Here is a 55,450-nt window from a genome sequence, read left to right on the forward strand (position 1 = left end):
CCGCCGAAGATGAAGGCGTCGATGGCCACGCCCTCGGGGTTGTCCCACTCGGGGTCGAGCGCCGGGTTGTTGGTGGCCGCCACCGTGAAGCGAGCGTTCGGGTGCGCCGCGGGGCGCGGCTTGCCGTCGGGCCCGGCGTGGGCCCGGGCGATCTCGGGCGTCCAGTCGCGGCCCTGCCAGTCGATCAGGTGCGCCGGCGGCGTGTCGGTCATGCCCTCCCACCAGACGTCGCCGTCGTCGGTCAGCGCGACGTTGGTGAAGATCACGTCGCGCTGCAGCGACGCCATGCAGTTCGGGTTGGTGTGCGCGTTGGTGCCCGGCGCGACGCCGAAGTAGCCGGCCTCGGGGTTGATCGCGTACAGCTTGCCGTCGGCGTGCGGCTTGACCCAGGCAATGTCGTCGCCGATGGTCGTCACCTTCCAGCCCTCGAAACCCGCCGGCGGGACGAGCATCGCGAAGTTGGTCTTGCCGCAGGCGCTGGGGAAGGCCGCGGCGACATGGTGCTTGCGCCCCTGCGGATCGGTCACGCCGAGGATGAGCATGTGCTCGGCGAGCCAGCCCTGGTCGCGCCCCATCACCGAGGCGATGCGCAGCGCGAAGCACTTCTTGCCCAGCAGGGCGTTGCCGCCGTAGCCCGAGCCGTAGCTCCAGATCTCGTGCGTCTCGGGGTAGTGCACGATGTACTTGGTCTTGTTGCACGGCCAGGCGACGTCGGCCTGCCCCGGCTCGAGCGGCGCGCCCACCGAGTGCACGCAGGGCACGAAGTGCGCGTCGCGGCCGAGCTGCTCGACGACGCGCCGGCCCATGCGCGTCATGATGCGCATGCTCACCGCGACGTAGGCGCTGTCGGTCAGCTCGACGCCGATGTGCGAGATGTGCGAGCCCACCGGCCCCATCGAGAACGGCACCACGTACATCGTGCGACCGCGCATGCTGCCCTTGAACAGCGCGTCGGGCCCGGTCTGCAGGGTCGCGCGCATCTCGGCCGGCGCGACCCAGTTGTTCGTCGGGCCGGCGTCGTCGCGCCGCTCGCTGCAGATGAAGGTGCGGTCCTCGACGCGCGCGACGTCGCCGGGGTCGCTGCGCGCCAGGAAGCTGTCCGGGCGCAGCTTCGGGTTCAGGCGCTGCATCGTGCCGGCGGCGACCAGCTGCGCGCACAGGCGGTCGTACTCCTCCTTCGAGCCGTCGCACCAGACGACGTCCTTCGGCTGCGTCAGCGCGGCGACCTCGGCGACCCAGGCGACCAGACCGGCATGGTCGACGTAGGCGGGTGCGTGGACGGGGGCGGCTTGGCTCATGACTACTCCAATCGTTGCAGGCGGAATTGGGGCAGGCCCGCAGCCCGAGTCGCTCGTCGGGCCTGGCCCAATGCCACCAGCCGGCCACGGCCGGCGACTACAGTGAGGGACGCCCCGCGGCGGTGGCGCCGCGGGGCGTCGATTGTCGTGCGAGTGTAATGGGCCGGTAACCACCGCGATCCGGGGTCGGCGCCGCCTTGCGGCCGAATCAATCGCAAAGCAGCTTTGCATTTTCACTACCTAATCGGGACGGGGGAGAACCGGACCATGCGCACTGCGGTCATCAGCGTCAACACCGGGCGAACCCGCCAGATCGCGATCGGCAGCCGCACGGTGGCCACCGCGTACGCCAAGACCCCCACCGCCGGGCCGGTGGCGGTGCGGCCGCTGGGGCTCGAAGGCGACGAGCAGGCCGACCTCTCGGTGCATGGCGGCCTGTCGAAGGCGGTCTACGCGTACCCGGTCGAGCACTACGCGGTGTGGCGCACGCTGCGCGCGCAGGCCGGCGCCGCCGCCTGGGACGCCACGCTGCCGCACGGCGCGTTCGGCGAGAACCTGACGCTGAGCGGGCTGCTCGAGGCCGATGCCTGGATCGGCGACCGGCTGTGCTTCGAAGGCGGCGTCGAGCTGGCCATCAGCGAGCCGCGCTACCCCTGCCACAAGTTCGACGCCGCGATGGGCTTCAGGCAGGCGGCGAAGATGATGGTGCAGTCGGGCCAGTGCGGCTTCTACCTGCAGGTGGCGGTACCGGGTGCGATCGCCGCCGGCGAGCACTACGTATTGCGCGCCGGCGCGCGCGAGGTCGGCATCGCCGAGTTGTTCCGTGCGCGCACCCGGCGCGGCGCGACGACCTAGGCTTCGCGCGCCGCGCGCCGCTCGATCCAGCCGTACAGGGGCCCGGTCAGCAGCAGCACCGCGACGTAGCGGATCACGTGGAACGCGGTGACCACCGGCACGCCGAGCTGCAGCACCTTCGCGGTGATGCACATCTCGGCGATGCCGCCGGGCGAGGTGCCGAGCAGCACGGTGGCCGGATGCAGCCCAGCGAGGCGGGCCAGCAGCCACGCGAACGCGGCGCTGGCGGCGATCATCGCCAGCGTGCCCAGCGCCACGGTGCCCAGCCAGCCCGGCGCCTCGCGCGCGAACGCCGGCGAGAAGCGCGTGCCCAGCGCGACGCCGATGCACAGCTGCCCGGCCTCCGAGGCGCCGGGCGGCAGCGCCGAACCGGCCCGGCCAGAGGCGGCGAGCGCGATGGTCACGGCCAGCGCGCCGAGCACCCAGGCGTTGGGCAGGCGCAGTGCGCGCGCCGCCATCACGCCGGCCAGCGTCGCCGCCACCAGCACCACGAGTCCGAGGGCGTCGACGCCGCTGACCGCGGGCGGGGTCGCGTCGAGCCCGCGCAGGCCGACGGCCTGCAAGCCGAACGGGATCAGCGAGACGACCAGCAGCACGCGCAACGAGTGCGCCGCCGCGACGCGGTCGACGCGCGCGCCGTGGCGCTCGGCGAGCACCGCCATCTCGGAGGCGCCGCCGATCGCCGCGGCGAAGAACGCCGTGGCGCGCCCGCCGCCTGTCGGCCGGCCGGCGGTCGCCCACAGCAAGCGGTAGAACGCGTAGCCCATCACCAGCGCCCAGGCGACGCCGGCGACCAGCGCCGGCATCAGCGAGGCGATCGTGCGCAGCACCTCGGGCGTGAAGTACAGGCCCAGCGCCACGCCGATCACCCACTGCCCGAGGTTGCGCAGCAGCGGCGCGGCGGCCAGCGGCACGCCGGCCATCGACAGCGCCGCGGTGGCGAACAGTGGCCCGAGCATCCACGGCAGCGGCAGGCCCAGCGCCTGCGCCAGCGCACCGGCGGCGACCGCCAGCGCCAGCGTGCCGGCGATGCGGGCGAACGGCGGCCGGCTCACGCGGTGGCGTGGGCCAGCGTCGGGTAGTCGACGTAACCGGCGGCGCCGCCGCCGTACAGCGTCTTCGTGTCCAGCGGGTTCAGCGGCGCGTCGCGGCGCAGCCGCAGCCCCAGGTCGGGGTTGGCGATGAAGCCCTTGCCGAAGGCCACCAGGTCGGCTTCGCCCGAGGCGACGGCATCGAGCGCCATCGCGCGCGTGTAGCCGTTGTTGGCGATCCACGCGCCCGGGAAGCGGCGGCGCAGCGCCGCGTAGTCGAACGGCGCACCCTGCGCCGACAGGTCGCGCGGCCCGCCGGTCTGGCCCTCGACGACGTGCAGGTACGCCAGCTTCAGCGGCGCGAGCTGCGCCACCGCGGCCTCGTACAGCGCCTGCGCGCCGCTGTCCTGGCCGGCGTCGTTGACCGGCGTGACCGGGCTCAGCCGCAGCCCGGTGCGCCCGCCGCCGATCTCGCCGGCCACCGCCGCCATGACCTCGCGCAGGAAGCGCGTGCGGTGGTCGACCGGGCCGCCGTAGGCGTCGTCGCGGTCGTTGATGCTGTCGCGCAGGAACTGCTCGATGAGGTAACCGTTGGCGCCGTGGATCTCGACGCCGTCGAAGCCGGCGTCGAGCGCGCGCCCGGCAGCGCGGCGGAAGGCGTCGACGACGCCGGCGACTTCGGCGGTGGCCAGCGCACGCGGCGGCGAGCACGGCACGAAGCCGTCGCGCGTGAACGTGCGGCTGTGCGCGACGCGTGCGGTCGACGACACCGGCGCCGCGCCGCCGGGCTGCAGCGAGACGTGCGAGATGCGCCCGACGTGCCACAGCTGCGCGACGATCTTCGCGCCGCGCGCGTGCACCGCGTCGGTGACCGCGCGCCACGACGCGACCTGCTCGTCGCTGTGCAGCCCCGGCGTGTCGAGGTAGCCATGGCCCTCGGGACACACGGGGGTGCCCTCGGTGACGATCAGCGCGGCGCCGGTGGCCGGGTCGGCGCGCTGCGCGTAGTACTGCGCCATCAGCGCGTTGGGCAACTGCCCCGGCGCGCGGTTGCGCGTCAGCGGGGCCATCACGATGCGGGTGGCGAGGTCGAGCTCGCCGAGGCGGATCGGGTCGAACAGCGTGGGCATGGGCGGGGCGTGGGACGGACGAAACCGCCAAGGGTACGCGAGCCGGGGCGGCAATGCCGTCGCGCAGACGACGCCGGCGGATACTGCGCGCCATGCTCGCCTACCGCCACGCCTTCCACGCCGGCAACCACGCCGACGTGCTCAAGCACGTCGTGCTGGTGCAGGTCCTGCGCCACATGGCGGCCAAGGACAAGCCGTTCACGCTGGTCGACACGCACGCCGGCGCCGGCGGCTACTCGCTGGAAAGCGACTACGCGCGCAAGAGAGGCGAGTATGCGCAGGGCATCGCGCGGCTGTGGGGCGCCGCCGACCTGCCGCCGGCGCTGGCCGACTACGTCGCGCAGGTACGCGACTTCAACGGCGGCGGCGCGCTGGCGCAGTACCCCGGCTCGCCGGCGCTGGCCGCGCAGCTGCTGCGCCCGGCCGACCGGCTGCACTGCTACGAGCTGCACCCCACCGACCACCGCATCCTCGCGGCCTATCTCGGCCAGCGCCGGCACAGCGAGGTGTCGATGAGCGACGGCTTCGCCGCGCTGGCGCGCGAGCTGCCGCCGCCGTCGCGCCGCGGCGTGCTGCTGATCGACCCCAGCTACGAGCTGAAGACCGACTACGCGAAGGTCGTCGCCGCGCTGCGCGAGGCCCTGCAGCGCTTCGCCACCGGCACCGTGATCGTCTGGTACCCGCAGCTGCAGCTCGTCGAGGCGGCGCAGCTGCCGCGCCGGCTGAAGGCCGCGGCGCAGGCCGCGACCAAGGGCTGGCTGCACGCCGGCCTGCACGTCGCACCGGCCGGCGAGGGCGGCTTCGGCATGACCGGCAGCGGCGTGTTCGTCGTCAACCCGCCGTGGACGCTGCACGACACCTTGCAGCAGGTGCTGCCGGTGCTCGTGCAGCGCCTGGGCCAGTACGCCGGCGCGCGCTTCGCGCTCGAGCGGCACGCCGGGCCCTGAGCGCCGCGCCGCCGCGCCGCGTCAGGGGGTCAGCCGCAGCGTGTGCATGGCGTTCGCCTCGGCCTTCGCGGGGTCGAGCCACCAGGCGCGGCGCTCGCCGGCCAGCAGCAGCCGCGCCTGGTCGTTCTGGTGCGGCTGGAAGTGGCGCTCGCTGACGCCGCCGGCGATCACCGCCTCGATGCGGTCGGGCCGGGCGAAGTCGGCGACCATCTTCAACGACGCGAAGTAGTTCACCGCGTACGGCCTGTTGAAGTCGTAGACGCCGCGGTCCAGCGTCTCGCCGCTGCCGCCGCGCGGCGCCGCGACGCCGCCCAGCCACGCCTGTGCGCTGCCGCTGCGCCGCAACGGGCTGACGAAGCGCAGCTCGTGCGCGCGGCCCCACCGCCACGTCGAGACGTCCTTGCCGTGGGCGGCCTCCAGCTCGGCACGGGCGCGCGACGCGGCGGCGCGGATCACGTCGGCCAGCGTCTCGCGACGGTCGGCGGTGCGCACGTCGTCGAACCAGTCGGCGTCGGGCCGGTCGACCAGCGCGTCGAAACGCTGCTGCCAGAAGTACCAGGTGCCGAGCATGTCGCGCGTCAGCTCGTCGCCGAGATCGTCGGCGAAGGTGCCGCGGGCGATCTCGCGGTACAGCGCCTGGTACACCAGCGGCGCGGCCTGCTCGGCGCGGTCGACGCCGTCCCAGTCGGCGAGCAGCGCGGCCAGGTCGCGCTGCGCCGGGTCGGACCGCAGCGCGTCGACGATCGCGCCGCGCAGCACGTCGCTTTGCAGGTTGCGGTCGTCGGCCATCAGCGCGAAGTGGTCGTCGACCGACATCGCGCGTGCCGCACCGAGCACCTGCGACATGCGGCGGTAGCGGTAGTCGGGGGCGACGTAGTTCGAGTAGTACCACGGGTAACCGCGCTCGCGCGTGTCGTGGTTCGCGGTGCCGACCCAGGCGCGCGGCGGGTTCAGCATGCCGGGCATGCGGTCCTTCGGGATGAAGCCGGTCCAGTCGTCGCCGCCGTCGGCGGGTGGCAGCCGCGGCACGCTGCCGTCGGTGCCGGCGCGCACCGGCACCGCGCCGCTGGCGCGGTGGCCGATGTTCCCTTGCGCGTCGCCGAAGACGAAGTTGAACGTCATCAGGTCGATCTTCCGCACCTCGCGGTCGAAGGCCGCGGCGTCGCCGGCGGTCAGCAGCCCCTCGTAGCCGAGCGCCGGACCATGCACCTCGGCGTCGGTCGAGCGCAGCACCAGCACCCGGTCGCCGCCCGGGCCGAGCCCGGCGTGGTCGCTGACGACCGGGCCGCGCTTCGTGAAGCGGATGCGCAGCCGGTGCTCGCGTTGGCCGCCCGGCGCATGCGCATCCTTGACGCGGATCGTCTCGTCGACGACGTCGAATGGCACGCTGCGGCCGCCGTCGAGGTAGCGCTGCGGGTCGGCGGGGTCGATCGTCTCGACGTACAGGTCCTGCACGTCGCCGTAGGCGTTGGTGACGCCGAACGCCACCTTCCGCGTGCGCCCCGACAGGATGCCGGGCATGCCCGGCAGCGCGGCACCGACCGCCTGCACCTCGGGCGTGAACAGCCCGACCGGGTGCCAGTAGCCGGGCAGGATGCGGCTGTCCAGGTGCGGGTCGTTGGCGACGACGGCCCGGCCCGACGCCGAGCGGCTGGGCCCGACCGCCCAGTTGTTCGATCCCAGCCCCTGGTGGTTGAGGTCGTCGGGGGCGATGGGCAGGTCGGACCAGCGCAGTCCCAGGCGCATCGGCGGCGACGGGTCGGGCGCGGCCGCCTGCGCGGCCGAACCCTCCCGGTCCGGGTTGACCGTCAACGGCAGGACCTCGCGGGCGCGATCGCCCAGCTTGTCGACCAGTTGCTGCGCGACGACCTCGGCCTTGAAGTTGGTCGCCTGCGAGTAGTGCACGTAGTGCACGACGGTGACCAGGTCTTCGACGCTCCACGGGCGCACCGGCAGCCCGACCAGCCTTGGCTCGAGCGGGTGGTCGTCCGCGTGCCGGGTGATGTAGGCGTTCATGCCGTCGGCGTAGGCCTGCAGCATCGCGCGCGTCTCGCGGCCGAGCGTCGCCGCGTGCCGCTCGCCGTTGCGGCGCGTGCCGACGACGCGCATGCGGATGTCGGCACGCAGCGCCGCCTCGCCGAAGGTCGCGGCCAGCTCGCCGCGCCAGGTGGCGCGGAACAGTTCGAGCTGGAACAGCCGGTGCTGCGCGGTGACGAAGCCCTGCGCGCGCCACAGGTCGGGCAGGTTGGCCGCCCGGATGTAGGCCATGCCGAGCTCGTCGCGCCAGACGGTCACCGGCGCGCTCAGCCCGGGCAGCGTCATCTCGCCGTCGACCTGCGCCTGTCCCGCGGAGCGCAGCGTCCACCACGCACCACCGACGCCGGCCACGATCAGCGCCAGCAGCAGCCACGTCAGGCGGATCAGGAGCCTCTTCATCGTCGTCTCGCGTCGTGGCGACCGTTCGCGCGCCAGGGTGCGGGTCAGTCTATTCCCACCGCGTGCCGCCCTACCATCGCGGCATGGACACACCGAACCCTGCCGCGCCGCCGCTGGCCGGCCTGCGCGTGCTCGAACTCGGCCAGCTGATCGCCGGCCCCTTCGTCGGCAAGACGCTGGCCGACTTCGGTGCCGACGTCATCAAGGTCGAGCCGCCCGACGGCGACCCGCTGCGTGTCTGGCGCCTGCTGCACGACGGCACCAGCGTGTGGTGGCAGGTGCAAAGCCGCGGCAAGCGAAGCGTCGTGCTCGACCTGCGCGGCGACGACGGCCGCGCCGCGGTGCGCGCGCTGGCCGCCGAGTGCGACGTGCTGATCGAGAACTTCAAGCCCGGCACGATGGAGAAGTGGGGCCTGGGCTACGACGTGCTCAGCGCCGCCAACCCCGGCCTGATCATGCTGCGCATCAGCGGCTACGGGCAGAGCGGCCCGTACCGCGACCTGCCCGGCTTCGCGGTGGTCGCCGAGGCGGTGGGCGGGCTGCGCCACCTGATGGGCGAGCCGGGCCGCGCGCCGGTGCGCGCCGGCGTCAGCCTGGGCGACACGCTGGCCGCGCTGCACGGCGTGATCGGCGTGCTGCTCGCCTTGCAGGCGCGTGCGCGCGACGTCTCGCCCGCCGCGCCGAAGGGACGCGGGCAGGTGATCGACGTCGCGCTGTACGAGTCGGTGTTCAACTGCATGGAGAGCCTGCTGCCCGAGTACAGCGCGTTCGGCGCGGTGCGCCAGCCCGCCGGTTCGGCACTGCCCGGCATCGCGCCGAGCAACGCCTACCGCTGCGCCGACGGCCGCGTCGTGATCGGCGGCAACGGCGACTCGATCTTCAGGCGGCTGATGCGCGCCGTCGGGCGCGCCGACCTCGCCGACGACCCCGGTCTTTCCACCAACGCGCTGCGCGTGCCGCGCGTGGCCGAGATCGACGCGGCGATCGAGGCCTGGACGTCGGCGCGGCCGGTGGCCGAGGTGGTCGCCGCGCTGCAGGCCGCGAGCGTGCCGGTCGGCCGCATCTACACCGTCGCCGACATCGCCGCCGACCCGCATTACCGCGCGCGCGGCATGATCGAGCGCGTCGTCACGCGCGACGGGCTGGCGCTCGACGTGCCCGGCGTGGTGCCCCGGCTGTCGCGCACGCCGGGGCGCGTCGGCGCGCCGGCGCCGCGGCTGGGCGAGCACAACGAGGTGGTGCTGGCGTTGCTGCGCCGCGACGGCGACGCCGGCTGAGCGACGATGGCCAAGGACTTCGCGACCCTGTCGGACCGCAATCGCTCGCCGAACCCGAGCGTGCACGCCCTCGGCGCCGACGCGGCGCGGCGCACCGTGCTGCGCGGCGGGTTCGGCGCCGGCGTCGCGGCGCTGTTCGCCCCCTGGCTCGGCGGCTGCGCGCAGCCCGGCGCGCCGCGGCGCTCGACGCTGGGCTTCGTGCCGGTGCCACCGTCGCGCGCCGACGCCGTCGTCGTGCCGCCGGGCTACCGGGCACAGGTGCTCGCCGCGTGGGGCGAGCCGGTGGGACTGCCGAGCCACATGCCGCCGCTCGACCCCGAGTCGCGCCACGACGCCGACGCGCAGGCGGCGCAGTTCGGCATGCACCACGACGCCGTCGCCTACGTGCCGCTCGACGGCTCGCGTCGCGGGCTGCTGGTGATGAACCACGAGTACACCGACGAGGGCCTGCTGCACCCCGACGGCGTCGCGCGCTGGGACGCCGGGAAGACGCGCAAGTCGCAGGCCGCGGTCGGCATGTCGGTGGTCGAGGTCGAGCGCGGCGACGCCGGCTGGCGACTCGTGCGCCCCAGCCGCCACGCGCGGCGCATCACCGCGTTCACGCCCTGCGCATTGGCCGGTCCGGCGGCGGGCCACCGGCTGATGCGCACCTCGGCCGACCCGCACGGCCGCACGGTGCTGGGCACGATGGCCAACTGCGCCGGCAGCCTGACGCCCTGGGGCACGTTCCTGTCGGGCGAGGAGAACTTCGACTTCTACTTCCGCGGCGGCGACGCGATCGACGCGCACCACCGCCGCTGGGGGATGCAGCGCGAAGCCTGGGTGCCGTGGGTCGAGACCGACACGCGCTTCGATCTCGCGCGCGAGCCGCACGAGGCGAACCGCTTCGGCTGGATCGTCGAGCTCGACCCGCTGGACCCGCACCGTGCTCCGGTCAAGCGCACCGCGCTGGGCCGCGCGATGCACGAGGGCGCGTGGGTCGCGGTGACGCGCGACGGCCGCGCGGTCGTCTACTCGGGCGAGGACGCGCGCTTCGAGTACTTGTACAAGTTCGTCAGCCGCGACCGCGTCCGCCCGGGCGGCGCCGCGGCCAACGCCGAACTGCTCGACCACGGCACGCTGTACGTGGCCCGCTTCGACGCCGACGGCCGCGGGCGCTGGCTGCCGCTGGTGCACGGCCAGGGACCGCTGACGACGGCGCACGGTTTCGCCGACCAAGGCGAGGTGCTGGTGAAGACGCGCCAGGCCGGCGACCTGCTGGGCGCGACGAAGATGGACCGCCCCGAGTGGATCGCGATCGACCCCGCCAGCGGCCGCGTCTACTGCACGCTGACCAACAACAGCCGCCGCGGCGCGCCGGGGCAGCCCGGCGTCGACGCGGCGAACCCGCGTGCGAACAACACGATGGGACACATCGTGCGCTGGCGCGAGGACGGTGACTTCGACGCCACCGGCTTCGCGTGGGAGCTGTTCGTGCTCGCCGGCGACCCGGCCAACGCGCGGCCCGAAGCGCGCGGCACCGTGCGCGGCGACGCCTTCGCCTGCCCCGACGGATTGGCGTTCGACGCGCGCGGCGTGCTGTGGGTGCAGACCGACGCCGCCGCCGAGCAGCTGCACCGGGGCGAGTTCGCGCGCCTGGGTCACAACCAGATGCTCGCGTGCGACGTGGTCACCGGCGAGCTGCGGCGCTTCCTGACCGGGCCGGCGCACTGCGAGCTGACCGGCATCGCGTGGACGCCCGACGGCCGCACGATGTTCGTCAACGTGCAGCACCCCGGCGAACCCGCCGGCGACCGCAGCGACCCGGCGTGGCCCGACCGCCACTCGCGCTGGCCGAGCGGCGTCGCCGGCGCTCGCCCGCGCTCGGCGACGCTGGCGATCACGCGCGACGACGGCGGGGTGATCGGCGCCTGAACCCGGCGCGGCGTCGCGCCGGCACCGATGCACACCGATGTCACGCCCGCTTGCGACTGCACCGCCCGCGCGGGGCTCGCCGTTGCATCCGGTCACGTTCCGGGCGGCGCCGACGCGGATCGGCGTCGGCGCAGGACGGCTCGAATGCGTTGTGTTCGCATGACCACGCGAAGGGAGCCGACGATGCCGTACCCGTTTGCCAAGCCGCTGCGCGGCGTCCTGCTGCTGATGGCGGCACTGCTGACCACGACGCTGAGCCAGGCCGCGGTCGACGTCGGCGTGGGCATCACGATCCGCGAGCCGGGGGTGTACGGCCGCATCGAAATCGGCACCGCGCCGCCGCCGCCGCTGATCTACCCGCAGCCGGTGGTCGTCGTGCCGGCGCCGGTGCCGTACCGGCCGATCTACTTGTACGTGCCGCCCGGTCACGCCAAGGACTGGAAGCGCCACTGCAGGCGATACGCGGCGTGCAACCAGCCGGTGTACTTCGTGCGCGAGGACTGGGTGCGCGACCGCTACGACCGCTACCGATACGACCGGCGCGACCGCTACGACCTCGACCGGCGCCACGACCGACGCTACGACCGGCGTGACCGCGACGATCGCGGCCACCCAGGGCACGGGCGCGGCAACGGCAGGGGGCCCGGGCGCGACTAGCGTCGCCACGGCAACGGCCGCCGCGGCGTCGGGCGCCGGGCTCAGCGCCGCTGCAGCAGCAACAACAGTCCGTCGATCGGCGTGCGCTGCTCCTCGCGCAGCACCACCGCGTCGACGTCGACGACCGCCAGAGCGTGCGCCTGCGCGAGGGCGCGCAGGTAGCGCTCGCCGTGCGCGTAGCGCAGGCTGTCGCGCAGCGCATGGTCGACCCCGTCGTCGGCACGCTCGACCGTGAAGGCAAACCAGCCGCCCGCCTCGAGCACCCGGCACGCGCCGGCAAACACCGCGGCCAGGTCGCCGAGGTAGATGAACACGTCGGCCGCGACGACCAGGTCGTGCCGGTGTGGGCTGCGGCGCAGGTGCTCGACGAGGTCGGCCTCGTCGAGCTGCGTGTACGCACCCGTCGCGGCGGCGCGCTCGAGCATCGCACGCGACAGGTCGACGCCGTCGATGCGCTCGCACAGCGGCCGCAGCGCGGCGCCGCACAACCCGGTGCCGCAGCCGAGGTCCAGCGCGTGGCGCAGGCGCCGTCCTGCGGGCGCGGCACGCGCCGCCAGCCGCGCGGCGATGCGCCGCGGCACGTCGTAGCGCAGCACCTGCGTCAGGTGTGCGTCGAACTGCGCCGCGTAGCCGTCAAACAGCTGGCGCACGTAGCTGTCGGGCGCGCCCGGCGGCGCCGCACGGCCGTCGAGCGCGGCGAGGAAGAAGCCGTTGAGCGCCGGGTCGCCGCCGTGGGCGATCGCCTGCTCGAACGCGGCGACGGCCTCCTCGCGCCGGCCGAGGTCGCGCAGCAGGCCGCCGCGCAGCGTCCACGCGCGAGCCAGGCCCGGCTGCAGCGCGAGCACCCGCTCGTACGAAGGCAGCGCTGCGTCGTGCCGGCCCAGGCTCTGCAGCGTCTGCCCGTGCAGCATCCAGCCCTCGGCGTGCGCCGGGTGCGCGGCGACCAGCCGCTCGAGGTGTCGCAGCGCCGGCGCGTGATGCCCCCGCCGGTTGAGGATCAGCGCCGCCTGCAGCAGCGCCGCGGGGTGCCCGGGCGAGCGGCCCAGCACCTGTTCGAAGCACGCCAGCGCGTCGTCGTCGCGACCGAGCTGCACCAGCGCGAGCGCGAGCTGTGCGCGCGCGTCGGCATCGTCGGGCGCGACTGCGACGGCCCGTTCGAGCGGCGGCAGCGCGTCGGCGGCGCGGCCCTGGCGGCAGCGCACGGCACCCAGGTTGACCAGCGTCGACACACGCGCCGGCAACAGCGCCAGCGACGCCTCGAAGCAGCGTTCGGCGTCGGCCAGGCGGCCGGCCTCGACGTGGCGAACGCCGTCGACGAAGTGGCGGCGCGCCAGTTCGAAGGTCGTCTCGTTCATCGTCGACACGGTGGCGCCGATTGTCGCGGCGATCAGATCGACAGCGGATCGACGTCGACCGCCCAGCGCAGCAGCCCCCGGTGCGCGGCGCGCAGCGCGTGCAGCCGCGGCATCGCCTCGGCGAGCAGCTGCTGCAGCGCGGCGCGAGATCGCGACTCGACCAGCATCTGCACGCGCTCGACGTCGGCCACCCGCGACACCGGCGGCGGCACCGGCGGGTACAGGCCGACGCCGCGCGCGGCGGCTGCGTCGGCCAGGTGCTGCGCGGCGTCGCGCAGGAACGCGGTCGCCACCTCGGCGCTGCGCGCCTCGGCGCGCAGCAGCGCCAGGTGCGTGAACGGGGGCAGCCCGGCGGCCTCGCGTTCGGCGAGCTGCGCGGCGGCGAACGCCGCGAAGTCGTGGCGCAGCAGCGCCGCGTACAGCGCGTGCTGCGGGTGCCAGGTCTGGACCCACAGCTCGCTGAGCGCGGCGTGCCCGGCGTCGCGCCCGGCGCGGCCGCCGGCCTGCATCAGCAGCGCGAACAGCCGCTCGGGCGCGCGGAAGTCGCTGGCGAACAGCGCCGCGTCGGGGTTGACCGCGGCCACCAGCGTGATGCGGCGGAAGTCGTGGCCCTTCGCGACCATCTGCGTGCCGACCAGCACGTCGACCTCGCCGGCGTGCACGGCGGCCAGCTGCGCCTCGAGAGCGCCCTTGGCACGCGTGCTGTCGGCGTCGATGCGGGCCACGCGCGCCGTCGGCAGCAGCAGCGCGATCTGCTCCTCGAGCTTTTCGGTGCCGCGGCCGATCGCGGCGATGTCCTGGTTGCCGCATTCCGGGCAGGCGCGAGGGACGCGCTCGGTGAAGCCGCAGTGGTGGCAGCGCAGCGTGCGGTCGCGCTTGTGGAACACGCGCCACGCGCTGCAGTGCGGGCAGCCGCTCTTCCAGCTGCAAGCGCCGCAGTGCAGCACCGGCGCGTAGCCGCGACGGTTGAGGAACAGCAGGCTCTGTTCGCCGCGCTCGAGGCGCTGCTGCAACGCCTCGACCAGCGGCGCAGACAACGCGGTGGCGCCGGCGCGATCCTTCGGCAGCCGGTTCATGTCGAACAGCCGTACGCGCGGCAGCGGCCCGCCACCGATACGCTGCGACAGCACCAGCCGCCGGTAACGCCCCTGCTCGGCGTTGTGCCAGGTCTCGAGCGACGGCGTCGCCGAGCCCAGCAGCACCGGCACGCCCTCGATGCGGCCGCGGTACACCGCGAGGTCGCGAGCCGAGTAGCGCGCGCCTTCCTGCTGCTTGAACGACGGGTCGTGCTCCTCGTCGACGACGATCAACCCGAGCCGCGGCAGCGACGCGAACACCGCCAGCCGCGTGCCCAGCACCAGGTCCGCGTGCCCCAGGTGCGCGAGCAGCCATTGGCGCAGCCGCTGCGCCGGCGTCAGCCCGCTGTGCAGCGTGGCAATGCGCGGCGCGCCGAAGCGCGCGCCCAAGCGCGCCACGAGCTGCGGCGTGAGGTTGATCTCTGGCACCAGCACGAGCACCTGGCGCCCAGCGGCCAGCGCACGCGCCGCCGCCTGCAGGTAGACCTCGGTCTTGCCGCTGCCGGTCACGCCGTGCAGCAGCACGGTGCCCGGTGCGCCCGGGCCGGCCAGCGCGTCGAGCGCCGCCGCCTGCTCTGCGCTCAGCGGCGGCGCCTCGGCGGGCGGCGACGCGGCAGGCGCGGCCGGGCCGAGCCGCGCGATGCGCTTGGCCAGCCGCGCGTCGTCGAGCCGGCGCAGTTCCGGCGGCAGCACCGCCAGCGCCACCTCGCCGACGCTGCGCTGGTAGTAGCCGGCGGCAAAGCCGACGAGCTCGATCCACGCCGGCGACAGCGGCGGCAGCGCGGTCAGCGCGGCGGCGACAGGGCGCAGCTCGGCCACGGGCGGCTCGTCCGTCACCGGCCAGGCGATCGCCGGCACCTCGCGCCGCCCCAGCGGCACGCGCAGCAGCGTGCCCGGCGGCAGCGCCGTGTCGTGGCGGTAGTCGAGCAAGCCACCCAGGCCGCTGTGCTGCGGCGTGTCGACCGCCGCACTGATGCGGTGCGTCAGCGACATCCGTGCCCGGTCAGTTACGCCCGAAAACTCGAACTGGTCTGCAAGTTCGCCCCAAGTTCATGATTCAAAAGCGCTTTTCCTCAATGTCCACGGCACCTGTGGAAAACTTTGTGGGGAACCTGCCGGCCGATGCGCTAAACGCTTGCCGCGCTTGGCGCCGCGACGTTTTGCCCCTTGTCGCGGCAGCGCCCGACCATGAAATAAATCAAGCACTTAGCGAAGCGAGCGGGAAAACCCCGGTAGCGCAGTCGACATTCGTCAGGGCGCTGCGCTGCAACACGTTCCGTGGGGATAAGTCAAGCCCTGAGCGCTCACTCACCCGCCGCGCGACGCACCGCGCGATCACTGCCGGGTCAATGTGCGCGTCGCAGCCGGCGCGAGACTTCGTGCACCGCATCGACCAGCGCCGCGACATGCTCGGGCGGGGTGAACTGGCTGATGCCGTGACCCAGGTTGAAGATGTGCCCGTCGACGCCGCCGTCGGCGCGCTCGGGCCGGCCGAAGCTCTCGAGCACCTTCGCCGCCTCGGCGCGAACAACTTCGGGCGGCGCGAAGAGCACCGCCGGATCGAGGTTGCCCTGCAGCGCGACGCGGTCGCCGACACGCGCGCGCGCCTGGCCCAGGTTGACCGTCCAGTCGACGCCGAGCACGTCGGGACGGGCGTCGGCCATCGCCTCGAGCCAGGCGCCGCCGCCTTTCGTGAAGACAATCTGAGGGATCGGCGCGCCGTCGTGCTCGCGCTTGAGCCGGCTGAGCACGCGCTTCGTGTAGGCGAGGCTGAAACGCTGGAACGCGCCGTCGGCGAGCACGCCACCCCAGCTGTCGAAGATCATCACCGCCTGCGCGCCGGCGTCGATCTGCGCGTTCAGGTACGCGGCCACCGCGTCGGCATTGACTTCGAGCATGCGGTGCATCAGGTCGGGCCGCGCGTAGAGCATCGTCTTCACGAGCCGGTAGTCGTCGCTGCCGCCGCCTTCGACCATGTAGCAGGCGAGCGTCCACGGGCTGCCGGAAAAACCGATCAGCGGCACGCGGCCCTTCAATGCGCGCCGGATCGAGCTCACTGCGTCGAAGACGTAGCGCAGCGTGTCGAGGTCGGGCACCGCGAGGCGGGCCACCGCGGCCTCGTCGCGCACCGGGTGCGCGAAGCGCGGGCCCTCGCCCTGCGCGAAGCTCAGCCCCAGGCCCATCGCGTCGGGCACGGTGAGGATGTCGGAGAACAGGATCGCTGCGTCGAGCGCGTAGCGCTCGAGCGGCTGCAGCGTGACCTCGGTGGCGAAGTCGACGTTCGTCGCAAGGCCCATGAAGCTGCCGGCCTTCGCACGGGTCGCGCAGTACTCGGGCAGGTAGCGACCGGCTTGGCGCATCAGCCACAGCGGCGTGTGGTCGGTGGGCTGGCGCAGGCAGGCACGCAGGAAGCTGTCGTTCTGAAGGGGCGGCCACATGGCGCACGATTATGGCGGTCGCCAGGACGCCGCCCTGGTGCGTCACGCACCCGGCCGGGCCAGCGGCGCGGTGGCCACGGCCTTGAAGCGAGAACCTTGGTTCCCCAGATTGGGGCTCGGGTAGCATCGACGAAGCCGCCGCGAAAAGGAGGAGTTGCCATGACCGAACTTGCCGCCGTCGCCCGCCGCGCGGTCGCCGTGCTCGCCGTACTGGCCACCGGTCTGCTGTCCGGCTGCGGCTACAACGACTTCCAGCGCCTCGACGAACAGGTCAAGTCGGCCTGGTCCGAGGTCGTCAACCAGTACCAGCGGCGCAGCGACCTGATCCCGAACATCGTCGCCACCGTCAAGGGCGAGGCCAATTTCGAGCAGGAGACGCTGACGCGCGTGATCGAGGCGCGCGCCAAGGCCAGCAGCATCCAGGCGACACCCGAACTCGTCAACGATCCCGAGGCCTTCGGTCGCTTCCAGGCCGCCCAGGGCGAGCTCTCGGGTGCGCTGAGCCGACTGCTGGTGACGGTCGAGCAGTATCCGAACCTGAAGGCCAACCAGGGCTTCCAGGACCTGCGCGTGCAGCTCGAGGGCACCGAGAACCGCATCACGGTGGCGCGCAACCGCTACGTCAAGGCGGTGCAGGACTACAACGTGCTGGCGCGCAGTTTTCCCACCAACCTGACGGCGATGGTCTTCGGCTACGACGTCAAGCCCAATTTCAGCGTCGCCAACGAGGCCGCGATCGCGGTGCCGCCGACGGTCAGCTTCGACAAGCCGGCCGCACCGGCCACCGCGGCGTCGAAGTGAGCCACCGCCCGGCGCGCCCTTGATGTCCGCGCTGCCGCGCCGGCTGCTGCGGCAGGGGCTGCCGCGGGCCTGGGTCGTGTGGCTGGTGGCCTGCCTGGCGGCGCTGCTGCTGCTGGCGCCGGCGGCGCAGGCCCAGGACGTGCAGCCGGTGCCCGCGCTGAGCGCCCGCGTCATCGACCGCACCGGCACCCTGAGCGCGGACCAGGCGGCGGCACTCGAGGCCCGCCTCGCCGCGTTCGAGGCCGAGGCCGGGCCGCAGATCGTGCTGCTGCTGGTGCCGGCGACGGCGCCCGAGGATATCGCGGCCTACGCGCAGCGTGTCGCCGACACCTGGAAGATCGGACGCCGCGAGGTCGGCGACGGCGTGCTGGTGGTCGTCGCCAAGGACGAGCGGCGCGTTCGCATCGAAGTCGCGAAGGCGCTCGAGGGCGCGATCCCGGATCTCGCGGCGCGCCAGATCATCGACCGCGCGATCGTGCCCGCGTTCCGCGCCAACGACTACGCCGGCGGCCTCGGGGCCGCCGTCGAGCAGCTGATCGCGCGCATCAAGGGCGAGGCGCTGCCGGCACCGGCGGCGCGCGAGGGGGCGCGGCAGGGGCTGCAGCTCGACGAGCTGCTGCTGTTCTTCTTCGTCGGCGTGCCGATCGTCGGCAGCGTGCTCAGCGGCCTCTTCGGCCGCAAGCTGGGCGCGCTGCTGACCGCCGGCGCGGCCGGCGGCATCGGCTGGTGGATCACCGCCAGCCTGCTGGTGGCCGCCGGCGCCGGCGTCGTGGCATTGGTGCTGGTCGGGCTGTTCGGCGTCGGCTCGCCCCTGCAGCGCGGCTCGCGCAGCGGCGGCAACCTGCCGCACATCGGCGGCTGGGGCGGTGGTGGGGGTGGCTGGGGCGGCGGTGGCGGCGGCTTCGGTGGTGGCGGGGGCTTCTCGTCGGGCGGCGGCGGCGACTTCGGCGGCGGCGGCGCCTCGGGCAGCTGGTAGGGCGGCGCTGCAGGGAAGGCAACGATGAACCGCTGGATGCGCATCCTCAGGCACCGCTGGGTCGACGAGACCGACACCGCACGTGCGCTCGACGCCGCGGCGCTCGAGCGGCTGGAATCGCGCGTCGCCGCCAGCGAACGCCGCCACCGCGGCGAGATCCGGCTGTGCATCGAGGCCGGGCTGCCGCTGTCCTACCTCTGGCGCGGCGCGACGCCGCGCGAACGCGCGCTGACGATGTTCGGCAAGCTCGGGGTCTGGGACACCGAGCAGAACAACGGCGTCCTGATCTACCTGCTGCTGGCCGAACATGCGATCGAGATCGTCGCCGACCGCGGCCTCGCGCAGCGCGTGCCGCAGGCGCACTGGGATGCGCTGGTGGGCGGCATGCGCGACGACTTCCGCGCCGGCCGCTTCGAGGACGGGCTGGCGCGCGCGGTCGACGCCGTCGACGAGATGCTGGTGCGCCATTTCCCGCTCGGCCCCGACCAGCCCAACCCCAACGAACTGCCCGACCGCGCGCACCTGCGGTAGGCACGTGGCGCGCCGCGGCGCGAGCGCGAATGGCTGCAGCGCTGGACGTCGCTGGACGCGCAGGAGCGCCGGGGCCTCAGCGCTCGCCGGATTGGCGTCAGCGACGCCCTGAAGCCTTCTTCAGCGACCCGCGGCCGGGCGGTGGCCTCTCGAGAAGTCCGTCAATGGCACGCCCTCATCGGGAACTGCAGAGGGCCGCAGCGGGCAACTATGCTCGCTGCCCCTTGGAACGCGCACGCGCCGCCCTCACGCCGGCCAGCGCCAACCCGACCAAGGCCAACGACCCCGGCTCCGGCACCACGTCGACCTGAACATCGATGGACTGAGCGACCCAATACCCGCCTGTCGGCGTCGACTGCTGAACGAAGTCGACGGACGGCGCAGTCGTACTGAAATCGCTGATGAAGATGCAGAAGGTGTTCGCGGGATTTCCACAACTCCCGGGGTCGGCATCAGTGGCCAGCGTCACCGTGTCGTTCGACGCGGAGTAGGCATACTGCGCCGCGTAAGGAAGATTGAAACTGTTGATGGTCAGGCCGGACGTCGTGCCTTGAACGTCGGCTGCGGTGTCGAAACTCAGACTGAAATCGAGCAGGAAGGGCGAAACGGGCAGCACCGATCCGTCTCCAAAGGAGTGCTGAAAGTCGGTGGCGAAGATGTCGAAGTCGTGCGAGACGACCGCCGAATGTGCCGACGCGCCGATGACCATCGACGCCACCACACCAAGCCATTGATTCAATTTCACGTCGAGTCCCTTTCCTCCAAATGATCACGGTCGAGCACGATTCGGGCCACACGGTGAAAACTGTTTGAGGCCCATGGCTTAGCGACATGTCTGCGCAGCGCCGTCGCCGCATCTGTAAGGAATGCCGACGGCGAGAGTCGTTCGCCCCGACCCCCGGTTTCGCCGGGGAACTTGGAACAAGGTCATGACGGCGTCCCTCTGCGGCCAGCATGGTGCGTGCGCGACGGCATGCCGCACGGAGTAGGCACCTGGGCCACGAAGGGCGTTTTTTCTCAGATCGGCTTCAGCGAGCCCTTGAAGCGCTCCTTCAACGGCTCGTGGCCGAGCGGCGGGAACTCGAACGTCGTCTCCGGCACCGTGACGTCGGGCATCGAGTCGAGCAGGTGTCGGATGAGCTTGAGGCGGCCGCGACGCTGGTCGTTGAAGTCGACCAGCGTCCACGGCGCGTGCTTGGTGTGCGTGGCCGCCAGCATGGCGTGGCGCGCGGCGGTGTAGGCGGCGTACTTCTTGCGCGCCTCGAGGTCGATCGGCGAGAGCTTCCAGCGTTTCAGCGGATCCTCGGCGCGTTCGGCGAAGCGTTCCTCCTGCTGCGCCTGGTCGACGGTCAGCCAGTACTTGCGCAGCAGGATGCCGTCGTCGGTGAGCAGCTTCTCGAACACCGGCGCCTGCTTCAGGAACGCCGCGGTCTGCTCGGGCGTGCAGAAGCCCATCACCGCCTCGACGCCTGCGCGGTTGTACCAGCTGCGGTCGAACAGCACGATCTCGCCGGCCGACGGCAGGTGCGCGACGTAGCGCTGGAAGTACCACTGCGTGCGCTCGGCGTCGCTGGGCTTGGGCAGCGCGACGACGCGGCAGCGGCGCGGGTTCAGCCGCTCGCTGATGGCGCTGATCACGCCGCCCTTGCCCGCCGTGTCGCGACCCTCGAGCAGCACCACCAGCCGCTGCCCGGTGTGCTCGAGCCAGCGCAGCGCCTGCGACAGCTCGACCTGCAGCGCCTCGAGGCGGTCGAGGTAGTCCGACTTCGCGAGCGTCGAACCATTCCCCTTGCCATTCTTGCCATTCTTGCCGTTCCTGCCGTCTTGCCGCTTGGCCATCGCGCACCTCCGTCGTCGCGACGCTAGCGCAGCAGGCACGGCGTGCCAACAAAGGAAAAACCCGCCGGGCGCGCGCCGGGCGGGTCGGGCACTGCGGGCGCCGTCGGCGCGGCTACTTTTTACGGAACTTGCGGATCGCCGCGATCTGCGCGGCCATCGCCGCGAACTCGCTTTGCGCCTTCGCGAAGTCGATGTCGCTCTTGGCGTTCTTCATCGCGTCCTCGGCGATCTTCTTCGCCTCGGCCGCCTTCGCCTCGTCGAGGTCGTGGCCGCGGATCGCGGTGTCGGCCAACACGGTGACGCGATTGGGCTGCACCTCGAGGATGCCCCCGGCGACGAAGACGAACTCCTCGTCGCCGTTGTCGGCGCGCTCGATGCGCACCGCGCCCGGCCGGATGCGCGTGATCAGCGGCGTGTGGCGCGGCAGGATGCCCAGTTCACCGGCTTCGCCGGGCAGCGCGACGAACTTCGCCTCGCCCGAGAAGATCTGCTCCTCGGCGCTGACGACGTCGACGTGGATCGTATTGGCCATTCAATTACTCCAGAGCGGATCGCGCGCCAAGCCTGCCCAGGCAGCGACCGGAGCCAGCGGCCGCCGCGGATCCGGCTTCGCCGGTCCGCCGGCGGTGCTCCACCGGGCCACGCAGTGGCCCTTGCAGGGCCGTGGGGGAGGCGCCGAAGGCGCTTCGACGGGGGTCATTGGATCTTCTTGGCCTTCTCGAACGCCTCGTCGATCGTGCCGACCATGTAGAAGGCCTGCTCGGGCAGCGCGTCGCACTCGCCGTTGACGATCATCTTGAAGCCGCGGATCGTCTCCTTGAGCGGCACGTACTTGCCCGCGGTGCCGGTGAACACCTCGGCGACGTGGAACGGCTGGCTCAGGAAGCGCTGGATCTTGCGCGCGCGTGCCACCGCCAGCTTGTCCTCGGGGCTCAGTTCGTCCATGCCCAGGATCGCGATGATGTCGCGCAGTTCCTTGTAGCGCTGCAGCGTGGCCTGCACGGCACGCGTGGTGCTGTAGTGCTCCTCGCCGACGACGTTCGGGTCGACCTGGCGGCTCGTCGAGTCCAGCGGGTCGACCGCGGGGTAGATGCCCAGCGCGGCGATGTCGCGGCTCAGCACGACGGTGGCGTCGAGGTGCGCGAAGGTGGTCGCCGGCGACGGGTCGGTCAGGTCGTCGGCCGGCACGTACACAGCCTGGATCGACGTGATCGAGCCGACCTTGGTCGACGTGATGCGCTCCTGCAACTTGCCCATCTCCTCGGCCAGCGTCGGCTGGTAGCCCACCGCCGACGGCATGCGGCCGAGCAGCGCGGACACCTCGGTGCCGGCCAGCGTGTAGCGGTAGATGTTGTCGACGAAGAACAGCACGTCGCGGCCCTCGTCGCGGAACGCCTCGGCCATCGTCAGGCCGGTCAGCGCGACGCGCAGGCGGTTGCCCGGCGGCTCGTTCATCTGGCCGTAGACCATCGCCACCTTCGACTGGCTCAGGTCCTCGTCGACGACGACCTTCGACTCCATCATCTCGTGATAGAAGTCGTTGCCCTCGCGGGTGCGCTCGCCCACGCCGGCGAACACCGACAGGCCCGAGTGCGCCTTGGCGATGTTGTTGATCAGCTCCATCATGTTGACGGTCTTGCCGACGCCGGCGCCGCCGAACAGGCCCACCTTGCCGCCCTTGGCGAACGGGCAGATCAGGTCGATGACCTTGATGCCGGTCTCGAGCAGCTCGGTCGACGGGCTCAGCTCGTCGTAGGCCGGCGCCTTGCGGTGGATCGACGCGGTGCGCGCCTGGTCGACCGGGCCGCGCTCGTCGATCGGGTTGCCGAGCACGTCCATGATGCGGCCCAGCGTCGCCTTGCCCACCGGCACCGTGATCGGGTTGCCGGTGTTGACCACGACCATGCCGCGGCGCAGGCCGTCCGACGAGCCGAGCGCGATGGTGCGCACCACGCCGTCGCCGAGCTGCTGCTGCACTTCGAGCGTCAGCGCCGTGCCTTCCATCTTCAGCGCGTCGTAGACCTTGGGCATCTGGTCGCGCGGAAATTCGACGTCGACCACCGCGCCGATGCACTGGACGATCTTGCCTTGTGCCATGTCGTGTTCCTTCAATCAGTAACTCGTTCGCTCAGCCGCTGATGGCCGCCGCACCGCCGACGATCTCCGAAAGCTCCTTCGTGATCGCCGCCTGGCGCGTCTTGTTGTAGATCAGCTTCAGTTCGTTGATCAGGTTGCCGGCGTTGTCGGTGGCGGCCTTCATCGCCACCATGCGTGCGCTCTGCTCGCTGGCCATGTTCTCGGCCACCGCTTGGTACACCAGCGCCTCGATGTAGCGCGTCAGCAGCTCGTCGATGACGCTGGGTGCGTCGGGCTCGTAGATGTAGTCCCAGCCGTGGTCCTTCTTCTCGGCCTCGCTCTGCTGCAGCCGCTCGGCGCCCAGCGGAAGCAGCGGCTCGACCAGCGGCTCCTGCTTCATCGTGTTGATGAACTTCGTGTAGCACAGGTACACCGCGTCGAGCTGGCCGGCGACGAACGCGTCGAGCATGACCTTGACCGGGCCGATCAGCTTCTCGAGGTGCGGCGCGTCGCCGAGCTGCACCGCCTGGCTGACGACCTTGGCGCCGATGCGGTTCAGGAAGCCCAGGCCCTTGTTGCCGATCGCCACCGCCTGCACGCTCGCGCCGGCCGCCTGCACCTCGCGCATCTTGGTGGTGACCGCGCGCAGGATGTTGGTGTTCAGGCCGCCGCACAGTCCCTTGTCGGTGGTGACGACGATGAAGCCCACCGCCTTCGAAGCGCCGTCGACCTGCCGCATGTACGGCGAGCGGTACTCGGGGTTGGCCTGCGACAGGTTCGCGGTGATCACGCGGATCTTGTCGCTGTACGGACGCGCGTGGCGCATGCGCTCCTGCGCCTTGCGCATCTTCGACGCGGCGACCATCTCCATCGCCTTGGTGATCTTCTTCGTGTTCTCGACGGACTTGATCTTGCCGCGAATCTCTTTACCGACTGCCATGAGTCACTCCATTCAAGCGGCCACCGCGCGGCCGGCTGCACCGGTGCGCTGGCGTCGCCCCGAGGGCCACCGGGGGGCCCGTGCGGACCCCTCGGGGGAGGCGCCGAAGGCGCTTCGGGGGTGGGTCATGTTCAGGCGAAGCTCTTCTTGAACGCGACGATCGCGGCGGTCAGCTCGTCCTCGGCGGCCTTGTCCATCGCCTTGTCGGTCTCGAGCTTCTTCAGCAGCGCCGCGTGGCTGGACTTCAGGTGCTGGTGCAGCCCGCTCTCGAACGCCAGCACCTTCTTCACGTCGATGTCGTCGACGTAGCCCTTGTTGACGGCGAACAGCGTGGCGGCCATCAGCGAGATCGGCAGCGGCGAGTACTGCGCCTGCTTGAGCAGCTCGGTGACGCGCGCACCCCGGTCGAGTTGCTTGCGGGTGGCTTCGTCGAGGTCCGAGGCGAACTGCGCGAACGCCGCCAGCTCGCGGTACTGCGCGAGGTCGGTGCGGATGCCACCCGACAGGCCCTTGATCAGCTTGGTCTGTGCCGCACCGCCGACGCGCGACACCGAGATGCCGGCGTTGATCGCGGGCCGGATGCCGGCGTTGAACAGGCTGGTCTCGAGGAAGATCTGGCCGTCGGTGATCGAGATCACGTTGGTCGGCACGAACGCCGACACGTCGCCGGCCTGCGTCTCGATGACCGGCAGCGCGGTCAGCGAGCCGGTCTTGCCCTTCACGGCGCCGTTGGTGAACTTCTCGACGTAGTCGGCGTTGACGCGCGCGGCGCGCTCGAGCAGGCGGCTGTGCAGGTAGAACACGTCGCCCGGGAACGCCTCGCGGCCCGGCGGGCGGCGCAGCAGCAGCGAGACCTGGCGGTAGGCGACGGCCTGCTTGGACAGGTCGTCGTAGATGATCAGCGCGTCCTGCCCGCGGTCGCGGAAGTACTCGCCCATCGTGCAGCCCGAGTAGGCCGACACGTACTGCATCGCCGCGGACTCCGAGGCCGACGCCGCGACGACGATCGTGTAGTCCATCGCGCCGTGCTGCTCGAGGGCGCGCACCACGTTCTTGATCGACGACGCCTTCTGGCCGATGGCGACGTAGATGCAGATCATGTCCTGGCCGCGCTGGTTGATGATCGTGTCGATCGCCACCGCGGTCTTGCCGGTCTGGCGGTCGCCGATGATCAGCTCGCGCTGGCCGCGGCCGATCGGCACCATCGAGTCGATCGACTTCAGGCCGGTCTGCACCGGCTGGCTCACGCTCTGCCGCGCGATCACACCCGGCGCGACCTTCTCGATGACGTCGGTCATCTTCGCGTCGATCGGACCCTTGCCGTCGATCGGCTGGCCCAGCGCGTTGACGACGCGCCCGATCAGCTCGGGACCGACCGGCACCTCGAGGATGCGGCCGGTGCACTTGACGGTGTCGCCTTCCGAGATGTGCTCGTACTCGCCCAGGATCACCGCGCCGACCGAGTCGCGCTCGAGGTTGAGCGCCAGCCCGAAGGTCGGCGTGCCGTCCTGGGTCGGCGGGAACTCGAGCATCTCGCCTTGCATCGCCTCGCTCAGGCCGTGGATGCGGCAGATGCCGTCGGTCACCGATACCACGGTGCCCTGGTTGCGGATGTCCGTCGTGGCGCCCAGGCCCTCGATGCGGCTCTTGATGAGTTCGGAGATCTCGGCGGGATTCAGTTGCATGACTTGCTCCTAGGGGTTCCGACGCGCGACTACGCGGTCAGCGCCGCCTTCATTTGTTCCAGACGCGCCTTGACCGAGGTGTCGAGCACCTCGTCACCGACGACCACGCGGATGCCGCCGATCAGCGACGGGTCGAGTTCGACCTGCGCCCTGAGCCGGCGGCCGAAGCGCTTCTCGAGCGTCGCGACGACCTCGGCGAGCTGCGCCGGCTCGATCGGGTAGGCGCTGAAGATCGTCGCGTCGGACACGCCGCTCGAGGCGTTGACCAGCGCGCGGAACTGCGTCGCGATCTCGCCCGCCGCAGCCAGCCGGCCGTTGTCGATCACCGTGCGCAGCAGGTTCTTCGCGGCGTCGCCGAGCCAGGGCTCCTTGACCAGCGAGACGATGACGTCGAACACCTGCGCGGCCTCGACCTTCGGGTCGTCGGCGAACTCGCGCAGCCGCGGGTGCGCGGCCACCGTCGCGATGGCCGACACCTGGTCGGCCACGGCCGCGGCATCGCTCGGCGCGACCGCCTTGAACAGCGCCTCGGCGTAGGGGCGGGCGATGGTGGCGAGTTCGGCCATGGTCAGAGTTCCGCCTTCAGCCGGCCCAGCAGGTCCGCGTGCACGCCGGCGTTGATCTCGCGCTTGAGGATCTGCTCGGCGCCCTTGACGGCCAGCGTCGCGACGTCCTCGCGCAGCGCCTCGCGTGCCTTGACCACCTCCTGCTCGGCCTCGGCCCTGGCCGCGGCGATGATCTTCGCCGCCTCGGCGGTGGCGCGGCCCTTGGCCTCCTCGACCATCGACTGCGCGAGGCGCTCGGCGTCGGCGAGGCGGCGGGCGGCGTCGTCGCGCGCGGCCGACAGCTGCTCCTCGACGCGCTTGTTGGCCACGGCCAGCTCGGACTTCGCCTTGTCGGCCGCGGACAGGCCTTCGGCGACTTTCTGCGCCCGCTCGTCGAGCGCCTTGACGATCGGCGGCCAGACGAACTTCATCGTGAACCAGACCAGGATCAGGAACACGATCATCTGGGCGATGAGGGTAGCGTTGATGCTCACTTCGGGGCCTCGATCACTTGATGACGGAGCCGGCTCGCACCGATGTCGGCGCGGCGGCGCGACGCGAACCGCTGCGGCTTACTTCGGCAGGTTCGCGAGCTGGCCCAGGAACGGGTTGGCGGTGGCGAACCACAGCGCGATACCGGTGCCGATGATGAACGCCGCGTCGATCAGGCCGGCGAGCAGGAACATCTTGGTCTGCAGTTCGCCCATCAGCTCGGGCTGGCGCGCGGCCGACTCGAGGTACTTGCTTCCCATGATGCCAATGCCGATGCAGGCGCCGACGGCACCCAAACCGATGATCAGGCCGGCGGCCAGGGCGACAAAGCTGATGACTTCCATGATGACTCCTAGTCAGAAGGGGGTTTGGGGACGGAAAGCAGGAAAGCGGGAAACGGCAACCGCGCGCAGGCTCAGTGCGAGTCGTGGGCCTGACCGACGTAGACCAGCGTCAGCATCATGAACACGAACGCCTGCAGCGTGATGATCAGGATGTGGAAGATGGCCCACACGGTGCCCGCGACGATGTGCCCGACCATCAGGCCGATGCCGGTGGCCGACAGCGACCAGGCGCCGCCCATCAGCGCGATCAGGATGAAGATCAGCTCGCCGGCGTACAGGTTGCCGAACAGCCGCATGCCGTGCGAGACCGTCTTGGCGACGAACTCGATGATCTGCATCGCGAAGTTCACCGGCCACAGCAGGAAGTGACTGCCGAACGGCGCGGTGAACAGCTCGTGCACCCAGCCGCCCAGGCCCTTGATCTTGACGTTGTAGTACAGGCAGATCAGCAGCACCGTCACCGACAGGCCCATCGTGATCGACAGGTCGGCGGTGGGCACGACGCGCATGTAGTCCTTCATGCCGATCGCGGGACCGGCGGCGTGCCAGATCTGCGGGATCAGGTCGACCGGCAGCAGGTCCATGGCGTTCATCATGAACACCCACAGGAACACCGTCAGCGCGAGCGGGCCGACGAACTTGCGGCTGGCCGCGTTGTGCACGATGCCCTTGGCCTGCGAGTCGACCATCTCGACGAGGAACTCGACCGCCGCCTGGAAGCGGCCCGGCACGCCCGCGGTGGCCTTGCGCGCGGCCAGCCACAACACCCAGCACACCAGCACGCCGAGGGCGATCGAGAAGAACAGGGAGTCGTAGTTGACGACGCCGAAGTCCACCGGCCCGACCTGCGACTTGTTCTGCAGGTGCACCAGGTGGTGCTGGACGTACTCGCCGGGCGTGGGCGCGCTGCCTGAGACTGCCATGTTCGTCTGATCCGTCGCGTCGTTGTTCTCAGCGGCGGCGCCACGCGAGCGCCACCCAGTACACCTTGATGCACACCACCAAGCCCACCAGCAACGCCGGCCAACTCAGCGGCTGCACGATCCGCGGCGCCAGGGCCAGCATGGCCACCGAGACCGCGATTTTCACGAACTCCCACAACATGAAGCTGACGGCACTCGTGCCGGGCGACATGCTGGAGAGCCGGCTGGTCATGCCGCGCGCCATCAAGGCCCCCGGCACCACCACGACCGCCGCGCCATACAGCGCGGACCAGCCGATCGCCGCTTCGCCGGTCAGCAGCACGCCCACGGCGGCCACCACCAGCCCGACCGCGATCTGCGTCGCGACCACCCGCCACGGCGATACCGGCGGGTCCTTCTCCCTCAGTGCCTGTGCCTGCTCACGCGTCAGCGGCTTGACATCGCGGCGCGCCGCTTCGTCGTCCTCGTCGGCCCAGACCTCTGACCGGTATGGCCGTTCAGACATCCGGGCCCTTTCACGTTCGCTGGCAGCAAAGCCGCGGGATTATAGGGGCAAACCCGTGACCCCCCCGGCACCCCGCGAACGCCTGCTCCCATTGCCGCGCGGCGCCGCGCGGTGGCCGGCGTGCTGCCGATAATCGACACCACCCGGAACCCGTGGCGCCCGGCGCCCTCCAACCCGCATGCCCCTGCTGCGCCGACTGCTGACCCCCTTGGTGCTCGCGCTGCCGTTCGCCGCGTCGGCGCAGCTGCCCGCCGGCGCGGTGGTGACCACCGAGCAGGTGCGCGCCGAACTGCTGGCGCACGCGCCCGAGGGCGTCGCCCCGGGCAAGCCGCTGTGGCTGGGGCTGGCCATCGACCACGCGCCGCACTGGCACACCTACTGGAAGAACCCCGGGGACTCGGGGCTGCCGACCACCGTCGAGTGGACGCTGCCGCCCGGCTTCGCCGCCGGCGACATCGAGTGGCCGACGCCGCAGGCGCTGCCGGTGGGCCCGCTGATGAACTTCGGCCACGAGGGTCGTCTTCTGCTGCCGGTGCGCGTGGCCGTGCCCGACGACTTCGCCGCGCCGCGCCTGGACGTGAAGCTGCGCGCCGACTGGCTGGTGTGCAAGGACGTGTGCATCCCCGAGGGCGGCGACTTCGCGCTGAGCATCCCGGTGCAGGCGGCGACTTCGGCGCACGCGTCGCGCTTCGAGGCCGCGTGGGCGGCGCGCCCGCAGGCCGTCGACGCGTCGGCGAGCGCGCGCGTCGACGGCGGCGCGCTGGTCGTCAGCGCCGGCGCGTTGCCCGAGCGTCTGCGCGGCCAGGTGCTGCAGTTCTTCCCCGAACTGCCCGGCGTGATCGACAACGCCGCGCGCACCGCGCAGCGCTGGGACGGCGAGCGCTGGGAAGTGCGAGTGCCGCTGTCGGCGCAGCGCAGCGACAGCCCGGCGCAGATGGTCGCGGTGCTCGCCGCGCCGGGCGCCGGTGCAGGCGTGCAGGTGCGCTTCGCGGTCGAGGGCGCCTGGCCGGCGCCGGGCAGCACGCCGGCTGCCGCGGCCGCCGCCGACGTGCCTGCCGCCACGGCGGCGCCGCGGTCGTTGCCGCCGGCGTCCGTGCCGCCGGCACCCCTGCCCGGCTTTGCGTTCGCGCTGCTGCTCGCGCTGGTCGGCGGCGCGCTGCTCAACCTGATGCCGTGCGTGTTCCCGGTGCTGTCGCTGAAGGTGCTGGGCTTCGCGTCGCACGCGCACGACCGGCGCGCGCTGCTGGCCGGCGGCCTGGCCTACACCGCGGGCGTGGTGATCTCGTTCCTGCTGCTCGCCGCGCTGCTGCTCGCGCTGCGCGCCGGCGGCGAGCAGCTCGGCTGGGGCTTCCAGCTGCAGTCGCCGCTGTTCGTCGGCGCGCTGGCGGTGCTGTTCACGCTCATCGGGCTGAACCTGGCCGGCGTGTTCGAGTTCGGCACGATGCTGCCGGGCAATCTAGCGGCGGTGCGCGCGCGCCACCCGCTGGCCGACTCGGCGCTCACCGGCGTGCTGGCGGTGGCGGTGGCGTCGCCATGCACCGCACCGTTCATGGGCGCCTCGCTGGGGCTGGCCGCGACGCTGCCGACGGCGCAGGCGCTGGCGATCTTCGCGGTGCTCGGCCTGGGCATGGCGCTGCCATACCTCGCCGCGAGCGCCTGGCCGGCGCTGGCGCGGCTGCTGCCGCGACCCGGCGCCTGGATGGCGCGCTTCAAGGCGCTGATGGCGTTCCCGATGTTCGCCACCGTCGTGTGGCTGCTGTGGGTGCTGGGTCAGCAGGTGGGCATCGACGGCGCGGCCGGCGTGCTGGGGCTGCTGGTGGCGGTGGCCTTCGTCGCCTGGGCGCTGGGCACGCCGGGCATGGGGCCCAGGGGGCGCCTCGGCTTCGGCGCGACTTCGCTCGCCGTGCTCGCGCTGACGCTGGCCTGGGCCTGGCCGCCGCTGCGCGACGGCGCCGCACCGGCGCAGGTCGCCGCCTCCCCCGAGGAGCGCTGGCAGCCGTGGAGCGCCGATCGCGTGGCGGCGCTGAACGCGCAGGGGCGCACAGTGTTCGTCGACTTCACCGCCGCGTGGTGCGTGACCTGCCAGTTCAACAAGCGCACGGTGCTCAACGACGCGGTGCTGCTGGCCGACTTCGAGCTGCACGGGGTCACGCTGCTGCGAGCCGACTGGACGCGCCGCGACGCGGCGATCACCACCGAACTCGCGCGGCTGGGGCGCAACGGTGTGCCCGTGTACGCCATCTACCGGCCCGGCGCAGCGGCACCGCAGCTGCTGGGCGAGTTCCTGACCGTGCAGGAGGTGCGCTCGGCGATCGCCGCCACGCGCGCGGCGGCGCTGTAGCCGCACCGAAGCCGCGCCGCGGGCGCGGGTCGGGTTGTCCACCTCGTCAACAAGGAGTCGTCGATGATCGCCAGAAGCTTCTTGCGCACAACGCTCGCCGCGGCCGCGCTCGCCGTGGCCGGCGGCGCCTGCGCCGCTGCCGTGGTGGGCCAGCCGGCGCCCGCCTTCACCGCCACCGACGTCAACGGACGCAGCGTGTCGCTGGCCGACTTCAAGGGGCGCACCGTCGTGCTCGAGTGGGTCAATCCCGGCTGCCCGTTCGTGCGCAAGCACTACGACAGCCGCAACATGCAGAACACGCAGCGCAGCGCCGTCGCACAAGGCGCCGTGTGGCTGGCGGTCAACTCCACCGCCGAGACCAGCAGCGACTACCGCACGCCGCAGGCGATGGCGCAGTGGATGCAGCAACACGGCGCGGCCGCCACCGCGACGCTGATGGACGCCGACGGGCGCGTCGGCCGCGCCTACGGCGCGCGCGTGACGCCGCACATGTACATCATCGACGCGCAAGGCACGCTGGCCTACGCCGGCGCGATCGACAGCATCCCGAGCGGGCGCATCGCCGACATCGAGGCGGCGACCAACCACGTCAAGCAGGCGCTGCCCGAGGTGATCGCCGGCAAGCCGGTGGCCACGCCGGCGACGCAGGCGTACGGCTGCATGATCAAGTACGCCGACGGCTGACGGCGCGGCGCTGAGCGCCCCCCGGCGGCCGGCGCTCAGCGCGCGAACGGCGCGACGCCGATCCACGCCGCGTGCAGCCAGAACGCGAACGCCGCCCACGCGCCGACGCCGACGACCACCGCCGCCCCGGTGCCTGCCAGCGTGCCGCCGCCGCGCGGGGCGCCGGCGACGCGGTCACGCTGGCGCGCGGCGCGGAAGTCCAGCACCGCCCAGCCGAGGAACGCGCCAAACAGCACCACGTCGGCCAGCGTGCCATTGGCCAGCAGGTGCGCGAAGGCCCACAGCTTGACCCCCAGCAGCATCGGGTGCCCCAGCGCCGCCTTGATGCCGTTGCGCGGCACGTAGGCGGCGGCCAGCATCACGAACGACGCCAGCGTCAGCAGGCTGGCGACGTGGCGCATCGCCACCGGCGGCGTCCACAGCGGCACCGGGTCGTGGCGCGCCAGCCCGTAGCCCCAGACGATCAGCACGAAGCCGGCCAACGACAGCACCGAGTACGCACCCTTCCACGCCCCGACGCCGATGCGCGCGATCGTCGCGCTGCGCCAGCCGTCGGCGACGATGCGCACCGAGTGCACGCCGAGAAACACCACCAGGCCGAGGATCAGGATCGCCATGTCTGTTGCCGCACCGCGGGTTGTACCGGTCGGCGCATTGTCGGGCCTGCGCGCGGTCGCGCGTGCGACGGCCGGCCGCACGTCGCGACGCTATGCTTGCCGCGTCCACCCCACGCCGCGTCACCGATGCCCCACGCCGACACCCATCCCGCGATCCGCTACTGGTGGGAGGACTTCCCGGTGGGCAGCGTGCGCGAGTTCGGCGCCGCCACGCTGACGCGCGAGGCGGTGATCGCCTTCGCGCGCGACTTCGACCCGCAGCCGTTCCACCTCGACGACGCGGCCGCCGAGGCGTCGCTGTTCGGTCGACTGTCGGCCAGCGGCTGGCACACCTGTGCGCTGGCGATGCGCATGATGTGCGACGCCTACCTGCTCGAATCGTCGAGCCTCGGCTCGCCCGGCGTCGACCACCTGCGCTGGCTCAAGCCGGTGTTCCCCGGCGACACGCTGCGCATGCGCATGGAGGTGCTCGAGGCGCGGCCGATGAACAGCCGCCCCGACGTGGGGCTGCTGCGCACGCGCTGGGAGGTGATCAACCAGGGCGGCGACATCGTGCTGACGATGGAAGGCTGGGGCATGTTCCGCCGACGCGACCCGGGCGTCACGCCGGGCTGAACCCCGAGGTCGGCGCCCGCCCCCGGCGCGCCCGGTCAGCGAACGTACAGCACGCGCATGCCCAGCAGCGCGCCGCCGGGCCCATCGGTGATGCGCACGGTGGCCTGCTGCGGCGCGAAGCCGCGCGGCAGCGGCAGCTCGCCGCTGGCGCTGTGGTGCGTGCCAATCGACACCGCCACCGGCGGCAGCGTCACCGTGGTCTCGCCGCCGCTGGCCGTGCGCCCGCTCACCACGAACTGCAGCTGGCCGGCGAGCGGGCGGCTGCCCGCCTTGTCGCGCGTGAGCAGCACGTCGTACGCCAGCGCCTCGCCGCTGGCGCGCAGACGCGCGGCGCGCACCGCGACTGCGCCGCCTCGCGGGTCGGGCGGCAGCGCGGCGACCAGCGTCGCGACATCGGCGCGCAGCCCCTCGACGCTGCGCCGGCTGTCGGCGAGCTGCTCACCCAGACGCTTCGACTCGGCCAGCGCGGTCTCGAGCTGGCCTGCGGTGTCGGCCAACTCGCGCGCCAGCCGCTGACGCTCGGACTCGGCCTTCTCGTAGGCCTGCTGCAGACGCGTCGACGCGTCGTACGACAGGCGCGGCGGCAGGTGGCGCTCCTGCACGTAGACGACCGCCGCGGCACCGATGCCGACGCCCAACAGCAGCAGCACCAGCCAGCGGGGCGCTCCGGCGCGCTTGCGGCGCCGGCCGTGGCGGTCGAACGCGACCGGCTTGAACTCTCCGAGCATCGGCGGGGATTCTCCTTGGCAGCAGGAGCCGAGGTTACAACCACAGCCCCCCGGATCTGCAACACGATGCATCGTCGCGCGCCGACCTTCGGCCGGAACCCGCGCCGTGCGCCCGACTCCGAAGGCACATGACGATCACGCGACGCGCCTGGCTCGCCGCGGCGACGGCGGCGCTGGCCCCGCCGGCCGCGGCCGGCGCCGACACGCCGTGGCGCAAGACGATCCCGGCCAGCGGCGAGGCGCTGACCGCCGTCGGCCTGGGCACCTGGCTGACTTTCGACGTCGGCGACGACGCCATCGACCGCTCGCGGCTGCGCCGCGTGCTGCAGCGCTTCGTCGCCGCCGGTGGCGGCATGATCGACTCGTCGCCGATGTACGGCAGCGCCGAGCGCGTGGTCGGTGACCTGCTGGCCGACGTGGCGCCGCACGGCGACGCGGCGCGCCGGGTGTTCGCCGCGAGCAAGATCTGGACGCCGTTCGGCCCCGGCGGCCGCACGCAGCTCGACGACTCGCTGCGGCTGTGGCGCCGCGACCGGCTCGACCTGATGCAGGTGCACAACCTGCTGGGCACCGAGGCGCACCTGCGCACGCTGCGCGCGGCGCGCGACGAGGCGCGCGTGCGCTACGTCGGCGTCACGACGTCGCACGGCCGACGCCACGACGAGGTCGAGCGGCTGCTGCGCAGCGAACCGCTGGACTTCGTGCAGATCACCTACAACCCGGCCGACCGCCGCGCCGAGCCGCTGCTCGGGCTCGCCGCGGCGCGCGGCGTCGCGGTGATCGTCAACCGCCCGTTCGACGGTGGCGACGCGCTGCGCCGGCTCGCCGGGCGGGCGCTGCCGGCGTGGGTGCGCGCCGAACTCGGCGTCGAGACCTGGGCCGCGTTCGTGCTGAAGTGGGCCGTGTCGCACCCGGCGGTGACCTGCGCGATTCCGGCCACCGGCAACCCGGTGCACCTGGACCAGAACATGGCCGCGTTGCACGGCGCACAGCCCGACGCGGCCCAGCGCCGGCGCATGACCGAGTGGCTGGCGCAGATCTGACCCGCCCTGGCCCGGCGCCGCGGCGTGGCAGACTGCGCCGCGTCGACTTTGCGAGCCCCCCCCTCGATGAGCCTGCACCTGCAACTGCTGAAGCGCCAGGCCGAAGGCCGTCCGATCCGCGTCGGCCTGATCGGCGCCGGCAAGTTCGGTTCGATGTACCTGGCGCAGGTGCCGCGCACGCCCGGCGTGCACCTCGCGGCGATCGCCGACCTGTCGCCCGAAGGCGCGCGCCGCAACCTCGCACGCGTCGGCTGGGACGCCGCGCGCGTGCGCGCCGCGTCGATCGACGCCGCCCTGAAGGAGGGCACGACGCACGTCGGCGACGACTGGCACGCCCTGGTGTCGCATCCGGCGATCGACGTCGTCGTCGAGTGCACCGGCGCGCCGGTGCACGCGGTCGACCACTGCCTGGAAGCCTTCGTGCACGGCAAACACGTCGTCAACGTCACCGTCGAGGCCGACGCGTTCTGCGGCCCGCTGCTGGCGCGCCGCGCGGCCGAGGCCGGCGTGGTGTACTCGCTGGCGTTCGGCGACCAGCCGGCGTTGATCTGCGACCTCGTCGACTGGGCGCGCACCTGCGGCTTCCCGGTGGTGGCCGCGGGCCGCGGCCACAAGTGGCTGCCGCACTTCGCACAGTCGACGCCCGACACCGTGTGGGGCTACTACGGGCTGACGCCCGAGCAGGCCGAGCGCGGCGGGCTGAACCCGAAGATGTTCAACAGCTTCCTCGACGGCAGCAAGCCGTCGATCGAGAGCGCCGCGGTGGCCAACGCCACCGGGCTCGACGTGCCTGGCGCCGGCCTCGCGTACCCGCCGGCGAGCATCGCCGACATCCCGTTCGTCACGCGTCCGAGGAGCGAAGGCGGTCACCTCGAGAAGAAGGGCATGGTCGAGGTCGTCAGCTCGCTCGAGGCCGACGGGCGCGCGATCCCGTACGACATCCGCATGGGCGTGTGGGTCACCGTCGAGGGCGAGACCGACTACGTGCGCCACTGCTTCGAGGAGTACAACGCGCACACCGACCCGAGCGGGCGCTACTTCACGCTGTACAAGCGCTGGCACCTGATCGGCCTCGAGGTCGGTCTGAGCGTGGCCAGCGTCGCGCTGCGCCGCGAGGCCACCGGCGTGGCCACCGGCTGGAACGCCGACGTGGTGGCCACCGCCAAGCGCGACCTGCGCCCCGGCGAGATGCTCGACGGCGAAGGCGGCTACACCGTGTGGGGCAAGCTGCAGCCGGCCGCCGCGTCGCTGCGCCTCGGCGGGCTGCCGCTGGGGCTCGCGCACCAGGTCGAGGTCGTGCGACCCGTCGCGCAGGGCCGGATGCTGACCTGGGACGACGTCGCGATCGACGCGACGACACGCGCCTACCGGTTGCGGCGCGAGATGGAGTCGTTGTTCGCCGCGCGCCGCGACTGACGCCACCGCGCTGCGGCGCGGGCGACCACGGCCGGCGGCGCCGGCCCCGCCGAAGTCGCCCCGCGCGCGGTCACGCGCGCAGCGCCGCGAGCACCTCGTCGAGCATCTTCTTCGCGTCGCCGAACAGCATGCGGTTGTTGTCCTTGTAGAACAGCGGGTTGTCGACCCCGGCGTAGCCGCTGGCCATGCTGCGCTTCATCACGATCGAGGTCTTCGCCTTCCAGACCTCGAGCACCGGCATGCCGGCGATCGGGCTCGCCGGGTCCTCCTGCGCGGCCGGGTTGACGATGTCGTTGGCGCCGATGACCATCGCGACCTCGGCATCGGGGAAGTCGGCGTTGATCTCGTCCATCTCGAGCACGATGTCGTACGGCACCTTGGCCTCGGCCAGCAGCACGTTCATGTGCCCGGGCATTCGCCCGGCCACCGGGTGGATGCCGAAGCGCACGTTGACCCCCTTGTCGCGCAGCAGCTTGGTGATCTCGAACACCGTGTGCTGCGCCTGCGCCACCGCCATGCCGTAGCCGGGCACGATGATCACCTGCTTGGCCTCGCGCAGCAGCTCGGCCGTCTCGGCCGCGCTGATCGGCACCACCTCGCCGGCCGGCTGCGCCCCGCCGGCCGCCGTGGGCGTGCCGCCACCGGTGCCGAAGCCGCCGGCGATGACGCTGATGAAGTTGCGGTTCATCGCCCGGCACATGATGTAGCTCAGGATCGCGCCCGAGCTGCCCACCAGCGCGCCGGTGACGATCAGCAAGTCGTTGCTGAGCATGAAGCCGGTGGCCGCCGCGGCCCAGCCCGAGTAGCTGTTGAGCATCGACACCACCACCGGCATGTCGGCGCCGCCGATGGCCATCACCATGTGGATGCCGAACAGCAGCGCGACCACCGTCATCACCAGCAGCGGCCACATGCCCGCCGGGATGGTGTCGGCGCGCAGAAATTCGCGCCCGAACCAGATCACGATCAGCAGCCCGGCCAGGTTGAGCCAGTGGCGCGCCGGCAGCAGCAGCGGCTTGCCGCCGATCTTGCCCGACAGCTTGCCGAACGCGATCACCGAGCCCGAGAAGGTCACCGCGCCGATCAGGATGCCGACGTAGATCTCGACCTCGTGGATGACCTTCTCGGCGCCGCTGAACTGCACCGAGGTGTCCACGTAGCTCGCGAAGCCCACCAGGCAGGCCGCCAGGCCGACCAGGCTGTGCATCAGCGCGACGAGCTCGGGCATCTGCGTCATCTGCACCTTCTTCGCCGCGAACAGCCCGACCGAGCCGCCGACGACCAGCGCGCCGACGATCCACGGGATGCCGGCGGCCGTGACGCGCGGGCCCAGCACGGTGGCCAGCACCGCGATCGCCATGCCGACGATGCCGAACAGGTTGCCGCGGCGCGCGGTCTCCGGGTGCGACAGCCCGCCCAGGCTGAGGATGAACAGGATGGTCGCGCCGATGTAGGCGACGGTGGCCAGGCTCTCGGTCATGTCCGCGGCTCCTCGTTCTTGTCGTTGTTCACTTGCGGAACATCGCCAGCATGCGCCGCGTGACCGCGAAGCCGCCGAACATGTTGACGGCGGTGAGCACCAGCGCCAGCACCGCCAGGGCCAGGATCAGCCCCGACGGTCGCTCGCCGCCGCCGCCGGCCAGCGGCGGCGCCACCTGCACCAGCGCGCCGATCGCGATGATCGACGAGATGGCGTTGGTCACGCTCATCAGCGGCGTGTGCAGCGACGGCGTGACGTTCCACACCACCATGTAGCCGACGAAGCAGGCCAGCACGAACACCGTGAAGTGCTGCAGGAAGCTCGCCGGCGCAAACGCCCCGACCAGCCAGAACAGGACCGCGCCGACGCCGAAGACGATCGCCAGCGCCTTGGCCGACATCGGTTCGCCTGCGCCGTGGCCGTGGCCCTTGGGCGCGGGCGCGGCGGCCGCCGCCTTGGGCTTGGGCGGTGCGGCCGGCAGCTTGGGCGGCGGCGCGGGCCACGTCACCTCGCCCGCCTTGAGCACGGTCAGGCCGCGGATCGCGTCGTCGTCCATGTTGACGTCGACCACGCCGTCCTTGGTCTTGCACAGCTCCTCGGTCAGGCGCAGCAGGTTGGTCGCGTACAGCGTCGAGCTCTGCTTGGCCAGCCGGCTGGCCAGGTCGGTGTAGCCGATGATCGTCACGCCGTGGCGCACCACCGCCTCGCCGGGCACGGTGAGCTCGCAGTTGCCGCCCTGCTCGGCGGCCATGTCGACGATCACGCTGCCGGGCTTCATGGTCTGCACCATCTCGGCGGTGATCAGCTTCGGCGCCGGCTTGCCGGGGATCAGCGCGGTGGTGATGATGATGTCCACCTCGCGCGCCTGCTGCGCGTACATTGCGCGCTGCGCGGCCTGGAAGCCCTCGCTCATCACCTTGGCGTAGCCGCCGCCGCCCGAGCCTTCTTCCTCGTAGTCGACCTTGACGAACTCGCCGCCGAGCGAGACCACCTGGTCGGCGACCTCGGCGCGCGTGTCGTTGGCGCGCACGATCGCGCCCAGGTTGGCCGCGGTGCCGATCGCGGCCAGCCCGGCGACGCCGGCGCCGGCGATGAACACCTTGGCCGGCGGGATCTTGCCCGCGGCGGTGATCTGGCCGTTGAAGAAGCGGCCGAACGCGTTGGCCGCCTCGATCACCGCGCGATAGCCGCTGATGCCTGCCATCGAGGTCAGCGCGTCCATCTTCTGCGCGCGGCTGAGCTGGCGCGGCAGGCAGTCGATGGCCAGCACGGTGGCGCGCTTGGCCGCCAGCTGCTGCATCAACTCGGGGTTCTGCGCCGGCCAGACGAAGCCGATCAGCGTGCCGCCTTCGCGCATCAGGCCCACTTCGTCGGTGCTGGGCGGACGCACCTTGAAGACGATGTCGGCCTTCGCCCACAGTTCGGCGGCGGTGGCCACGACCTCGGCGCCGGCGGCGCGGTAGGTGTCGTCGGCGAAGTTCGCCGCGTCGCCGGCGCCGCTTTCCACCGCCACCGAGAAACCGAGCTTGCGCAGCTTCTCGACGACGTCGGGAACCGTTGCGACGCGCTTCTCGCCCGCCGCCGTCTCCTTCGGCACTCCGATCAGCAAAGCCATGGATCCACTCCTCGGATGTCCTGCAGTCCAGTCTCGCGGCCACGACCCGGCCGCACGCGCACCGCGAGGCATGGCGCGCAGGTCTTCAGGGCCGCGCCGGCCGTGACGCACGGGCGGGTTTCACCCGCCGCCGTCTCGCGCGGCACGCCGATCGACAGGGGGAAGACCTCCTCGCCAGCCTGCGGGTCCGTGCGGCCGTTCGCTGCGGCCGTGCTCGTTCGTCGCCGGGGCGGAGCTTACCTTACACAACTTCGCGGGCCGTGCCGCGCCGCTACCATCGCCGCATGACATCCCCGCGCTGGAGCCCGAGCGTGACGGTGGCCGCGATCGTCGAACGCGACGGGCGCTACCTGCTCGTCGAGGAGCACACCCCCGAGGGCCTGCGGCTGAACAACCCGGCCGGCCACCTCGACCCCGCCGAGTCGCCGCAGCAGGGCGTGGTGCGCGAAGTGCTCGAGGAGACTGCGCGCCGCTTCGTGCCGCGGGCGCTGCTCGGCGTGTACCTGTCGCGCTTCCGGCGCCCGGCGCGCGGCGAGGACGTGACCTACCTGCGGCTGGCCTTCTGCGGCGACGTCGGTGAGCCCGAGCCGGGGCACGCGCTCGACGACGGCATCGTGCGCACGCTGTGGCTGACCCCCGACGAGGTGCGCGCCAGCGCCGCGCGCCACCGCAGCCCGCTGGTGCTGCGCTGCATCGAGGACCACCTCGCCGGGCGCCGGCATCCGCTCGACGTGGTGACGACCGACCCCTCGGTGTTCGCGCCCGAGACGAAGGCATGACGACCCGCGAGCGCGTGGTCGTCGGCCTGTCCGGCGGCGTCGACTCGGCCGTCGCCGCCTGGCTGCTCAAGCAGCAGGGCCACGAGGTGGTCGGCATCTTCATGAAGAACTGGGAGGACGACGACGACGACGACGGGTACTGCTCGAGCAACGCCGACTTCGTCGACGCCGCCGCGGTGGCCGACGTGATCGGCATCGAGATCGAGCACGTCAACTTCGCCGCCGACTACAGGGACCGCGTGTTCGCCGAGTTCCTGCGCGAGTACCGCGCGGGGCGCACGCCGAACCCCGACGTGCTGTGCAACGCCGAGATCAAGTTCAAGGCCTTCCTCGACCACGCGCTGCGGCTGGGCGCGCAGAAGATCGCCACCGGGCACTACGCGCGCGTGCGCGAGCGCGACGCCGGCTTCGAGCTGCTCAAGGGCGTCGACGCCGCGAAGGACCAGAGCTACTTCCTGCACCGCCTGAACCAGGCGCAGCTGGCGCGCACGCTGCTCCCGCTGGGTGGGCTGCGCAAGACCGAGGTGCGGCGCATCGCCGCCGAGATCGGCCTGCCGAACGCGAAGAAGAAGGACTCGACCGGCATCTGCTTCATCGGCGAGCGGCCGTTCCGCGAGTTCCTCAACCGCTACCTGAGCCACGAGCCCGGCGACATCGTCGACGAGCGCGGACGCCGCATCGGCCGCCACGTGGGCCTGAGCTTCTACACGCTGGGGCAGCGCCAGGGGCTGGGCATCGGCGGCGTGAAGGACCAGGGCGCGCCGCGCGGCGGCGGCATGCACGCGCCGTGGTTCGTCGCGCGCAAGGATCTGGCACGCAACCGGCTGGTCGTCGTGCAGGGCCACGAGCACCCGGCGCTGCAGTCGGTCACGCTGCACGCCACCGACGCCAGCTGGGTCGCCGGTCACGCGCCGGGCGACGGCGCCTACGCCGCGAAGACGCGCTACCGCCAGGCCGACGCCGCGTGCCGGTTCACAGCGCGCGGCGAGACCGGCTTTGAGCTGGTCTTCGACGAGCCGCAGTGGGCCGTCACGCCGGGGCAGTCGGCGGTGCTGTACGACGACGAAGTCTGCCTCGGCGGCGGCGTGATCGACGCCGCGGACGCGCCGATCGCGTGACCGATTCGTGGCGTGCGGGAGGGGCACCGCGCCAGCGCCTCAATCGGCGCGTGCATCGGCCGATAGGCACCGCAGCCCGAGTCCGCTGCACCCATCCGCCATGTCCTGCCGTCATGCCGCCTTGCCCGGCGCCCGGTCTGCCGCCGGCGCCGGTGCGGCCATCTGCCGATGCGCCGCCTGACCGCCCACTGGAGACTCTCGACGCGTTTCGTCGTGATGTCGCTCGCTGCGCTGCTGCTGGTGCAGGGCGCCGCGCTGCTGGCGCTGCAGCGGCAGGCCGACACTGCGCTGCGGGGTGTCGACGAGCGCCTCGAGCGCGGTGAGCGCGCGTGGCGCGCCGAGCGCGAGCGCGCGCCGGGCGCGACCGGGCTCGCCGCGATCGCGGCGCTGGCCACCGAATTCCGCGAACGCCATGAGATCGACCTGGCGCTGGTCGCCGATCGCGACGGGCGGCGCGAGGTCCTGTTGTCGACGCTGCCGGGCATCGACGCGGCAGCGCTGGCCGGCGCGCCGGCGGGCCGCGTCCGGCTGGGCGACGAGGTGTATCGCGCGCGCGTCGTGAACCCGCCCGGCGCAGCGTCGGCGCAGCCGGATGCGGTGCTGCTGCGCTCGCAGCGCCAGGCGCTGGCGCCGTACCGCGACCTGCAGCGCACGCTGGGCGCGATCACGCTCGGCGGGCTGCTGCTGTTCGGGCTGGTCGGCCTGTGGATGGCGCGGCGCGTGACCGCGCCGCTGGCCGCGCTGGCCGGCGCCGCGCGGCGGCTGAGCCGCGGCGACTGCACGTGGCCGGTCGAGCACCGCGAGCGCCACGACGAGATCGGCGAACTGGCGCAGGCCCTCGACCAGATGCGCGAGGACATCGCCACCCAAGAGGCCGAAGTCCGCCGCCTGGCCTACACCGACCCCCTGACCGGGCTGCCCAGCCGAGCGCGCTTGCGCGACGCGCTGCGCGGCGCGCTGCTCGCGCGGGCCGATGCGGCGCGCGACGCACGGGGCGGCGTGGCGGTGCTGGCGCTCGGCTTCGACCACCCCGGGCAGGTCGACGACCTGCTCGGCCAGGCCTTCGGCGACCAGGTGCTCAAAGCGGTGGTCGACCGGCTGCGCACGCTGCCGCTGCGCGAAGGCGACCGCCTGGCGCGCCTGGGCAGCGACCAGTTCGCGCTGCTGCTGGTCGACACCGACGGCGACGCCGCGATCGCCGCGGCACAGCGTCTGGTCCGCGACTTCGTCACGCCGCTGGTGATCGACGCACACACCGTCGAGCGCAGCGCCCACGTCGGCGTGGCGCTGTGGCCCGCCGACGCCACCGACGCCGACGCGCTGCTGGCGCGCGCCGAGCTCGCGCTGTCGACGGCCAGGCGCCGAAGCGTCGACGTGCAGGCGTACGACCCGTCGCTGGACTCGACCGGCACGCAGGCGCTGACGCTGCTGTCCGAGCTGCGCCGCGCGGTCGGCGAGGGCGAGCTGCGGCTGTTCCTGCAGCCGAAGCTGGCGCTGGCCGACACCGGCGTCGTCGGCGCCGAGGCGCTGCTGCGCTGGATGCACCCGCAGCGCGGGTTGCTGCCGCCGATGGCGTTCATCCCGCTCGCCGAGTCCACCGGCGTCGTTCGCGAGCTGACGCTGTGGGTGTTCGAGGAGGCCGCGCGGCGCTGGGAGTCGCTGCGCGGCGACGGCGCGCCGCTGCGCATCGCGGTGAACCTGTCGGTGCGCGACCTGCTCGACGCCCAGCTGCCCGACAAGCTCGACGCGGTGCTCGCGCGCCACCACGTGCCGCCGCAGGCGTTTTGCCTGGAGATCACCGAGCGTGCGCTGATGGACGACCCGCGGCGCGCCGAGATCACGCTGCAGCGACTCGCCGACAGCGGCTTCAAGCTCTCGATCGACGACTTCGGCACCGGCTTCACGTCGCTGGGCCAGCTCGCCCGCCTGCCGGTCAAGGAGCTGAAGATCGACCGCTCGTTCGTGACGAACCTCGAGCGCGACGAGCGCAGCGCGGCGGTGGTGCGCTCGACGATCCACCTGGCGCACGACCTGGGGCTGAGCGTGGTCGCCGAGGGCGTCGAGAGCGCGGCGATCTGGCTGAAGCTGCGCGAGTGGGGCTGCGACGAGGGGCAGGGCTTCCACATGAGCAAGCCGCTGCCCGCCGACGAGTTGCCGGCGTGGTGCCGGCACTGGCGCGAGAAGCAGGCGCCGGGGCTGCGATCGCGGCGGTCGCTGACGGCTTGACGCGGGCACACGCCGCGTGGCCGCGCCTGCCGGTGCCGCCCCACCTTGGAAGACGCACGGATCCGCGTCGACGACACGCGAGGCGATGGGCGCGGGGGCAGGCGCCCGTCAGCCCGCCACCCAGTCGAGCAGCGCGGCGGTGACCTCGGCCGGGCGCTCCCAGGTCAGCATGTGGCCGCACTGCGCCAGCTCGAGGTGGCGCGCGTGGGGCACGGCCGCGGCGATCTCGCGCGAGCACTCGGGCGGGGTCAGGGCGTCGGCGTCGCCGCAGATCACCAGCAGCGGGCAGGCGATGCGCGGCAGCAGCGCGCGGCGGTCGGCGCGGCCGATCAGCGCGCGGTTCTGCCGCGCCAGGTCGGACGCGCCGGCGCGCTCCAGCGTCATGCGCAGGTAGTCGTCGACCAGCGCCGCGTCGTGCTGTCGCGACGGGTGGAACGCGAAGCCGACGTTGGCGCGCAGCACCTCGGCGGCGGCGCCGTGCTCGAACTGCTCGATCGCCCAACGCCGCAGCGCGACCATCTCCGGCGTGTCGGCGCGCGCGGTGGTGCCGAGCAGCGCGAGGCCCTGCACGCGCTCGGGCGCCTGCACCCAGGCCTCGAGCGCGACGATGCCGCCCATCGACGCGCCGGCCAGCCGCAGCGGCCCGGGGTGCTCGGCCAGCAGCAGCGAGGCCATCGCCTCGATCGAGTCGGCGCGGCGGTGCACGTCGCTCACGTGGACGGAGGCGCGCGTCGCCAGCGCCGGCAGTTGGTCGCGAAACAGCGCGGCGTCGCAGGCCAGGCCGGGCAGCAGCACGAGCGGCGTCATGCGGCGCAGTGTGCCAGCGCACGCGCCGCGCCGGCGCGCGTCACTGCAAGGCGTCGGGCGCGGCGAATACCGTGCGCCACTGGCGCTCGGGCGGCTCGTCGTGCGTCTCGACCGGACCGAGCCAGTCGAGGAACAGCCGCGTGCACACGGTCTGCAGCCGTTCGCCGGCCTGCGGGTGGCGTGCGATCAGCGCCAGGTTGCGCGCGATCTTGTCGGCCGCGGCCAGGTGCGGCGTCTTCGCGTAGTGCGTCAGCAGCGCCAACGTACCGCCGATGATCGGCTCGAGCGGACCGCAGGCGGCCGGCGACGGCGATGTCGCGTCGTCGGCTGCAGCATCGGGCCCGCACGGGCCGGGGGGCTTGGACATGCGCGTTCTCCTGAGCTGGGCGGCTGGCAAGGTGACGGTTGCCGATGCATTATATGCGAATGAAACGCATTTGCAATGAGCATGCCGTGAACGCCGCCTCGGCCCGCGACGCCGCGCCCGCGGGCCCGGCACCTGCGCCGCGCTCGCGAGGGGTGCCGGCGCCGGGCGCGACCACGTGCGCGCACCGCGAAGCGACGGTGTGCACCCTGCCGGTTCAGGGGCTGCCGCCGCGGTCGGCGCCACGCCCCGCCGCTGCCAGAGCCGCCGCCCGCTTCAGCAGCAGCTCGCGTTCGCGCGCGTTGCCCGCCATCGTGGCGGCGCGCTCGAACTCGGCGTGCGCTTCATCGCGACGGCCCAGCCGCTGCAGCAGCTCGCCACGCACGCTCGGCAGCCAGTGGTAGTTCGCCAGCGCCGCGTCGGCGCACAGCCGGTCGACGATCGCCAAGCCCGCCGCCGGCCCCTGGGCCATCGCCACCGCCACCGCGCGGTTCAGCTCGACCACCGGCGACGGCGCGATCGCCACCAGTTCGCCGTACAGCGCGGCGATGCGCGTCCAGTCGGTCGACGCGGCGTCGGCGGCACGCGCGTGGCACGCGGCGACCTCTGCCTGCAGGCGGTAAGGCCCGGGCGGCGCACCCGACGCCTCGGCGCGCGCCAGCGCCGCCAGGCCGCGGCGGATCAGCAACCGGTCCCAGCGACGCCGGTCCTGGTCGGCGAGCAGCACCGGGTGGCCGGCCGCATCGGTGCGCGCCTTGGTGCGCGACGCCTGCAGCTCGAGCAGCGCCTGCAGTGCGTGCACCTCGCTGTCGTTCGGCGCCAGTTCTGCGAGCATGCGCGCCAGGCGTAGCGCCTCGTCGCCCAGCGCCGGGCGCATCCAGTCGCCGCCGGCGGTGGCGGTGTAGCCCTCGTTGAAGATCAGGTAGACGACCTCGAGCACCGACGCGAGCCGCTCTTGCAGCGCCTCGCCGCGCGGCACCTCGAACGGCACGCGCGCGTCGGCGAGCCGCTTCTTCGCGCGCGCGATGCGCTGCGCGATCGTCGCCTCGGGCAGCAGGTAGGCGCGGGCGATCTCGTGGGTGGTCAGCCCGCCGAGCAGCCTGAGCGTCAGCGCGACGCGCGACTCGGTCGGCAGCAGCGGGTGGCAGGCGGTGAACATCAGCCGCAGCAGGTCGTCGCCGATGTCGTCGCCGCGCGCGGCGTCCAGCGCATCGACGAAGTCGGGCACGACGTCGGCCTGCATCGCGACCAGGTCTTGCCCCAGCTCGTCGTGTCTCGCCTCGCTGATGCCGCGGTGGCGCAGGCGATCGAGCGCGCGACGCTTGGCCACGGTCGTCAGCCAGGCGCCGGGCCGGTCGGGCACGCCGTCGCGCGGCCAGTGCTCGAGCGCGGCGACCAGCGCGTCCTGCGCCAGCTCCTCGGCCGCGCCCAGGTCGCGCGTCAGGCGCATCAGCGCGCCGACGATGCGCGCCGACTCGATGCGCCAGACGGCGGCCAGCGCCTCGTGAACGCCGCAGTGCACGGGCGCCGCCCGACCGGCTCAGCACCGCTCGGGCGCGGCGTTCTCGTCCATCCAGAAGACCTCCCACTGGTGGCCGTCGGGGTCGGCGAAGCCATGCTGGACCATGAACCCGTGGTCCTGCGGCGCGTTCGGCGTGGTGGCGCCGGCGGCCACCGCCTTCGCGACCAGCGCGTCGACCTCTTCGCGACTGTCGCACGACAGCGCGAGCAGCACCTCGGTGCTGCGGCGCGCGTCGGCCACCGGCAGCTTCGTGAAACCCTGGAAGAAGGGTTCGACGAGCAGCATCGTGTGGATGCCTTCGGCGATGCGCACGCAGGCCGCCTGCTCGTTGGTGAAACGCGGCACGATGGCCATGCCGAGCGCCGCGAAGAACGCCTTCGACCGCTCGAGGTCGCGCACCGGCAGGTTGACGAAGATCTGGCGGCTCATCGCGACCCCCCCTGGCTGGGCAGGTTCAACTCGAGGAAGCGCTCGACGCCCGGGCTGTCGCCGAAGTCCTCCAGATCGAACAGCTGGCGCACCTCGACCACCGCCTGCCGGCCTTCGCCCACCGGGTTCGGGAAGCGCCGGCTCCATTCGAGCGCCTCCTCGCGCGAGCGCACCTGGATCAGCGTGTAGCCGGCGATCAGCTCCTTGGTCTCGGCGAAGGGGCCGTCGACGACGCGGCGACCCTCGGCGCCGTAGTGGATGCGCCAGCCCTTGCGGCTCGGCTGCAGGCCCGATGCGTCGAGCAGCACGCCGGCACGCGCCAACTCGTCGTGGTATGCGGCTATCGCAGCGAACATCGCCTCGTCGGGCACGAGCGTCGGCTCGGCCTCGAACTCGGGCACCGTGCGCACCATGATCATGAATCGCATCGCAGTCTCCCCGGCCTCAGCGTGCCGGCATCGGCTGCGGCTGAAGCACGCTGTGGCGGTTGCCCTCGGTGTCGATGAAGGCGACGTAGTCACCGACGCCGGGGATCGCCATCGGCTCGCCGAGGACCCGGCCGCCGGCGTCGGTGATGCGGGCCATGGCCGCGCGGACGTCGTCGACGCCGATCACCACCCCCGGATGTTGCGCCGGCGCGTCGGCCCCGAACGGGAACAGCCCGCCGTTGATCGCCCCGGCAGGCGCGCCGGGCCTGGCGTCGGTGGTCGCGGTGGTCGCCAGCACGTAGTCACCCATCTGGGGGCCGAGCTTCTCCATCTGCCAGCCGAAGGCTTCGGCGTAGAAGCGCGCCGCGCGGTCGCGGTCGCGGTAGGGCATCTCGAAGTGCACGACGGGGTCCATCGATGTGTCTCCTCTGACAGGGGTGGATCGGACGAGGCGCGGCAGCGCCTCCAACACGACGACGAACCAGCCGCCCGGAATCGACAGCTGCCGGCTCGGGACAAACCCTAGCCCGACCCCAGACTCTCTTCGTAGCAGGCCGCCACCGGCCGCACCTCGACGGTCGCCCACTCGGCGGCGGGGCAGGCCTTGGCCAGCGCCAGCGCCTCGTCCCGGTCGGCACAATCGACAAGGAAGAACCCGCCGACCATCTCCTTGGCCTCGGCAAACGGTCCGTCGACCACCCGCGCGCCGTGCCGGCTGACGCGCACCGCGCGCGTCTGCGACGCGAGCGACTGCACCGCGACGAGCTGACCGCGCTCGCGCAGGGCCTCGCCGAAGCGCTGCATGCGCGCGTAGGCTTCGCGGCCCTCGGCCTCGGTGCGGCCGGCGCGTTGCGACGTCGGCTCGACGATCAGCAGGGCGAACTGCATCGCAGGCCTCCTTTCGGGCTGGACTCGGTGACGCGCACAGGCGGACCGGCTGCGGACGTCACGCCGACGGCGCGCCGCGCCTTCCCCGCGACGCCGCCGACGGCCCGAGCCCGGCGATTGCACCACCACGAGACCCGCGACGGCAACTGCACGCTGCCGAGCCGGCGCAGGCCGGCTGCTGGCGGCTTGCTGGGCAGGTCAGATGCTGGCGTCGTAGTCGATGGTCACCGCAGCGTGGTCGGAAAAGCGCGGTGCGAGGTGGATCGACTCGCGTCTCGCCTTCGCGGCGAAGGCGGGCGTGGCCAGGTGGTAGTCGAGCCGCCAGCCGACGTTCTTCGCCCACGCCTGGCCGCGGTTGCTCCACCACGTGTACTGCTCGGGGTGCGGGTTCAGGCGACGGAACACGTCGACCAGCCCGACGTCGTCGATGAGCGACGTGAGCCATGCGCGTTCCTCGGGCAGGAAGCCGCTGTTCTTCTGGTTGCTGCGCCAGTTCTTCAGGTCGATCGGGTGGTGGGCGATGTTGATGTCACCGACCAGCACGAACTCGCGTTCGGCCTTCAACCGCCGCAGGTGCGGCTCGATCTGCGCCAGGAAGCGGTACTTCGCCTCCTGCCGCTCGGGGCCGCTCGAGCCGCTCGGGAAGTAGCAGCTGATCACGCTGAACTTGCGCCGCGCGGTGTCGTAGCGCGCCTCGACGTAGCGCCCCTCGGCGTCGAACTCGTCGCTGCCGAATCCGGTGATCACCGCGCTCGGCGGCTTGCGCAGGTACAGCCCGACGCCGGCGTAGCCCTTCTTCTGCGCAAAGTGGAAGTAGCCCGTCAGGTCTCCGATACGGTCGAAGCGACCGCTTACATCGACATGCTGGGCCTTGACTTCCTGGACCCCCATACAATCGGCGCCGGTCTGCGCGGCCCAGTCGAGGAATCCTTTGCTCGCCGCCGAGCGGATGCCGTTCAGGTTGAGCGTGACGAGCCGAAATCCCACCGTGACCTCCGCAGCCCCGACCCGCGCCGACCCGCTCGCCCAGGACTTCGTCAAGTTCTCGGTCGAGGCCGGCGTGCTGCGTTTCGGGGAGTTCAGGACCAAGGCCGGGCGGCTGTCGCCGTACTTCTTCAACGCCGGCCTGTTCGACGACGGCGCCAAGCTGGGCCGTCTCGCGGGATTCTATGCACGGCGCCTGATCGATAGCGGCCTTCAGTTCGACCTGCTGTTCGGCCCGGCTTACAAGGGCATCACGCTGGCCGCGGCGGTGGCCATCGAGCTCGCCCGGCTCGGCCACAACAAGCCGTTCGCCTACAACCGCAAGGAAGCCAAGGACCACGGTGAAGGCGGCATGCTGGTCGGCGCGCCGGTGCGGGGGCGGGTGCTGATCGTCGACGACGTGATCTCGGCCGGCACCTCGGTGCGCGAGTCGATCGCGATGATCGACGCCGCCGGAGGCACGCCGTGCGGCGTGGCCATCGCGCTCGATCGCCAGGAGCGCGCCACCGGCGCCGACGGCGCCGAACTGCCGCACTCGGCGGTGCAGTACGTGACCTCGCAGCTCGAACTCGACGTGGTGTCGATCGCGACGCTCGACGACTTGCTGCAGGTGCTGTCCCACGCCAGCGACCCGGCGCTGGCGCGCCACGCGGCGCCGGTGGCCGCCTATCGTGAACGTTATGGCATCTGACGCCCGGTCCCGCGCCCGTCGGCCGGCGTTCGTGCGCCTGCTGCCGGCGCTGCTGGGCGCCGCGCTGCTCGGCCCCGCGCACGCGCAGCAGCCACCGCCGACGAGTATCTTCACCTGCGTCACGGCCGACGGCCGGCGCCACACCTCGGACCGGCCGATCGCCGCGTGCCGCAACGTCGAGCAGCGCGAGCTGAACAGCGACGGGTCGCTGCGGCGCGTCATCCCGCCGACGCTGACCGCCGAGGAGCGCGCCGCCAAGGAGGCCGAGGAACGCCGCCTGGCGGCGGTGCGCCAGGCGCAGCTCGACGCCGTGCGACGCGACCGCAACCTGAAATCGCGCTACCCCGACGAAGCGGCGCACCAGCGCGCGCGCGAGGCCGCGCTCGACAGCGTGCGCGGCGCGCTGCGCTCGGCCGAGCAGCGGCTCGAGGAGCTGCGCCGCGAGCGCCAGCCGCTGCAGAACGAGACCGAGTTCTACGTCGGCCGCGAGTTGCCGGCCAAGCTGCGCCACCAGCTCGAGGCCAACGCCGCGGCCTCCGAGGCGCAGCGCAGCGCGATCGCCGCGCATCAGGCCGAGCTCGACCGCATCACCGGGCTGTACGACGCCGAGCTCGATCGGCTGCGCAAGCTGTGGGCCGGCGCGCCGCCCGGCTCGCTCGGCCCGATGCCGTCGACCGCCGTGCCGGTGTCGGCCAACGGCCGCGGCGGCAGCGCGCCGCGCTGAAGCGCTCAGCCGGCCAGCCGCCGGCGCAGCACGTCGTTGACCTGCGCCGGGTTGGCCTTGCCCTTGCTCGCCTTCATGACCTGACCGACCAGCGCGTTGAAGGCCTTGTCCTTGCCTGCGCGGAACTCCTCGACCGACCTCGGGTTCGCCGCGAGCACCTGGTCGACGATCGCCTCGAGCGCGCCGGCGTCGTTCATCTGGCGCAGGCCCTTGGCCTCGATGAGCGCGTCGACGTCGCCGCCTTCGCCGCTCCACAGCGCGTCGAACACCTGGCGCGCCGCGTTGTGGGACACCGTGCCGTCGACGACGCGGCCGATCAGCGCGGCCAGCGTGGCCGGCACCACCGGTGCAGCGTCGATTTCGCGCTGCTCGGCGTTCAGCCGCTTGCTGATCTCGCCGGCGAGCCAGTTGGCCACCGTCTTCGGCTGGCCGCAGGCGTCGCGCGCTGCCTCGTAGTAGCGCGAGAAGGCGAGGCTTTGGGTCATCAGCGCCGCCGCGTCGGCGCCCAGGCCGTCGTCGCGCTGGAAGCGTTCGGCCATCGCCGCCGGCAGCTCGGGCATCGCCGCGCGCACGCGCTCGACCCAGTCGGGCGGGATGACCAGCGGCGGCAGGTCGGGGTCGGGGAAGTAGCGGTAGTCGTGCGCGTCTTCCTTGGTGCGCATCGCGCGTGTCTCGCCGCTGGCGGGGTCGAACAGCACGGTGGCCTGCTCGATCGCCAGCCCGTCTTCGAGGCGCTCAATCTGCCACTGCACCTCGAAGTCGATCGCCTGCTGCAGGAAGCGGAAGCTGTTGAGGTTCTTGATCTCGCGCCGCGTGCCGAACGGCTGCCCCGGCTTGCGCACAGAGACGTTGGCGTCGCAGCGGAAGCTGCCTTCTTGCATGTTGCCGTCGCAGATGCCCAGCCACACCACCAGCGCGTGCAGCGCCTTGGCGTAGGCGGCGGCCTCGGCGCTGGAGCGCATGTCGGGCTCGGAGACGATCTCCAGCAGCGGCGTGCCGGCGCGGTTGAGGTCGATGCCGGTGAGGCCGTGGAAGTCCTCGTGCAGGCTCTTGCCGGCGTCCTCCTCGAGGTGCGCACGCGTCAGGCGCACAGTGCGCGACTGCGCGTCGAGCACGAAACCGACCTGGCCGCCCTGCACCACCGGGATCTCGTACTGGCTGATCTGGTAGCCCTTGGGCAGGTCGGGGTAGAAGTAGTTCTTGCGCGCGAAGATCGACAGCGGCGCGACCTTCGCACCCACCGCGAGCCCGAAGCGGATCGCGCGCTCGACCGCACCGCGGTTGAGCACCGGCAACGTGCCCGGCAGCGCCAGGTCGACCGCGCAGGCCTGCGTGTTCGGCGCGGCGCCGAAGCGCGTCGACGCGCCGCTGAAGATCTTGCTCTCGGTGGACAACTGCGCGTGCGTCTCGAGGCCGATCACGACCTCCCACCCGCGCACCAGCGCCGGCGCGGTCATGCGCCCGCCTCCGCCGGCGCGCGCCGATGGAAGTCGGTGGCCTGCTGGAACGCGTGCGCAGCCTGCAGCAGCACGCCCTCCTGGAAGTGGTTGCCGATCAGCTGCAGCCCCACCGGCAACTGGCGCCCGTCGGTCTGCGTGGCGAAGCCGGCAGGCACGCTCATGCCGGGCAGCCCCGCCAGGCTCGCCGGCAGCGTGAAGATGTCGGCCAGGTAGGCCTTGACCGGGTCGTCGGCACCCTCGCCGAGTCTCCACGCCACCGTCGGCGCGACCGGCCCGGCGACGACGTCGCACTGCGCGAAGCACTGGCGGAAGTCGTCGGCGATCATGCGCCGCAGCTTCTGCGCCTGCAGGTAGTAGGCGTCGTAGTAGCCGTGCGACAGCACGTAGGTGCCGATCATGATGCGGCGCTTGACCTCGGGCCCGAAACCCTCGGCGCGCGTCTTCTTGTACATGTCGACCAGATCCTCGTACTGCGCCGCGCGGTGGCCGTAGCGCACGCCGTCGAAGCGCGACAGGTTCGAACTCGCCTCGGCCGGCGCGATGATGTAGTAGACGGGGATCGACAGCTCGGTGCGCGGCAGGCTGACGTCGACCAGCGTCGCGCCGAGCCGCTCGAACACGGCCAGCGCGGCGCGCACGGCGCCGCCGACGTCGGCGGCCAGCGCCGCGGGAAAGAACTCCCGCGGCAGCCCGATGCGCAAGCCGGCCAGCGGCCGGCCGGCGGTGGCGCCGTCGCGCCGGCGCAGCAACTCGGCGTGGAAGTCCTGCGGGGCACGCTGCGCGCTGGTGCTGTCGCGCGCGTCGAAGCCGCTCATCGCCGACAGCAGCAGCGCGCAGTCTTCGGCGCTGCGTGCCAGCACCCCGGCCTGGTCGAGGCTCGAGGCGAAGGCGATCATGCCGTAGCGCGAGCACACGCCGTAGGTCGGCTTGATGCCGGTGACGCCGCAGAAGCTCGCCGGCTGGCGGATCGAGCCGCCGGTGTCGGTGCCGGTGGCCGCCGGCAGCAGCCGCGCCGCCACCGCGGCGGCCGACCCGCCCGACGAACCGCCGGGCACGCGCGCGCTGTCCCAGGGGTTGCGTGCCGGGCCGAAGGCCGAGTTCTCGTTGGCCGAACCCATCGCGAACTCGTCGCAGTTGAGCTTGCCCAGCGTCACGGCGCCGGCGCCCGGGCCCTCGCCCGGCACCCCGGTGCCGAGCCGCGCGACGACGGTGGCGTCGAACGGGCTGCGGTAGCCGGCGAGCATCTTCGAGCCGGCGGTGGTCGGCAGGTCGCGCGTGACGAAGACGTCCTTGTGCGCGATCGGCACGCCGGTCAGCGCTGTAGCGTCGCCGCGGGCGCGCCGTGCGTCGGCGTCGCGCGCGGCGGCCAGCGCCGCGTCGGCGTCGACGGCGAGGAAGGCGCCGAGATGTTCGTGCGCTGCAATGCGTGCAAGCAGATGTTGCGTCAATTCGGCGCTCGACAGCTCACGCCGGTCGAGCGCACGCGCGATCCCGGCCACGCCGAGGCGATGCGGCGCATCCGCACTCATTCGATGACCTTCGGCACCAGGTACAGCCCGTCCTCGACCGTCGGCGCGCTGCGCTGGTTGGCCTCGCGCGCGTCGGGCTCGGTGACCACGTCGTCGCGCAGGCGCAGCTCGACTGCGGCCACTGCCGACAGCGGCGTGTACAGCGGCTCGACGCCGGCGGTGTCGACCGCGCTCATGCGCTCGACGATCGAGAAGAAGCCGTTGAGCTGCGCGAGCATCGCGGCGCGCTCTTCGGCGTGCAGTTCGAGCCGCGCCAGGTGGGCGATGCGGCTCACGTCTTCGGAGGTCAGGGCCATCGGGAAATTGCTGTGCTGAAGTGGCCCGTTCAGGCCCGCGCGGCTGTCGTCCACGAGGAACGATGGGGTATTATCTCGCGCCAGTCAGGGCCCACCGCAGGCGTGCGTGCCACCGTACCGCACGGGCGCAGGCGGCGGGCTTTTTTCGTATCCGGTTGACCCCGGCCGGCCTTCGGCCCGAACCGCCCCCACACCCACCGCCCGCGATGCCGTCGACCCCCCGAGCCGCGGCCGCCCGGCGCCGCTGAGCGTCGCTCCTCCGCCCATCGCATCGCCCCCTGCGCCCCCATGTTCGAATCCATTCGTCGCTACTTCTCGACGGACCTCGCCATCGACCTCGGTACCGCCAACACGCTGATCTACGTGCGCGGCAAGGGCATCGTGCTCGACGAGCCTTCGGTGGTGGCGATCCGCCACGAGGGCGGCCCCAGCGGCAAGAAGACGATCCAGGCCGTCGGCGCCGAGGCCAAGGCCATGCTCGGCAAGGTGCCCGGCAACATCGAGGCGATCCGCCCGATGAAGGACGGCGTGATCGCCGACTTCACCGTCACCGAGCAGATGCTCAAGCAGTTCATCAAGATGGTGCACCCGCGCTCGATGATGAAACCGAGCCCGCGCATCATCATCTGCGTGCCTTGCGGGTCGACGCAGGTCGAACGTCGTGCGATCCGCGAATCGGCGCTGGGCGCCGGCGCAAGCGAGGTCTACCTGATCGAGGAGCCGATGGCCGCGGCGATCGGCGCCGGGCTGCCGGTGTCGGAGGCCTCCGGCTCGATGGTGGTCGACATCGGCGGCGGCACGACCGAGGTCGGCGTCATCAGCCTCGGCGGCATGGTCTACAAGGGGTCGGTGCGCGTCGGCGGCGACAAGTTCGACGAGGCGATCATCAACTACATCCGGCGCAACTACGGCATGCTCATCGGCGAGCCGACCGCCGAGGCGATCAAGAAGCAGATCGGCAGCGCGTTCCCCGGCAGCGAGGTCAAGGAGATGGAGGTCAAGGGACGCAACCTCAGCGAAGGCGTGCCGCGCAGCTTCACGATCAGCTCCAACGAGATCCTCGAGGCGCTGACCGACCCGCTGAACCAGATCGTCTCGAGCGTGAAGAACGCGCTCGAGCAGACACCGCCCGAGCTCGGCGCCGACATCGCCGAGCGCGGCATGATGCTCACCGGCGGCGGCGCGCTGCTGCGCGACCTCGACCGCCTGCTCGCCGAGGAGACCGGGCTGCCGGTGCTCGTCGCTGAGGACCCGCTGACCTGCGTCGTGCGCGGCTGCGGCATGGCGCTCGAGCGCATGGAGCGGCTCGGCTCGATCTTCACCTACGAGTAAGCGCCGCCCCCGGGCGCCGGCGCGCCGCGCACCATGCCGCTGGGCACGCTCGACCGCACCCCGCCGCCGTTCTTCCGCCAGGGCTACTCCGCCCTCACCCGGCTCGTGTTTTTCTCGTCGCTCGCGGTGTTCCTGATGGTCGCCGACACGCGCTTCGAGGTGGTGCAGCACCTGCGCGCGGCGATCGCCACGGTGCTGCACCCGGTGCAGCTCGCGCTGCGCGTGCCGGTCGAGATGGTCGCCGGCGGGCGCGACTACCTGCAGGGGCTGCAGCACGCGCTGGCCGCCGAGCGCAGCGCGCAGCAGCAGCTCGCCGCGCAGGCCGCTGCGCTGGCGCGCGCCGGTCAGCTCGAGGCCGAGAACCAGGCGCTGCGCGGCCTGCTCGCGCTGGGGCCGGCGGTGGCGCCGCGCGCCACTGCCGCCGAGGTCCTGTACGAGGCCGCCGACCCGTTCTCGCGCAAGCTGTTCGTCGACCGCGGCGCGACGCACGGCATCCGCGCCGGTGCGCCGGTGCTCGCCGCGCAGGGCGTGCTCGGCCAGGTCACGCGCGTGTACCCGCTGGCCAGCGAGGTCACGCTGCTGGTCGACAAGGACGCCGCGATCCCGGTGCTCAACCGCCGCACGCGGCAGCGCAGCGTGGCCTACGGCGGCCCGTCGCGCGGCAGCGCGATGGAGCTGCGCTTCGTGCCCGGCAACGCCGACGTGATGCCGGGCGACGAGCTCGAGACCTCGGGCGTCGACGGCGTGTACCCGCCGGGGCTGGCGGTGGCGCGCGTGACCAGCGTCGAGCGGCTGGCCGAAGGCGGCTTCGCACGCGTGCGGCTCGTGCCCGCCGCCGCGCCCGACGGCGTGCGCCACGTCCTGCTGCTCGATCCGCTGGGCACGCTGATGCCGCCGCGCCCCGCCACCGAGGCACGCGACGACGCCGCCCCACGAGCGCCGGGCCCATGATCCTGCCGCGCGCCACCGACCAGCTGCTGCTGCCGGCCAACCCCTGGTTCATCGCGCTGTCGCTGCTCGTCGCACTCGCGCTGAACCTGCTGCCGCTGGGGCGCGTGCCGGCGATGCCCGACGTGGTCGCGCTGGCGCTGGTGTTCTGGAACGTGCACCAGCCGCGGCGTGTCGGCGTGGGCATCGCGTTCGTGCTCGGGCTGGCGATGGACGTGCACGAGGCCAGCCTGCTGGGCCAGCACGCGCTGGCGTACACGCTGCTGTCGTACTTCGCGATCACGATCCACCGCCGGCTGCTGTGGTTCGGCGTGT

The 55,450-nt window shown here is 72.4% G+C and carries 54 protein-coding genes (1 of these 54 cut by a window edge); 21 read left to right on the top strand and 33 right to left on the bottom strand.

The genetic code is table 11. The annotated features are described in order from the left end of the window. On the bottom strand, positions 1-1,298 hold a 1,298-nt coding region (locus PKC53_RS05390; RefSeq protein WP_324427091.1), incomplete at its 3' end, for a phosphoenolpyruvate carboxykinase (GTP). A gap of 267 nt (positions 1,299-1,565) precedes the next feature. On the opposite strand from PKC53_RS05390, the gene PKC53_RS05395 reads away from it, so the two are divergent. Further along, the gene (locus tag PKC53_RS05395; RefSeq protein ID WP_324427093.1) at positions 1,566-2,153 is read left to right on the top strand and encodes an MOSC domain-containing protein; all 588 of its coding nucleotides are present in this window, start codon (positions 1,566-1,568) and stop codon (positions 2,151-2,153) included. Here PKC53_RS05395 and PKC53_RS05400 read toward each other — a convergent pair. After that, positions 2,150-3,208 (bottom strand): AbrB family transcriptional regulator, encoded by a 1,059-nt coding sequence (locus PKC53_RS05400; RefSeq protein WP_324427094.1) that lies wholly within the window; start codon positions 3,206-3,208, stop codon positions 2,150-2,152. The genes PKC53_RS05395 and PKC53_RS05400 overlap by 4 nt on opposite strands. Continuing rightward, positions 3,205-4,314 (bottom strand): alkene reductase, encoded by a 1,110-nt coding sequence (locus tag PKC53_RS05405; protein WP_324427095.1) that lies wholly within the window; start codon positions 4,312-4,314, stop codon positions 3,205-3,207. The genes PKC53_RS05400 and PKC53_RS05405 overlap by 4 nt, the downstream gene beginning before the upstream one ends. Before the next feature lie 92 nt (positions 4,315-4,406). Here PKC53_RS05405 and rlmJ point away from each other — a divergent pair, with 92 nt between their 5' ends. Further along, on the top strand, positions 4,407-5,261 hold the full coding sequence (rlmJ, locus tag PKC53_RS05410; RefSeq protein ID WP_324427097.1) for a 23S rRNA (adenine(2030)-N(6))-methyltransferase RlmJ: 855 nt from the start codon (positions 4,407-4,409) through the stop codon (positions 5,259-5,261). Positions 5,262-5,282: 21 nt separating this feature from the next. Here rlmJ and PKC53_RS05415 read toward each other — a convergent pair whose 3' ends face one another. Next, a complete protein-coding gene (locus PKC53_RS05415) occupies positions 5,283-7,697 on the bottom strand; it encodes a penicillin acylase family protein (RefSeq protein WP_324427099.1) in 2,415 nt (804 codons plus the stop codon). 83 nt (positions 7,698-7,780) lie between these two features. Here PKC53_RS05415 and PKC53_RS05420 point away from each other — a divergent pair, with 83 nt between their 5' ends. From PKC53_RS05420 to PKC53_RS05430, 3 genes are all read left to right on the top strand, one after another. Then, the gene (locus tag PKC53_RS05420; protein ID WP_324427101.1) at positions 7,781-8,974 is read left to right on the top strand and encodes a CoA transferase; all 1,194 of its coding nucleotides are present in this window, start codon (positions 7,781-7,783) and stop codon (positions 8,972-8,974) included. Between the two features lie 6 nt (positions 8,975-8,980). Beyond that, on the top strand, positions 8,981-10,888 hold the full coding sequence (locus tag PKC53_RS05425; RefSeq protein ID WP_324427103.1) for a PhoX family phosphatase: 1,908 nt from the start codon (positions 8,981-8,983) through the stop codon (positions 10,886-10,888). A 183-nt stretch (positions 10,889-11,071) separates the two neighbouring features. Continuing rightward, entirely contained in the window at positions 11,072-11,545 is a 474-nt protein-coding gene (locus PKC53_RS05430; protein WP_324427105.1) for a hypothetical protein, read from the top strand. A gap of 41 nt (positions 11,546-11,586) precedes the next feature. On the opposite strand, the gene PKC53_RS05435 is transcribed toward PKC53_RS05430, so the two are convergent. From PKC53_RS05435 to hemE, 3 genes are all read right to left on the bottom strand, one after another. Continuing rightward, positions 11,587-12,900, bottom strand: a complete 1,314-nt coding sequence (locus PKC53_RS05435; protein WP_324427107.1) for a tetratricopeptide repeat protein — start codon at positions 12,898-12,900, stop codon at positions 11,587-11,589. Between the two features lie 32 nt (positions 12,901-12,932). Further along, positions 12,933-14,969 (bottom strand): primosomal protein N', encoded by a 2,037-nt coding sequence (locus PKC53_RS05440; protein ID WP_324427109.1) that lies wholly within the window; start codon positions 14,967-14,969, stop codon positions 12,933-12,935. Positions 14,970-15,322: 353 nt separating this feature from the next. Then, on the bottom strand, positions 15,323-16,414 hold the full coding sequence (hemE, locus tag PKC53_RS05445; RefSeq protein WP_324427111.1) for a uroporphyrinogen decarboxylase: 1,092 nt from the start codon (positions 16,412-16,414) through the stop codon (positions 15,323-15,325). Positions 16,415-16,573: 159 nt separating this feature from the next. Between hemE and PKC53_RS05450 the strand changes: the two genes are divergently transcribed. Genes PKC53_RS05450 through PKC53_RS05460 form a run of 3 tightly spaced genes read left to right on the top strand, consistent with a single transcriptional unit; the run spans position 16,574 to position 18,722 of the window. Continuing rightward, positions 16,574-17,215, top strand: coding sequence for a LemA family protein (locus tag PKC53_RS05450; protein ID WP_324427113.1), 642 nt, complete (start codon positions 16,574-16,576; stop codon positions 17,213-17,215). 22 nt (positions 17,216-17,237) lie between these two features. After that, positions 17,238-18,191, top strand: a complete 954-nt coding sequence (locus tag PKC53_RS05455) for a TPM domain-containing protein (RefSeq protein ID WP_324427115.1) — start codon at positions 17,238-17,240, stop codon at positions 18,189-18,191. 24 nt (positions 18,192-18,215) lie between these two features. Continuing rightward, positions 18,216-18,722, top strand: a complete 507-nt coding sequence (locus PKC53_RS05460; RefSeq protein WP_324427117.1) for a TPM domain-containing protein — start codon at positions 18,216-18,218, stop codon at positions 18,720-18,722. Positions 18,723-18,930: 208 nt separating this feature from the next. Here PKC53_RS05460 and PKC53_RS05465 read toward each other — a convergent pair whose 3' ends face one another. The 11 genes from PKC53_RS05465 to PKC53_RS05515 form a co-directional block, all read right to left on the bottom strand. Beyond that, positions 18,931-19,467, bottom strand: a complete 537-nt coding sequence (locus tag PKC53_RS05465; RefSeq protein ID WP_324427119.1) for a PEP-CTERM sorting domain-containing protein — start codon at positions 19,465-19,467, stop codon at positions 18,931-18,933. 272 nt (positions 19,468-19,739) lie between these two features. Then, positions 19,740-20,561, bottom strand: coding sequence for a polyphosphate kinase 2 (gene ppk2 / locus PKC53_RS05470; RefSeq protein ID WP_324427121.1), 822 nt, complete (start codon positions 20,559-20,561; stop codon positions 19,740-19,742). Between the two features lie 112 nt (positions 20,562-20,673). Then, complete coding sequence (locus PKC53_RS05475) at positions 20,674-21,093, bottom strand: F0F1 ATP synthase subunit epsilon (protein ID WP_324427123.1); 420 nt, start codon at positions 21,091-21,093, stop codon at positions 20,674-20,676. Between the two features lie 164 nt (positions 21,094-21,257). Then, positions 21,258-22,658 (bottom strand): F0F1 ATP synthase subunit beta, encoded by a 1,401-nt coding sequence (gene atpD, locus PKC53_RS05480; RefSeq protein WP_324427125.1) that lies wholly within the window; start codon positions 22,656-22,658, stop codon positions 21,258-21,260. A gap of 31 nt (positions 22,659-22,689) precedes the next feature. Continuing rightward, positions 22,690-23,577 carry a F0F1 ATP synthase subunit gamma gene (gene atpG, locus PKC53_RS05485; protein WP_324427127.1) on the bottom strand — a complete coding sequence of 296 codons (888 nt, stop codon included), beginning with the start codon at positions 23,575-23,577 and terminating at the stop codon, positions 22,690-22,692. 131 nt (positions 23,578-23,708) lie between these two features. Then, positions 23,709-25,262, bottom strand: a complete 1,554-nt coding sequence (atpA, locus tag PKC53_RS05490) for a F0F1 ATP synthase subunit alpha (protein WP_324427129.1) — start codon at positions 25,260-25,262, stop codon at positions 23,709-23,711. Positions 25,263-25,291: 29 nt separating this feature from the next. After that, on the bottom strand, positions 25,292-25,828 hold the full coding sequence (locus PKC53_RS05495; RefSeq protein ID WP_324427131.1) for a F0F1 ATP synthase subunit delta: 537 nt from the start codon (positions 25,826-25,828) through the stop codon (positions 25,292-25,294). 2 nt (positions 25,829-25,830) lie between these two features. Then, entirely contained in the window at positions 25,831-26,301 is a 471-nt protein-coding gene (locus PKC53_RS05500) for a F0F1 ATP synthase subunit B (RefSeq protein ID WP_324427132.1), read from the bottom strand. A gap of 78 nt (positions 26,302-26,379) precedes the next feature. Then, positions 26,380-26,646, bottom strand: coding sequence for a F0F1 ATP synthase subunit C (atpE, locus tag PKC53_RS05505; protein ID WP_324427264.1), 267 nt, complete (start codon positions 26,644-26,646; stop codon positions 26,380-26,382). A 68-nt stretch (positions 26,647-26,714) separates the two neighbouring features. Further along, positions 26,715-27,566, bottom strand: coding sequence for a F0F1 ATP synthase subunit A (atpB, locus tag PKC53_RS05510; RefSeq protein ID WP_324427133.1), 852 nt, complete (start codon positions 27,564-27,566; stop codon positions 26,715-26,717). Between the two features lie 28 nt (positions 27,567-27,594). Then, a complete protein-coding gene (locus tag PKC53_RS05515) occupies positions 27,595-28,071 on the bottom strand; it encodes an ATP synthase subunit I (protein WP_324427134.1) in 477 nt (158 codons plus the stop codon). A 178-nt stretch (positions 28,072-28,249) separates the two neighbouring features. On the opposite strand from PKC53_RS05515, the gene PKC53_RS05520 reads away from it, so the two are divergent. Next, the gene (locus PKC53_RS05520) at positions 28,250-30,412 is read left to right on the top strand and encodes a thioredoxin family protein (protein ID WP_324427135.1); all 2,163 of its coding nucleotides are present in this window, start codon (positions 28,250-28,252) and stop codon (positions 30,410-30,412) included. Between the two features lie 63 nt (positions 30,413-30,475). Then, on the top strand, positions 30,476-31,096 hold the full coding sequence (locus tag PKC53_RS05525; RefSeq protein ID WP_324427136.1) for a redoxin domain-containing protein: 621 nt from the start codon (positions 30,476-30,478) through the stop codon (positions 31,094-31,096). 35 nt (positions 31,097-31,131) lie between these two features. Here PKC53_RS05525 and PKC53_RS05530 read toward each other — a convergent pair whose 3' ends face one another. After that, positions 31,132-31,713 (bottom strand): NnrU family protein, encoded by a 582-nt coding sequence (locus tag PKC53_RS05530; RefSeq protein ID WP_324427138.1) that lies wholly within the window; start codon positions 31,711-31,713, stop codon positions 31,132-31,134. A 126-nt stretch (positions 31,714-31,839) separates the two neighbouring features. On the opposite strand from PKC53_RS05530, the gene PKC53_RS05535 reads away from it, so the two are divergent. Then, positions 31,840-32,328 (top strand): MaoC family dehydratase, encoded by a 489-nt coding sequence (locus PKC53_RS05535; RefSeq protein ID WP_324427140.1) that lies wholly within the window; start codon positions 31,840-31,842, stop codon positions 32,326-32,328. Between the two features lie 35 nt (positions 32,329-32,363). On the opposite strand, the gene PKC53_RS05540 is transcribed toward PKC53_RS05535, so the two are convergent. Continuing rightward, complete coding sequence (locus PKC53_RS05540; RefSeq protein ID WP_324427142.1) at positions 32,364-33,056, bottom strand: hypothetical protein; 693 nt, start codon at positions 33,054-33,056, stop codon at positions 32,364-32,366. A gap of 128 nt (positions 33,057-33,184) precedes the next feature. Between PKC53_RS05540 and PKC53_RS05545 the strand changes: the two genes are divergently transcribed. Together PKC53_RS05545 and PKC53_RS05550 are read left to right on the top strand one after the other, a co-directional pair. After that, positions 33,185-34,099 carry an aldo/keto reductase gene (locus PKC53_RS05545; RefSeq protein WP_324427144.1) on the top strand — a complete coding sequence of 305 codons (915 nt, stop codon included), beginning with the start codon at positions 33,185-33,187 and terminating at the stop codon, positions 34,097-34,099. Positions 34,100-34,165: 66 nt separating this feature from the next. After that, positions 34,166-35,515 carry a Gfo/Idh/MocA family oxidoreductase gene (locus PKC53_RS05550; protein WP_324427146.1) on the top strand — a complete coding sequence of 450 codons (1,350 nt, stop codon included), beginning with the start codon at positions 34,166-34,168 and terminating at the stop codon, positions 35,513-35,515. 70 nt (positions 35,516-35,585) lie between these two features. Here PKC53_RS05550 and pntB read toward each other — a convergent pair whose 3' ends face one another. Beyond that, the gene (gene pntB / locus PKC53_RS05555; RefSeq protein ID WP_324427148.1) at positions 35,586-36,995 is read right to left on the bottom strand and encodes a Re/Si-specific NAD(P)(+) transhydrogenase subunit beta; all 1,410 of its coding nucleotides are present in this window, start codon (positions 36,993-36,995) and stop codon (positions 35,586-35,588) included. 28 nt (positions 36,996-37,023) lie between these two features. Continuing rightward, entirely contained in the window at positions 37,024-38,610 is a 1,587-nt protein-coding gene (locus tag PKC53_RS05560) for a Re/Si-specific NAD(P)(+) transhydrogenase subunit alpha (protein WP_324427150.1), read from the bottom strand. A gap of 284 nt (positions 38,611-38,894) precedes the next feature. On the opposite strand from PKC53_RS05560, the gene PKC53_RS05565 reads away from it, so the two are divergent. From PKC53_RS05565 to PKC53_RS05575, 3 genes are all read left to right on the top strand, one after another. After that, entirely contained in the window at positions 38,895-39,389 is a 495-nt protein-coding gene (locus PKC53_RS05565) for an NUDIX hydrolase (protein WP_324427152.1), read from the top strand. Continuing rightward, positions 39,386-40,507 carry a tRNA 2-thiouridine(34) synthase MnmA gene (mnmA, locus tag PKC53_RS05570; RefSeq protein WP_324427154.1) on the top strand — a complete coding sequence of 374 codons (1,122 nt, stop codon included), beginning with the start codon at positions 39,386-39,388 and terminating at the stop codon, positions 40,505-40,507. Before PKC53_RS05565 ends, mnmA begins: the two co-directional genes overlap by 4 nt. 168 nt (positions 40,508-40,675) lie before the next feature. Further along, positions 40,676-42,733 (top strand): bifunctional diguanylate cyclase/phosphodiesterase, encoded by a 2,058-nt coding sequence (locus PKC53_RS05575; RefSeq protein ID WP_324427156.1) that lies wholly within the window; start codon positions 40,676-40,678, stop codon positions 42,731-42,733. 108 nt (positions 42,734-42,841) lie between these two features. Here the strand turns inward: PKC53_RS05575 and PKC53_RS05580 are convergent, their stop codons facing one another. The 8 genes from PKC53_RS05580 to PKC53_RS05615 all read right to left on the bottom strand — a co-directional run bounded on the left by PKC53_RS05580 (position 42,842) and on the right by PKC53_RS05615 (position 48,158). Then, the gene (locus PKC53_RS05580; RefSeq protein WP_324427158.1) at positions 42,842-43,540 is read right to left on the bottom strand and encodes an alpha/beta fold hydrolase; all 699 of its coding nucleotides are present in this window, start codon (positions 43,538-43,540) and stop codon (positions 42,842-42,844) included. Between the two features lie 40 nt (positions 43,541-43,580). Further along, positions 43,581-43,907 (bottom strand): hypothetical protein, encoded by a 327-nt coding sequence (locus PKC53_RS05585; RefSeq protein WP_324427160.1) that lies wholly within the window; start codon positions 43,905-43,907, stop codon positions 43,581-43,583. A 214-nt stretch (positions 43,908-44,121) separates the two neighbouring features. After that, positions 44,122-45,426: an RNA polymerase sigma factor gene (locus tag PKC53_RS05590; protein WP_324427162.1), complete on the bottom strand. Its 1,305-nt coding sequence runs from the start codon at positions 45,424-45,426 to the stop codon at positions 44,122-44,124. Positions 45,427-45,444: 18 nt separating this feature from the next. After that, positions 45,445-45,855 (bottom strand): VOC family protein, encoded by a 411-nt coding sequence (locus tag PKC53_RS05595; RefSeq protein ID WP_324427163.1) that lies wholly within the window; start codon positions 45,853-45,855, stop codon positions 45,445-45,447. Then, complete coding sequence (locus PKC53_RS05600) at positions 45,852-46,283, bottom strand: YciI family protein (RefSeq protein ID WP_324427165.1); 432 nt, start codon at positions 46,281-46,283, stop codon at positions 45,852-45,854. The genes PKC53_RS05595 and PKC53_RS05600 overlap by 4 nt, the downstream gene beginning before the upstream one ends. Before the next feature lie 16 nt (positions 46,284-46,299). After that, positions 46,300-46,698 (bottom strand): VOC family protein, encoded by a 399-nt coding sequence (locus PKC53_RS05605; RefSeq protein ID WP_324427167.1) that lies wholly within the window; start codon positions 46,696-46,698, stop codon positions 46,300-46,302. A 107-nt stretch (positions 46,699-46,805) separates the two neighbouring features. Beyond that, positions 46,806-47,171 (bottom strand): YciI family protein, encoded by a 366-nt coding sequence (locus tag PKC53_RS05610; protein ID WP_324427169.1) that lies wholly within the window; start codon positions 47,169-47,171, stop codon positions 46,806-46,808. 198 nt (positions 47,172-47,369) lie between these two features. Beyond that, positions 47,370-48,158: an exodeoxyribonuclease III gene (locus tag PKC53_RS05615; RefSeq protein ID WP_324427171.1), complete on the bottom strand. Its 789-nt coding sequence runs from the start codon at positions 48,156-48,158 to the stop codon at positions 47,370-47,372. Between the two features lies 1 nt (position 48,159). On the opposite strand from PKC53_RS05615, the gene pyrE reads away from it, so the two are divergent. Next, positions 48,160-48,846, top strand: a complete 687-nt coding sequence (pyrE, locus tag PKC53_RS05620; protein WP_324427172.1) for an orotate phosphoribosyltransferase — start codon at positions 48,160-48,162, stop codon at positions 48,844-48,846. Then, positions 48,836-49,570, top strand: a complete 735-nt coding sequence (locus tag PKC53_RS05625) for a hypothetical protein (protein ID WP_324427174.1) — start codon at positions 48,836-48,838, stop codon at positions 49,568-49,570. The genes pyrE and PKC53_RS05625 overlap by 11 nt, the downstream gene beginning before the upstream one ends. A gap of 5 nt (positions 49,571-49,575) precedes the next feature. Here the strand turns inward: PKC53_RS05625 and gatB are convergent, their stop codons facing one another. The 3 genes from gatB to gatC are packed head-to-tail and all read right to left on the bottom strand — an operon-like array spanning position 49,576 to position 52,855. Further along, positions 49,576-51,027, bottom strand: coding sequence for an Asp-tRNA(Asn)/Glu-tRNA(Gln) amidotransferase subunit GatB (gatB, locus tag PKC53_RS05630; RefSeq protein ID WP_324427176.1), 1,452 nt, complete (start codon positions 51,025-51,027; stop codon positions 49,576-49,578). Then, positions 51,024-52,559: an Asp-tRNA(Asn)/Glu-tRNA(Gln) amidotransferase subunit GatA gene (gene gatA, locus PKC53_RS05635; RefSeq protein ID WP_324427178.1), complete on the bottom strand. Its 1,536-nt coding sequence runs from the start codon at positions 52,557-52,559 to the stop codon at positions 51,024-51,026. Before gatA ends, gatB begins: the two co-directional genes overlap by 4 nt. After that, on the bottom strand, positions 52,556-52,855 hold the full coding sequence (gene gatC / locus PKC53_RS05640) for an Asp-tRNA(Asn)/Glu-tRNA(Gln) amidotransferase subunit GatC (protein ID WP_324427180.1): 300 nt from the start codon (positions 52,853-52,855) through the stop codon (positions 52,556-52,558). The genes gatA and gatC overlap by 4 nt, the downstream gene beginning before the upstream one ends. Before the next feature lie 288 nt (positions 52,856-53,143). Between gatC and PKC53_RS05645 the strand changes: the two genes are divergently transcribed. The 3 genes in view from PKC53_RS05645 to mreD are tightly spaced (at most 33 nt apart) and all read left to right on the top strand, a layout consistent with a single transcriptional unit that may run on beyond the window. After that, positions 53,144-54,187 (top strand): rod shape-determining protein, encoded by a 1,044-nt coding sequence (locus PKC53_RS05645; RefSeq protein ID WP_324427182.1) that lies wholly within the window; start codon positions 53,144-53,146, stop codon positions 54,185-54,187. Positions 54,188-54,220: 33 nt separating this feature from the next. Next, positions 54,221-55,138 carry a rod shape-determining protein MreC gene (gene mreC, locus PKC53_RS05650; protein WP_324427184.1) on the top strand — a complete coding sequence of 306 codons (918 nt, stop codon included), beginning with the start codon at positions 54,221-54,223 and terminating at the stop codon, positions 55,136-55,138. After that, a protein-coding gene (gene mreD, locus PKC53_RS05655; protein WP_324427186.1) for a rod shape-determining protein MreD crosses the window boundary here: on the top strand, positions 55,135-55,450 show its 5' portion. Its footprint extends 206 nt past the window's final position; the window shows 316 of its 522 coding nt (coding positions 1-316); the start codon lies at positions 55,135-55,137; its stop codon lies beyond the right edge, outside the window. Before mreC ends, mreD begins: the two co-directional genes overlap by 4 nt.

The sequence above is a fragment of the Azohydromonas sp. genome (assembly GCF_035325925.1).
Taxonomy (GTDB): domain Bacteria; phylum Pseudomonadota; class Gammaproteobacteria; order Burkholderiales; family Burkholderiaceae_C; genus Calidifontimicrobium.

Bases quoted from the DNA above. Each gene is read 5' to 3' on its own strand.
- PKC53_RS05565 (WP_324427152.1), top strand. From the start codon at position 38,895: ATGACATCCCCGCGCTGGAGCCCGAGCGTGACGGTGGCCGCGATCGTC.
- ppk2 (WP_324427121.1), bottom strand. From the start codon at position 20,561: ATGGCCAAGCGGCAAGACGGCAGGAACGGCAAGAATGGCAAGAATGGC.
- pntB (WP_324427148.1), bottom strand. From the start codon at position 36,995: ATGACCGAGAGCCTGGCCACCGTCGCCTACATCGGCGCGACCATCCTG.
- PKC53_RS05455 (WP_324427115.1), top strand. From the start codon at position 17,238: ATGTCCGCGCTGCCGCGCCGGCTGCTGCGGCAGGGGCTGCCGCGGGCC.
- PKC53_RS05595 (WP_324427163.1), bottom strand. From the start codon at position 45,855: ATGAGCCGCCAGATCTTCGTCAACCTGCCGGTGCGCGACCTCGAGCGG.
- rlmJ (WP_324427097.1), top strand. From the start codon at position 4,407: ATGCTCGCCTACCGCCACGCCTTCCACGCCGGCAACCACGCCGACGTG.
- PKC53_RS05610 (WP_324427169.1), bottom strand. From the start codon at position 47,171: ATGCAGTTCGCCCTGCTGATCGTCGAGCCGACGTCGCAACGCGCCGGC.
- atpA (WP_324427129.1), bottom strand. From the start codon at position 25,262: ATGCAACTGAATCCCGCCGAGATCTCCGAACTCATCAAGAGCCGCATC.
- PKC53_RS05415 (WP_324427099.1), bottom strand. From the start codon at position 7,697: ATGAAGAGGCTCCTGATCCGCCTGACGTGGCTGCTGCTGGCGCTGATC.
- mreC (WP_324427184.1), top strand. From the start codon at position 54,221: ATGCCGCTGGGCACGCTCGACCGCACCCCGCCGCCGTTCTTCCGCCAG.
- PKC53_RS05540 (WP_324427142.1), bottom strand. From the start codon at position 33,056: ATGCTCGGAGAGTTCAAGCCGGTCGCGTTCGACCGCCACGGCCGGCGC.
- gatB (WP_324427176.1), bottom strand. From the start codon at position 51,027: ATGACCGCGCCGGCGCTGGTGCGCGGGTGGGAGGTCGTGATCGGCCTC.
- PKC53_RS05515 (WP_324427134.1), bottom strand. From the start codon at position 28,071: ATGTCTGAACGGCCATACCGGTCAGAGGTCTGGGCCGACGAGGACGAC.
- PKC53_RS05425 (WP_324427103.1), top strand. From the start codon at position 8,981: ATGGCCAAGGACTTCGCGACCCTGTCGGACCGCAATCGCTCGCCGAAC.
- PKC53_RS05435 (WP_324427107.1), bottom strand. From the start codon at position 12,900: ATGAACGAGACGACCTTCGAACTGGCGCGCCGCCACTTCGTCGACGGC.
- PKC53_RS05575 (WP_324427156.1), top strand. From the start codon at position 40,676: ATGCGCCGCCTGACCGCCCACTGGAGACTCTCGACGCGTTTCGTCGTG.
- PKC53_RS05420 (WP_324427101.1), top strand. From the start codon at position 7,781: ATGGACACACCGAACCCTGCCGCGCCGCCGCTGGCCGGCCTGCGCGTG.
- PKC53_RS05450 (WP_324427113.1), top strand. From the start codon at position 16,574: ATGACCGAACTTGCCGCCGTCGCCCGCCGCGCGGTCGCCGTGCTCGCC.
- PKC53_RS05535 (WP_324427140.1), top strand. From the start codon at position 31,840: ATGCCCCACGCCGACACCCATCCCGCGATCCGCTACTGGTGGGAGGAC.
- PKC53_RS05560 (WP_324427150.1), bottom strand. From the start codon at position 38,610: ATGGCTTTGCTGATCGGAGTGCCGAAGGAGACGGCGGCGGGCGAGAAG.
- PKC53_RS05395 (WP_324427093.1), top strand. From the start codon at position 1,566: ATGCGCACTGCGGTCATCAGCGTCAACACCGGGCGAACCCGCCAGATC.
- PKC53_RS05405 (WP_324427095.1), bottom strand. From the start codon at position 4,314: ATGCCCACGCTGTTCGACCCGATCCGCCTCGGCGAGCTCGACCTCGCC.
- PKC53_RS05525 (WP_324427136.1), top strand. From the start codon at position 30,476: ATGATCGCCAGAAGCTTCTTGCGCACAACGCTCGCCGCGGCCGCGCTC.
- PKC53_RS05530 (WP_324427138.1), bottom strand. From the start codon at position 31,713: ATGGCGATCCTGATCCTCGGCCTGGTGGTGTTTCTCGGCGTGCACTCG.
- PKC53_RS05585 (WP_324427160.1), bottom strand. From the start codon at position 43,907: ATGTCCAAGCCCCCCGGCCCGTGCGGGCCCGATGCTGCAGCCGACGAC.
- PKC53_RS05520 (WP_324427135.1), top strand. From the start codon at position 28,250: ATGCCCCTGCTGCGCCGACTGCTGACCCCCTTGGTGCTCGCGCTGCCG.
- PKC53_RS05495 (WP_324427131.1), bottom strand. From the start codon at position 25,828: ATGGCCGAACTCGCCACCATCGCCCGCCCCTACGCCGAGGCGCTGTTC.
- PKC53_RS05580 (WP_324427158.1), bottom strand. From the start codon at position 43,540: ATGACGCCGCTCGTGCTGCTGCCCGGCCTGGCCTGCGACGCCGCGCTG.
- PKC53_RS05440 (WP_324427109.1), bottom strand. From the start codon at position 14,969: ATGTCGCTGACGCACCGCATCAGTGCGGCGGTCGACACGCCGCAGCAC.
- PKC53_RS05460 (WP_324427117.1), top strand. From the start codon at position 18,216: ATGAACCGCTGGATGCGCATCCTCAGGCACCGCTGGGTCGACGAGACC.
- PKC53_RS05430 (WP_324427105.1), top strand. From the start codon at position 11,072: ATGCCGTACCCGTTTGCCAAGCCGCTGCGCGGCGTCCTGCTGCTGATG.
- mnmA (WP_324427154.1), top strand. From the start codon at position 39,386: ATGACGACCCGCGAGCGCGTGGTCGTCGGCCTGTCCGGCGGCGTCGAC.
- PKC53_RS05545 (WP_324427144.1), top strand. From the start codon at position 33,185: ATGACGATCACGCGACGCGCCTGGCTCGCCGCGGCGACGGCGGCGCTG.
- atpG (WP_324427127.1), bottom strand. From the start codon at position 23,577: ATGGCAGTCGGTAAAGAGATTCGCGGCAAGATCAAGTCCGTCGAGAAC.
- PKC53_RS05645 (WP_324427182.1), top strand. From the start codon at position 53,144: ATGTTCGAATCCATTCGTCGCTACTTCTCGACGGACCTCGCCATCGAC.
- PKC53_RS05625 (WP_324427174.1), top strand. From the start codon at position 48,836: ATGGCATCTGACGCCCGGTCCCGCGCCCGTCGGCCGGCGTTCGTGCGC.
- PKC53_RS05550 (WP_324427146.1), top strand. From the start codon at position 34,166: ATGAGCCTGCACCTGCAACTGCTGAAGCGCCAGGCCGAAGGCCGTCCG.
- PKC53_RS05600 (WP_324427165.1), bottom strand. From the start codon at position 46,283: ATGCGATTCATGATCATGGTGCGCACGGTGCCCGAGTTCGAGGCCGAG.
- gatC (WP_324427180.1), bottom strand. From the start codon at position 52,855: ATGGCCCTGACCTCCGAAGACGTGAGCCGCATCGCCCACCTGGCGCGG.
- hemE (WP_324427111.1), bottom strand. From the start codon at position 16,414: ATGTGGCCGCCCCTTCAGAACGACAGCTTCCTGCGTGCCTGCCTGCGC.
- PKC53_RS05605 (WP_324427167.1), bottom strand. From the start codon at position 46,698: ATGGACCCCGTCGTGCACTTCGAGATGCCCTACCGCGACCGCGACCGC.
- gatA (WP_324427178.1), bottom strand. From the start codon at position 52,559: ATGAGTGCGGATGCGCCGCATCGCCTCGGCGTGGCCGGGATCGCGCGT.
- atpD (WP_324427125.1), bottom strand. From the start codon at position 22,658: ATGGCACAAGGCAAGATCGTCCAGTGCATCGGCGCGGTGGTCGACGTC.
- atpB (WP_324427133.1), bottom strand. From the start codon at position 27,566: ATGGCAGTCTCAGGCAGCGCGCCCACGCCCGGCGAGTACGTCCAGCAC.
- PKC53_RS05475 (WP_324427123.1), bottom strand. From the start codon at position 21,093: ATGGCCAATACGATCCACGTCGACGTCGTCAGCGCCGAGGAGCAGATC.